Raw genomic sequence first — 46,293 nt, 5'->3', positions numbered from 1 at the left:
AGATCATGCGCGACCTGCCCATCGCGGCGCTGCGGCTGGACGACCGGACCGTGGCGCAGCTGAACCGGCTGGGCCTGCGGCGGATCGGCGACCTGCTGGGCCAGCCGCGTGCCAGTTTGGCCCGCCGGTTCGGGCGCGGTCTGGTTCTGCGGCTGGATCAGGCGATGGGCAGCGCGCCCGAGCCGGTCTCGCCCGCCCGCCCCCCGCATCACTTTGCGGTGCGGATGACCCTGCCCAACCCGATCGGCCTGGCCGAGGACGTGATGGCCGCCATCGACCGGATGCTGCCGACCCTGTGCGCGCGGCTCGAGGAAAAGTCCCGCGGGGCGCGGACCCTGCGGCTCGAGGCGCACCGCACCGATCAGGCGGCCGAGATCGTCGAGATCGGGCTGGCCCGCCCTTCCCATGACAAACACCGCATTCGCCCTTTGTTAGAGATGAAAATCGACCAGATTGACGCGGGCTATGGCATCGACATGCTGCGCCTTGCGGCGGTGCAGACCGAGCCGGTACACGCCCGCACCCTGACCGGCCATGCCGAGGCCAGCCGCGCCGTGCGCAACCGGCTGGTGGGGAACACGGCGCTGAATGACCTGATTGGCAAGCTGGGCGCGCGGGTGGGCCTCGAGGCGATCACGCGACAACACCCGGCGGCCTCGCACATCCCCGAGAAAACCGCGCAGACGCTGGCGGCGGCCTGGTCGGACCCGGCGCGCGACTGGCCCGCCCCGCCGCGCCCGCGCCCCCTGCTGATGTGGCGGCCCGAGCCGGTGATGGCCCCCGACCGCCCCGATGTGCCCGCCAGTTTCCGCTGGCGCGGGCGCGACTGGCAACTGGCGCAGGCCACCGGCCCTGAACGGATCGCCCCGGAATGGTGGCTGGATGACCCCAACTGGCGCAGCGGCGTGCGCGATTACTGGGTGGTGGTGACCGAGCAGGGCGACCGCCTGTGGCTGTTTTACGGCCATGGCGGCGCGATGTCCTCGGGCTGGTTCTGCCAGGGCAGTTTCGCCTGACCCCCGGCGCCGGCGGTTCGGGGCGTGCTCGCAACGCCTCAACTGCCGGCGATCTGCGCGCATCGGGCTTGATTTGGCAAAAAAATGCGGCAAGGCTTGGGTCATGAACATGCAGCCTCCCAGCCCGTTCACGGCGGGCCCGGCCCAGATGCAGGTCGCGTTCGACCGGCGCGAGTTGTCCTTGATCCTCTCTGTCTATGGCCGGATGGTGGCGGCAGGAGAGTGGCGCGACTACGGCATCTCGAACCTGCGCGACATGGCCGTGTTCTCGGTTTTCCGCAGAACGGCGGAACATCCGCTCTACCGGATCGAAAAGAACCCCAAGCTGCGCCAGCGGCAGGGCATGTATTCGGTCGTCGGCATGGACGGGCGCATTCTCAAGCGCGGCCACGACCTGCGCACGGTTCTGCGGGTGCTCGAGCGCAAGCTGATCCGGTCCGTGGACCCTGACTAGAGCCTTTTGTGCGCGGTGACCGGCCCGTCGCCCTGCGCGGCGATGCGTTCGATCGCGGCCTCCAGCGGCTCGAATTGCACCGCCATGTGCCAGGCATTGGCATGCAGCAGGGTCTGCGGGTCCGCCACCCAGGCCACATGGCCTTTCCAGAATAGCAGATCCCCCCGTCGTGGCGCGCTGCCCGGCGGCAGGGCGGTGCCAAGTGCCGCCTCCTGATCGCCACTGTCGCCGGGGCAGGGGCAACCGCAGGCCAGAAGCGCCGCCTGCACCAGTCCCGAGCAATCCAGCCCGAACCGGCTGTTGCCGCCCCACAGGTAGGGCGTTCCCAGGAACAGTTCGGCCACCGAGACCGGATCTGTCATCACAATGCCTTCGGGCTGGACATGCACCTTGGGAATGAACCCCTGACCGGTTTCCACGAAGGTATCCGATTCAGACTGCACCGCGATCCGGCTGCCGAAACTCAGCGACATGCGGTCGGGGCTTTTCATGTCGGGCCGCGCATAGACATGCGTCGCCGCTGCGCTGACCCAATGCGTCGCCTCGGTCACCGGGCCAAGCACATCCGCGGGCACCCAGCCGGAATAGCCATCCTTGTCGGCGACCAGCCGGCTCATGCCCTCGCGCTCTTCGATGACGCGGACCGTGTCGCCGAAAAGCAATTGCCGGTCGCGCGGCCCACCGGGCGCGCGCAGCAGATCGACGACGGGGACGGTGATCTGGCGCCTTGTCATAGCTTCAGCAATTCCGGCAAAGCCCCGAGAATTGCCCGCGGCCCCTGCCCCAGCCCGCCCTTGCTGCGGCCCGGTTCTTTGGCCCGCTGCCAGGAATAGATGTCGAAATGCACATAGGCGCTCTGGGTCACGAAGCGGCGCAGGAACAGGGCCGCCGTGATCGACCCCGCAAAGCCGCCCGACGGCGCGTTGTCCAGATCCGCGATCCCCGGTTCGATCATCGCCTCGTAGGGTTCATGGAACGGCATCCGCCAGATCGGATCGACCATCCGTGCCGCGGCCCGGCCCAGCGCCAGCGCGGCCTCGTCGTCATCGGCGTAGAACGGGGCCAGATCGGCCCCCACGGCCACCCGCGCCGCGCCGGTCAGCGTCGCCATCGAAATCACCAGATCCGGCGCCCCTTCATCCGCCAGCGCCAGCGCGTCGGCCAGCACCAGCCGCCCCTCGGCGTCGGTGTTGTTGACCTCGACCGTCAGCCCCTTGCGCGAGGTCAGGATGTCGCCGGGGCGAAAGGCGTTGCCCGAGACCGAGTTCTCGACCGCCGGGATCAGCACGCGCAGTTTCAGCGGCAGGTTCAGCGCCATGATCATCCGCGCCAGCCCCAGTACATTCGCCGCACCGCCCATGTCCTTTTTCATCAGGCCCATCGCGACGGCGGGTTTCAGGTCCAGCCCGCCAGTGTCGAAACAGACACCCTTGCCGACCAGCGTCAGCTTGGGCCCCGATTGCCCCCAGTTCATCTCGATCAGCCGGGGCGCGCGATCTGCCGCGCGCCCGACCGCATGGATCATCGGCAGGTTGGCCTCCAGCAGATCGTCACCGGCGATGGTTTCGCAAGAGGCCCCGAATTCCCTGGCCAGGTCCTCGGCGGCGGCCTGCAACTCGCCCGGCCCCATGTCGGCGGCGGGCGTGTTGACCAGATCGCGGATCAGGGCCTCGGCCTGCGCCAGCACCTCGATCCGCGCGGCCTCCACTCCCTCCGGTGCGACCAGTTGCGCCTTGGCCCCGGACTGGGACTTGTAGCGGCCATAGGCATAGCCGGTCAGCAGCCAGCCCAGCGCCTCGACCTCCAGCGCCTCTTGCGCGACACCCGAGGCAATCCGGTAGGTGCCTTTCGGCAACGCCTGCGCCGCCGCCGCCAGCGGAAAACGCTTCCGCGCCCGATCGGACGCCTTCCCGTATCCCGCCAACGCGCATTCCGGTGCGCCATCCCGGCCGGGGATCAACAGGGTCTGTCCCAAGGCCCCCGTGAACCCGTTTGCCTGAACCCAGGACCCAATCTCGGGCGACTGGCTCTCCAGCCACGCATCCAGGCCGGTCCGGTCAATCACATGCAGGGGGATCGCGCCGTCCGAGGGCGCGGCGAAGGTCAGTGTCATGGGCAGGTCACCTCTGTCTGGTCGCGCCCAGACTACCCTTCGGCCCCGCGCCTGCAACCCCCGTCAGATCGACAGGTCCTGCTGATCCCAGACCGCGGCAAGTGATCGCTCGCCGACCCGGATCAGGCGAAACAGCGTCGCGCTGGCGGCGACGTGATCGCCCGAATCCACCGCGCCGGTCACGTCATTCGCAACCCGCGCCAGCGCGCTCATCCCGATCTGCTCGGCGATCGCCACCAGCGACCGCGCGCTCTTGCGCAGGCCGACCCAATCCTGCCGGCGCCACATCCGGTCGCAATTGGACAGCCGCACCGCCAGTTCCTCGATGGCCCGGCACACCACTTCCTCTGCGTTGCGATCACCCAGTTGGCCGACCAAGGCCCCCAACCGGTCCGCATCCAGACGCACGGATTCCTTCTGATCAAGCGTGACAACTTTCTCCACACCCTTCACCCCAATTTCTGCGCACCCCCACGGTACAGGGGCATCCTGACACCGCAATTCTTCGCAAAAGGTTGCTGCGAGGGCAGATAATGTCTCGAATTTTCCCGCAATTCGGAATAAATGAGCGACGGAGCGAAAACTGCGGGGACACAGGAATGGAATTTGCGCGACCTCTGCCAAGCTACCTGGTGCAACGGTATCACGGCTGGAAGGCCACGACCTATTCGGAAAACAAGGCGTGGTACAAGCGGCTTGCGACCGAGGGGCAACGCCCCCGCGCGATGGTGATTTCCTGCTGCGACAGCCGGGTGCATGTCACCTCGATCTTCGGCGCTGACCAGGGCGAGTTCTTCATTCACCGAAACATCGCCAACCTCGTGCCGCCCTACGAGCAGGACGACGCGCGCCACGGCACCAGCGCCGCGATCGAATACGCGGTGACGGCCCTGAAAGTGGCCCACCTGATCGTTCTGGGCCATTCGCAATGCGGCGGCGTGCAGGGCTGCATCGACATGTGCAAGGGCAATGCCCCGCAACTGGAAGCCAAGGAAAGCTTTGTCGGACGCTGGATGGATGTCCTCAAGCCCAAGTTCGAAACGGTCGCGGGCATCGAGGACAGCGCCGAACAGGCCCGCCAGTTCGAGCGGCAGGCGGTCGTCGCCTCGCTGGAGAACCTGATGACCTTCCCCTTCGTCGAAAGCGCCGTGAAGGAGGGAGAGCTCAGCCTGCACGGGCTGTGGACCGATATCGGAGAGGGCGGGCTGGAATGTTACGACCCGGCAACCGGGAAGTTCCACGAGGTCTGAGCAGCATCAGATGCCAGAGACAAAAAAGGCGCCCCACGGGGCGCCTTTTTCGTTTCCGTCCGGCCTGTCTCAGCCTTTCTTCAGAACCTCGCGGCCCAGCAGCTCGGCGATCTGAACCGCGTTCAGCGCCGCGCCCTTGCGCAGATTGTCCGACACGCACCACAGGTTCAGGCCGTTCTCGACGGTGGCGTCCTGACGGATGCGGCTGATGAAGGTGGCGAAATCGCCCACGCATTCCACCGGCGTGACGTAGCCGCCGGACTCGCGCTTGTCGATCACCATGATGCCGGGCGATTCGCGCAGGATGTCGCGGGCCTCGTCCTCGTCCAGGAATTCCTCGAACTCGATGTTGATCGCCTCGGAATGGCCGACGAAGACCGGCACCCGCACGCAGGTCGCGGTGACCTTGATCGAGGGATCGACGATCTTCTTGGTCTCGACCACCATCTTCCACTCTTCCTTGGTGGAACCGTCCTCCATGAAGACGTCGATATGCGGGATGACGTTGAAGGCGATCTGTTTCTGGAACTTCTTCGGTTCGACCTCGTTGATCGGGTTGTAGACGGCCTTGGTCTGGTCCCACAGCTCGTCCATGCCTTCCTTGCCGGCGCCCGACACCGACTGGTAGGTCGAGACCACGACGCGCTTGATCTTCGCACGGTCATGCAGCGGCTTGAGCGCCACCACCATCTGCGCGGTCGAGCAGTTGGGGTTGGCGATGATGTTCTTGTTCTTGTAGTCGTGGATCGCCTGCGGGTTCACTTCCGGAACGATCAGCGGGATCTCGGGATCGTAGCGATAGAGCGACGAGTTGTCGATCACCACGCAGCCCGCGGCCGCCGCCTTGGGGGCGTAATCCTTGGTCGCGGCCGACCCCACGGCGAACAGCGCCATGTCCCAGCCGGTGAAATCGAAGGTGTCCAGATCCTGGGTCTTGAGTGTCTTGTCGCCAAAGCTGACCTCGGTGCCCAGCGACCGACGGCTCGCCAGAGCGGCGATTTCGTCAACCGGGAACTGGCGCTCGGCCAGGATGTTCAGCATTTCGCGGCCCACGTTGCCCGTGGCGCCGACGACGACGACGCGATAGCCCATGTCTAGTCTCCTACGTTAAGGACGCGCGTTCATAGCACCCTTTGCGAAAGAAAAAAGGGGGGCGGGGGGCCTGATTGCCGCAATCTGCCCGATTTCGGGCGTGGCGCGGTGTCTCAGCCCGCGTCGAGAAGGCCCTGATACAGCTCGACCAGCGCCCGTGCCTCGCCCTCGATGTCGAAATGGCGTTCGACATGGGCGCGCGCGGCCACGCCGGCGCCGGAAAGGGAATCGCGATCGGCCAGCATCGCCGCCGCAGCCGCCGTCAGCGCCGGAACGTCACCCGGCGGCACCACCCGGCCCAGCGACGGGTCGGTCACGATCTCGGAAAACGCCCCCACATCCGTGGCCACCACCGGCACGCCACAGGCCATCGCCTCCAGCGGCGTCAGGCCGAACCCCTCCCACCGCTGCGGCGCGATGAACAGGTCCAGCACCTGATACCATTCCGCGATCTTGTCCACCGTGACCTCGGGCATGAACAGGATGCGGTCGGACAGGCCGGCCTCGGCCACCTTGGCCTTCAGATCGTTCAGAAAGCCCACATGCTTTTCCGTGGCCCGCCCCATGACGATGCCCGTCACGTCATCGAACTGCCCGCACAGCCCGATCATCGCATCCACGAAGGCGTCGGTGCCCTTCTGGTGCCGGATGCGCCCGTAGCAGCCCAGCAGCAGCCCGTCGGGCAGCCCCAGCTTTTCGCGCAGCGCCGCCTTGTCCTGCGGCGGGGTGAAATCCCGCAGGTTGATCCCGTGCATGATCACCTGCGCGTCCCGCTCAAGATACCCGGCCGTCTTGCGCGAGGTCGCCACCACCGCGTCCATCCTGCCGATCAGCCACTTGGTATAGCCCGTATGCGCCCGTTGCGAGGCGCTGGTGAACAGCAGCTTCAGCCTCATGCGGAACAGGTGGCGCAGGATCAGGCCCAGCAGCATCTCGGTATTGCGCCGCGCGTGCCAGACCCGCAGCTTCCCGCGCGGCAGCAGAGGGATCTTCCACAAAGGGATATGCGGGATGTCAGCCGGCAGGCCCGGCCCCGTGGCCGCGATCTCGATCCACCTGTTCTGCAACGGCACCAACCGCGCGATCGTCGCCGTCACCCCCGACAGGCGGCGTTTCAGATTCGGAGCGATGACCCGCGCGTCTTTCAAGTTCTTCTCCTGTCGCCGATCCGGTGGGCCTCAGTCGATACTGTCCCGGCTGAACACATATACCGCGCAGCCGGCAGCAAGCGCGACCGCAAAAAAGCCGAAAATGGCGATGTAGGGCGCCGTGGCGCCACCGTCGGCATATCCCGCGTGAATGCGCCCGGTGACGAACTGCATGATGCCGACGCCGCCGATCCCGAAGAGGTTCAGCAGGGTCACCCCCCGCCCGACCAGATGCGCCGGAATGAAGGCCCGCCCATGCGCCATGACCACCGGGAACGAGGCCCCCAGAAAGCCGATGACCGCCAGCAGAATGACCGACGACCAGACCGCCCTGTCGATCCACAGGCACAACAGGGCCAGCGCTGCGGCGCCCAGCACGTTGCCGCCCAGCACGACCCATTTGCGGGTGCCCAACAGCCGGTCGAGCGGCCCATAGGCAAAGGTTCCCGCGATCATCGCCGCGCCCATGACCAGCGTCGCCTGCCCGATCTGCGTGGTCTCCAGCGCGAACACGTCCCGCAGATACGGCCCCGCCCACAACCCGCGCAGCGCGGCGGACGGCGCATAGGCCACCAGCATCAGCGGCAGGATCGTCCACAGGGCGGGTTCCTTCAGCAGGTCGATGAGCGACCCTTTCTGATCGCCCGAGGCCTTTTCCGGGTCATGCACGGTTGCCCAGATGCCGACCGCCACCGCGCCGGAAATCGCGGCCAGCCCGGCAAGCGTGGCCCGCCACCCGATCAGCTCGACGGCAAGGGCAGTGGGATACGAGGCAACCAGATTGCCGACCGAGCCCACGCCCAGCATGACGGCGGCCAGCGTGGCGAACCTGGCCGGGGGAAACTCGCGCGCAAAAATGAAATACGAGGCCATCAGCACCGGCGAGCATCCCACCCCGATCAGGACCATCGCCAAGCTCACATGGATCGGCGCGGTCGCCGCCGCGAACAGCGCCGCGCCACCCGAGCCACCCAGCAGCAGCAGAACCGAGGCGGTGCGCCTCGGCCCGATCCGGTCCAGCGCCCAGCCGACGGGGATCTGCATGGCGGCGAAAGTGATGAACCAAAGCCCCGAGGCATGGGCCAGATCCTCGGGCACGGCACCGATGTCGCGCCCCAGATCTGCGGTCAGAACCGCCAGAAAGGCCCGGAAGAACTGGCTCAGCACATAGGCCAGACACAATACCACCAAGCCTGCCCGCATCGCCCTTGCCTCGCCGATTGCCCAATCCCGGGCATGGTTCGCACGTTAAGCAGCCGGGCACAAGCGCGTGTGGTTTGTTGCAAGTTTCTGAATTCAGCCGTTCCCGCTCTAATGTGGTTTCGAAATCTGCGAGGGGCAATGCGCGACCGGCACGATTCATTCTATGAAGACCTGACGCCGTTGCGCGATTTTGCGCGGCTGGCGGACCCTGCGCAGTTCCAGCCGGTTCCGCAGGATTGGGTCGTCGGCGTCGCGGACATCGTCGATTCGACCGGCGAGATCGAGCGAGGCCGCTACAAGACCGTCAACATGGTCGGCGCCGCGGTGATCGCGGCCATGATCAACGCGCTGGAAGGGCAACAGTTTCCTTTCGTCTTCGGCGGCGACGGCGCGGCCTTCGCGATACCCCAGGCAAGCGCCTCTTTGGGCCGCGCCTGTCTGGCGACATTGCGGCGCTGGGCTCAGGAAGAGTTCGATATCTCGCTGCGCGCCGCCGTCATCCCGGTCGCCGACATCCGCGCGGCGGGGCGCGACCTGCGCGTCGCGCGTTTCGCGCCGTCGGACGGCGTCGACTACGCGATGTTCTCGGGCGGCGGACTGGCCTGGGCCGAGGCCCGAATGAAAGCCGGAGACTACACCTTGCCCCTTGCCGCGCCCGGCACGCAACCCGACCTCGAAGGGCTCTCCTGCCGCTGGTCCAACAGCCGGGCGCAGCGCGGGCAGATCGTGTCGCTGGTGGTTCAGCCCACCGAACACACGACCGAGCAGGAATTCGCCGCGCTTGCGCAGCGCCTCGTCGCCATATCCGAGGGGCTGGAGCGCGGCGGCCATCCCGTTCCACCGGGCGGTCCGCCGATCAATTGGCCACCGCCCGGCCTGGATATCGACGCGCATGTGTCCCGCAAGGGCGGCAGCCTGGCGCTGAAGAAACTGCTCCTGCTGGCCCAGAACCTGTTCATCTGGTCTCTGTTCAAGACCCATATGCGACTCGGCTCATTCGACCCCGACCACTACCGGCACATGGTCAGCAGCAACGCCGATTTCCGCAAGTTCGACGATGGTTTGAAAATGACGCTGGACTGCGATCAATCCACGTTGGCGCAGATCCGGCAAGTGCTGGAAGACGCCCGGGAAAAGGGACAGGCCCGGTTCGGGATGCACGTCCAGCAAGAGGCGATGATGACCTGCTTCGTGCCCTCGGCCATGCAGGACGACCACGTTCACTTCGTGGACGGCGCGTCCGGAGGATACGCGCGGGCCGCCGCCGCGATGAAACAGCAGCCCGCCCACGCCTGAGCGCTATTTCTGTGCCCTGAGCCGCCCGACGACGCCGGTGGGGAAGAAATAGACCGACAGGATGAACAACACCCCCAGCCACAACAGCCAGCGATCGGCGCTGAGCAGTTCGGGCAGCACCGGCAGCCCTTCGACCACGCCCGAGGCCACGCCCATCAGGTTCTGAAGATAGTTCTGCGCGATGACGAACACGGTTGCCCCGATGACCGCGCCATACATGGTGCCCATGCCTCCGATCACCACCATCAGCAGGATGTCGATCATGATCTCCATCGACAGGGCCGTGTCGGGTCCGACATAGCGCAGCCAGATCGCGTAAAGGCTCCCGGCCAGCGCCGCCACCGAGGCCGACAGGCAGGTCGCCGCGACGCGGTAATGCACCACGCGATAGCCGATCGCCTCGGCCCGGAAATCGTTTTCCCGGATCGCCTGCAGCACCCGCCCAAAGGGCGAGTTCACCACCCGCAAGAGCAGCAGGAACAGGATCAGGCTGCCGAAAAAGATCAGGTAATAGGACAGCAGCTTGCCGTTCAGTTTCACCCCGAACAGCTCTCCCCCGAACTTGAAGGCCGGGCCCAGCGCGCGCGGCGTCTTGAAGGTCAGCCCGTCCTCGCCGCCCGTCAACCCCGACAACTGGCTGACCAGCACCGCCACGGCCGAGGCGACCGCCAGCGTGATCATGGCGAAAAAGATCGCCCTGACCCGCAACGAGAACAGCCCGATCACCAGCGCAAGCGCGGCGGCGGTCAGCGCGCCCGACACCGAGCCCACCAGCAGCGCGTCGAACCCGCGCCCCATATGGGTCGAGGCCAGCGCCACGCCATAGGCGCCGAGGCCAAAGAACATCGTGTGGGCAAAGCTGACGATGCCGCCATAGCCCAAGAGCAGGTCATAGCTGGCCACCAGCACGACGAAGATGCAGATGCGCGCCGCCGTATCGACCGTGCGCACGCCCGGAAACAGGAACGGGGCCAGCGCGAGACAGACGAGGATCAGCCCGAGGATCACTGTCAGGGGAACCGAGCGCGGCATGTCGCCGGAAAGAAGTGTCTTGATCATTTCGCCTTCACCACCGGGATCATGCCCATCGGGCGCCACATCAGGATCGCTACCATCAGGCCGATGTTGGAAATCAGCGCCGCCTTGGGCTCAAGAAAGGCCACGTAGTTCTGCATCAGGCCGACCAGCAGGGCGCCGATGAAACAGCCCTCGACGCTGCCCAGCCCGCCGATGATCACCACGATGAAGATCAGGATCATCGCCTGGTTGCCCATATGGGCGGTGATGACCTCCTGATAGAGGCCCCACATCACGCCGCCCAGACCGGCCAGCGCCGAGCCGGCGATGAACACGCCGACAAAGACCAGCCGCAGCCGATAGCCCAGCGCCTGCACCATCTCGCCGTTCTCGACACCGGCCCGCACGATCAGACCGATCTTGGTGTGGCGCAGAACCCAGCGCATCGCCAGGAACACCACCAGCCCGATGCCCACGGCAACCAGCCGGTATTTCTCGATCGCCGCCCCGGCAAAGGTCACCGCGCCTTTCAGCGCCTCGGGGCGGGCGATATAGATCTCCTCGGGCCCCCACAGCACGATGATCAGCTGTTCCACAACGATCAGGCCGCCCATGGTGACGAGGATCTGTTTCAGGTGATGGCCATAGACCGGCTCGACGATCACCTTTTCAAAGGCCCAGCCCATCACCCCGGTCGCGGCCATCGCGCCAAACACCGCCACCATCAGCGCGGCAAGGTTCAGCGCCAGCGACGGCGCCGAGGTCATCTGCCCCAAAAGCAGCAGCACCGAGACCCCGACGAAGGCCCCGACGCTCACAAAGGCCCCGTGGCCGAAATTGATCACGTCCATCAGGCCAAAGACCAGCGTCAGCCCCGAGGCCATGATGAAGATCATCATCCCCATCGCCAGCCCCGACACCGTCAGCGTCAGCCACGAGGTCGAACTCGGGATCGCGAGGAAGCCCAGGACGATCAGAACCGGGATCAGCAGAACCGGCATCCAGGGCGCCAGCCTCTGCATCAGCGGCAGTTGCGCCATGGTGGGCGCGTGTTCGGGTGCTGCACTCATGCGCGGCCTCCCTGTCTTTTCGCTATGGGTGAATACCTGCTGAACATCGGATCAATGCGCCTCCATGCTCAGGCCCATCAGCCGTTCCTGCAGCTCGGCGTCGGTGGCCAGCTGTTTCATCTCGCCCGACCAGACCATCCGGCCGTCATCCATGACGTTGGCGCCGTCGCCCAGCGCCCTGGCGACCGAGAAATTCTGCTCGACCAGCAGGATCGACGCGCCCTGATCCTTCAGGTCGCGCAGCGCCCGCGCCATGGTCGAGATGATCGCCGGCGCAAGCCCCTTGGTCGGCTCGTCGATCAGGTACAGGCGGCGCTCCTCGATCATCGCCCGCGCGATCGACAGCATCTGCTTCTGCCCGCCCGACAGGTTCCCCGCCTCGGATTTCCAGAAGGTCTTGAGCGGTGGAAAGGCCGAGAACACCCAGTCCAGCCGCGCCGGGTCGATCGGCCCCGACACCGCGGCCAGCCTCATGTTCTCTTCGACGGTCAGATCGGCGAAAATGCCCATGTCCTCGGGCACGAAGCCGACGCCGGCCCGCGCGATCGCGGGGGTGGGCAACCGGGTGATGTCCTCGCCATCCAGCAGGATGCGCCCCTCGTGCGCGCGCCAGTGCCCGATGATCGTGCGCAGGGTGGTGGTCTTGCCGACCCCGTTGCGCCCCAGCAGCATCGTCACCGCGCCGCGCGGCACCTCCAGATCGACGCCCTGCAGGATGTGATACTGGGCGATGTTGGTATAGACGCCCTCGAGCTTGAGAATGGGGTCAGACATCTTCCAACTCCTGTCCCATGTAGGCCTCCTGCACCACCGCCGAGGCCATCACCTCGGCCGGGGCGCCATCGGCGGCAAGCGCGCCGTTGTGCAGAACGATGATGCGGTCGGCCAACGTGCGGATCACGTCCATCTTGTGCTCGACCAGCAGGATCGTGCGGTCTTTCTGATCCTTGAGTTCGGCGATCAGGTCCAGCACGACGGGCGCCTCGTCCACGCTCATGCCCGCGGTGGGCTCGTCGAACATGTAGACCGCCGGGTCCAGCGCGATCAGCAGCGCCACCTCGAGCTTGCGTTGATCGCCATGCGACAGCTCGGACACCACCTGGTCGCGGCTGTCCAGCAGGCGGACCCGGTCCAGAACGGCCTCGGCCGCCTCGGTCAGTTCGGTTTGACGGCTGGCCATGGAGAACAGGTTGAATCCCTGCCCGGCCTTGGCCTGCGCGACCAGCCGGACGTTCTCAAGCACCGAGAGGTTCGGAAACAGGTTCGTCAACTGGAACGCCCGCCCGATCCCCTCGCGGGTTCTGTGCGAGACCGACTGGCCCGCAATGTCCCGACCGCGCAGCAGCACCCGGCCCGAGGTTGCCGGGATCTGCCCCGAGATCAGGTTGAAATAGGTCGTCTTGCCCGCCCCGTTCGGCCCTACGATGGCGGTCAGCTCACCGGCCTGAAAGGCGCAGGTCACCGAATCCACGGCAACATGCCCGCCGAAACGGACGGTCAGGTCCTCGGTAGCCAGGATAGGAGGTGTCATGGATCAGGGTCTTCTTTTCACAAAGGACCGGCCCGGAGCACGCGGCTGCCGGACCGGACAAGTCCACACGGGGTTATTTGTTGCGGATCGGGATCGGCAGATCGTCGATCGTCAGTTCGCGGACAAGCTCGGGGATGGCCCATTCGACATTGTCATCCACCTTGATCTTGAAGTGATACATGGACTGCAGCGCCTGGTGATCCTCGGGGCGGAAGACCATCTTGCCCTTCGGCGTCTCCCACTCCATGCCTTCCATGGCCTCGATCAGGGCCTCGGTATCGGTGCCGCCGGCCTTCTTGATCGCCTCGACGACCGCGATGCCTGCCGCCATGCCGCCCGCGGTGAAGAAATCCGGCGGCGTGCCGAAACGCTCCTGGTGCTCCTTGACCAGCCAGTCATTCACCGGGTTTTTCGGGATTTCATAGTAGTAGTAGGTCGCCCCCTCCATGCCGGGGAAATCCTTGTAGCCCTTCATCGCTGCAAGGATGTTGCCGCCGGTGGCGATCTCGATGCCGAACCGGCCCGGATCCATGGCGTTGATCTTGCCCATCGGGTTGCCGCCACCGGCCCAGATGATGAACAGGCGCTTTTCGCCGTCCAGATCCTTCATCGCGTTGAAGATGCGTTCCGCTGCCGCGGTGAAATCGGTCGTGTCGGTCGGCACGTATTCCTCGTGCACGATGCCGGACCCTGCGCCTTCCAGCGCCTCCCTGAAGGCGGCGATGCCATCCCGGCCAAAGGCATAGTCCTGCGCCAGCGTCGCGATATGCACGTTCTCGCCCGCCAGCGCGATGGCGTTGGCCACCGCGTCTTGCGACGAGTTGCGCGAGGTGCGGAAGATGTAGCGGTTCCAGTTCTCGCCGGTGATCGAATCGGCCACCGCAGGTTCCACGATCAGCAGCTTTTCGTATTCCTCGGCCACCGGCAGCATCGCCAGCGCCACGCCCGAGCTGACCGGCCCGACGGCCAGGTCCACCTCGTCGTCGCCATAGGCCTCTTCCAGCAGGGCCTTGCCGTTCTCGGGCTTGAGCTGCGTGTCCTTCTCGATGACGACGATCTGTTCGCCGTCGATCTCCATGGTGCCGCCGGTGGCGTATTCCAGCCCCAGCATCAGCCCGTCATGGGACTGTTTCGCATAGGCCTCGAACGGGCCGGTCTTGCCATAGACATGGGCGATCTTGATGTCGGCGGCGGCGGCGGATGCCAGTGCCAGCGCAGACACCATCCCTGCGCACAGAATGCGTTTCACGTTGTTCCTCCCCGATGGTGCGCCACGGTTTCGGCGCTGCAATTTGTGAATGTCAAAAAGCTAGCGGGGACGGCACATGCCGGTCAATTATGCGGAAATACGTATGCGAGACCTGCTCAGGGCTTCGCCTTCCATTTCGCGGACAGGGCGCGCGCGTTCTGCGCCAGGACCAGAACGTCGATGCCCACGGCCAGGAACTGCGCCCCCATCTCCAGATAGGCCTGCGTCGCCTCGTCGGTCGTGCCCAGAATGCCCGGCGCCTTCCCGGCCGCGCGGATCCGGGCCAGCGCGTCGGCGATCACCGCCCGTACCTCGGGCGCGCCGCTGTTGCCCTGAAACCCCATGTCCGTGGACAGATCCGCCGGCCCGATGAACACGCCATCGATGCCCTCGACCTGCAGGATCTCGTCCAGCGCCGCGATCCCTGCGCGGTTCTCCACCTGAACCAGCAGGCAGATTTCCTGATCCGCGGTCTGGACATACTCCCCGACCGAGCCGAACCGGGTCGCGCGTGACGCGGCAGCCCCCACGCCCCGCGTCCCCTCTGGCGGATAGCGGCAGGCGCGCACCAGTTCGCGGGCCTGCTCGGCGCTTTCCACGATCGGCACCAGAACCGTCTGGGCGCCCGCATCCAGGACCATCTTGATGATCCATGTCTCGCCGATGGGCACCCGCACCACCGGATGCGAGGGGCTGGCCGCGAGCGCCATCAACTGATCCCGGATCGAGCGGATGTCGTTGGGCGCGTGCTCTCCGTCGATGACCAGCCAGTCGAACCCGGCGGTGCCCATGATCTCGGCCACCGCGGGTTCGGCAAAGCTCATCCAGCAGCCGATCAGCCGATCTCCGTTGTTTAGAGCCTGTTTGAACGTGTTTTTCGGGGCGGGCATGGGGAAACCTTTCAGGCGAAATTGATGTTGACCGAGCCGAACGGCCCGAAATCCGCGTGGAACTCCGAGCCCGGCGGGGCCTCGATGGGCCGGATGAACGATCCCGACAGGACGATATCCCCGGCCTCGATCGCAAGTCCATACTCGGCCATGCGGCGGGCCAGCCACAGAACCGAGGTGACCGGATCGTTCAGAACGCCCGCGCCAAGCCCCGTCTCCTCGACCACCCCGTTACGGGTCACGATGGCGCCCACCCAGCGCAGATCCTGCGCCTCGGGCACATGGCGCTCGGGGCCCAGGACGAAGCCGGCATTGGCGGCGTTGTCGCTGATTGTATCGGTGATGATCCGGGCCTGTCCGGTTTCCGGGTCGGCCCGCAGGACACGCGTGTCGAGGATTTCCAGCGACGGGCAGACATATTCGGTTGCCGCCACCACGTCCTCGCGCGCGCAGTCCTTTCCGGCCAGCGGCGCACGCATGACAAAGGCGATCTCGGCCTCGACGCGCGGCTGGATGAACCGCCCCGCCGGAACCGTGCCGCCCGACGGAAACGCCATGTCATCCAGCAGAACCCCGCTGTCGGGCGTGTCGATGCCCAGCGCGTCTTGCATCGCACGGCTGGTCAGGCCGATCTTCCACCCGACGCGGCGGCGGCCGGATGCGATCTTGCGGGCGACCAGCTGTTTCTGAACGGCATAGGCATCATCCAGCGTCATGCCGGGATAGCGCAGGCTCGGCAGACCGCATTGCCTGCCGGTCGTTTCGGCCTGCAGCAGCATGCCCGCGGCCTCGATATGCTGGTCGGGGGTCATTCGTCCTCCACCGTGTTGACGAGCTTGCCGATGCCCTCGGCCTCGATCTCGACCACGTCACCGGGTTTCAGAAAGCGCGGAGGATCGAACCGCGCCCCCGCGCCGGTGGGGGTTCCGGTGACGATGATGTCTCCGGGCACCAGCGTGGTGAAGGTCGAGATGTATTCGATCTGCCGCCGGATCGGGAACAGCATCCGGCTGGTGCGATCGTCCTGCCGCAACTCGCCGTTCACCTTGGTCGTCAGGCGGATGTCGTCCAGTTGCGCGGGGGCGGAAAAAGGCACTAACCAAGGGCCAATTGCCCCGGACCGGTCCCAGTTCTTGCCCTGCGTGACGTTGAACTTGGCGTGCCGCACCCAGTCGCGCAGCGTTCCCTCGTTGCACAGGGTGATCGCCGCGATGTGGTCATAGGCGCGGGCCTGCGGAATGCGGCGGCCGCCTTTTCCGATGACCACCGCGATCTCGGCCTCGTAGTCCAGCTGCGGCGTTTCCGGCGGGCGGATCAGCGGTTGCCCGGCCCCGGTGAAGGACCGCGGAAAGCGGATGAACAGCGACATGTTCGGCGGCGCCTCCTGCCCATCCTTGTATTCGGCGTTCCGGTCGGGAAAGTTCACGCCGACGCAGATGATTTTCTCGGGCAACGGGATCGGGATCTCGTAGCGGAAGCTGCCATTGGGGTGGGTGACACTCCGCCCCCGCGCCGCCAGCGCCAGATCATGCAGCGCATCGGCCGCGATCACTTCGCGCAGCGTGGGCCACTGGGGGAAGTCCGGCGACAGGGCGATCATGCCCTCATCCGTCGCCACGCCATAGTATGTGCCCCCGTCCGTTCTGTAGGTCGCAAAGCGCATCAGACCAGCCCCCGCGCAATTTCGGTGATGACGTCGAAGGCCATCATCACGTCCTCTTCGGTGGTTTCGAACTGCCCGGCCTGGAAGCGGATCACCAGGTCTCCGTCCACCCGTGTCTGGGTCAGGTAGATGCGGCCATCGTCGTTGATCGCGTTCACCAGCCGCAGATTCAGATCGTCCAAATCGGACGAACCGGGGTTTTCGGCCGGTACAAAACGGAAGGTCCACAGCGACCACATGGGCGGCGTGACGATCTGGAAATCCGGCTCGGCCGCCAGCCTGTTATGCAGCGCACGCGACCAGTTGATGTGGTTGCGCAGGCGCTGGCGCAGCCCCTCCAGCCCATAGGTGCGGATCAGGAACCACAGCTTGAGCGCACGGAACCGCCGGCCCAGAGGCACCGACCATTCCGAGTAGTTGATGATCCCGTCCTTGCCGTGGGTCTTGAGATATTCCGGGCTGATCGCCAGCGTCTGCACCAGATCGTCGGGATTTTTCAGGAAATGCGCCGAGCAATCGAACTGCACCCCCAGCCACTTGTGCGGGTTGAAGACGATGCTGTCGGCCCGCTCGATCCCCGGCCAGTAGTCGCGGTATTCCGGGCAGATCATCGCCGAACCCGCCCAGGCCGCGTCCACATGGCTGTAGAGGCCGTATTTCTCGGCAATATCCAGACAGCGATCGACCGGATCGGTCGCCCCGGTGCCGGTGCCGCCGACGCACAGAATGACGCCCGCGGGCTGAAAACCAGACTCTAAATCGGCCTGAATCGCCGTTTCCAGCGCCTCGGGGTCCATCCCGCGCCAGTCGCCCTTGATCGGGATGCGCATCAGGTTGGCCTGCCCGATCCCCGCCACCCAGATCGCGCGATCGACCGAGGTATGCACCTCGGACGAACAATAGACACGCAGCGGTTTCTGCCCGAACAGGCCGTGGCTGTTGCCCTGCCAGTTCAGGGCCTTTTCCCGCATGGTCAGCACGGCGGCCAGCGTCGCCGACGAGGCCGAATCCTGAATGACACCGGCAAACCCTGCGGGCAGGCCCAGCGCCTGCCGCAGCCAGTCCATCATGCGGGTTTCCATCTCGGTCGCCGCCGGAGAGGTCTGCCACAACATGCATTGCGGCGCGATGGCCGCGGCCAGGAACTCGGCCAGAACCGACGGAGCCGAGGCGTTCGAGTTGAAATAGGCAAAGAAACGCGGGTGCTGCCAATGGGTGATCCCCGGCATCACGATCTCTTCGAAGTCGCGGAAAATGTCCTCCATCGCTTCGGGTGTTTCCGGGGGCATCTCGGGCAGCGCGTTCAGCACCTCGCCCGGCTCGGTACGCGCCCGAACCGGCCTGTCCCCGACCGTCAGGTGATAGTCCTGGGTCCATTCGGCGATTTTCGTGCCCCAGTCGGCAAATTCAGTCCACTTCATCTCATCCCCTTCACGGCGCGACGATCGGTTGTGCTTTCAATGCGCTTGGAGCAGGCTCTATTCCTGCGAAAACCGAGCCCTCTTCGAACCAGCTGCGCGGCGCTGGCGCCCCCCACAACGTCTGGCGCTGCGGATCGGTCAGCGACCACTTGATCGGTTCCAGATCGGGATCAACGGTCTGGTAATCCGAGCAGTAGATCTCGATCCGGTGCCCGTCCGGGTCGCGCACATACAGGAAAAACGCGTTGGAAATGCCATGCCGCCCCGGCCCGCGCTCGATATTGCCGACATAGCCGGTGGTCGACATCAGATCGAGCAGGTCGATGATGTTGAGCGGGTTCGGCACCCAGAAGGCGGTGTGGTGCAGGCGCGGGCCGAGCCCGTTGGTAAAGGCCACGTCGTGCACGCCGCCCTTGCGGTGCATCCAGGCGGCCCAGAGTTTCCCGCTGTCGTCATCCTCGGTGTATTCGGTGACACGGAACCCGATCTCGTTGTAAAAGGCGACCGCCCCGTCCACATCCGCCGCGAACATGTTGAAATGGTCGATCCGCAGCGGTTTTACCCCGTGATAGAGTCTGTATTTCTGGTGAATCGGTTCCAACCGCTCCATCCTGACGTAGAATTCCAGCGGGATGCCCCACGGGTCGCGCGTGCGCAGGGTGCGGCCCATATGCGGGCGCTCGACCCACTCGACCGGCAGGCCCCGCGCGCTGAAGAACGCCGCCGCCTTGTCGAGATCCGGCTCGTCATACAGCTTGAACCCCAGAACCCCGACATCGGCCGTATCCGCCTGCTCCAGCACGATGCAGTGATGGCCGCGTTCTTCCATCGCACGCAGGTAGATGCGGCTGTCATCCTCGTGGGTCACCTGAAGGCCCAGCGTATCGACGTAAAAGGCGCGCGAGGCCGCAAGATCGGTCACGCGGTATTCGACATGGCTGAGCCGCACGATGTTGAAGGGCGGATAGAGGTTGGGGGCGGGAACGGGCATGGGGGCCTCCTTACTGAACCGGGAAGATCACGTTGGTCTGACCGGTGCCGGAACTGGGGAAATACTCGGTGGCGACTTCGCAGGGCGCGGTGTACCCGTCCCAGCCCAGCGCCCCGTAGAGCATGGCGGTATCGTGCATCGAGCCCTCACCACAGCAGAAATCGGCATATTCCTTGAGCATCTTCAGGAAGGTGGCATGGTCTCCCTTCTGCCACAACTCGAGAACGCGCAGATCCATCTGGCGGTTGAACTCGGAACTGATGGTGAAGGTGCCGTTGTTGGCGGCATAGTCCCGGTTGGCCCAGATCTTGTGGCTGAGCGAGCCCGAGGCGACCAGCAGCACCTTGCTGTCACTGGCCTCGACCGCGGCGCGGATCGCCTCGCCCACCACGCGGCTTTCCTCGTGGTCGTGGACGGTGCACCAGGCGGCGATGGAGACGACCTTGAACTCCCCCTCGCGGCTCATGAAGCGCATCGGCACCAGCGTGCCATATTCCAGTTCGAGCGAGTCGATCTGGTGCGACAGGGTATGGACGCCCATCTCCGTCGCCTTTTCGGCAATCGCATCGCCCAGCGCCGCGTTGCCCTGATAGTCATAGGGAAGGTCCTGGATGAACTGGGGAAACTCGTTCGAAGTGAACAGGCCCTTGAAGCGGTGGTTGGCGTTGATGTGAAAGCCTGCGTTGACCACCCAATGCGTGTCGCAGATCACGATCGTGTCCGCGCCCAGCGCCTTGGCGCGCCGGGCGATTTCCCGGTGCCCGTCGATCGCCGGTTTGCGGGTGCCTTCCAGCCGGCCGGGCTGCTCGGACATCAGCATGGTCGGAACATGGGTGCATTTGGCTGCAAGAACGATTTCGCCCATTCTCTCCTCCTCCAAGACGGGTTGCGCGGGCTCAGGCGCCGAGGCGCGGGATGTGGTGCTGACCGGTCGCGAACCCGATGTGTTTCTGTTCCATGTAGAACTCGAACGACCAGTCTCCGCCGTCGCGCCCGATGCCGCTGGCCTTGACCCCGCCGAATGGGGTGGGCAGGTGGCGGACGTTTTCGCTGTTGACCCAGATCATGCCCGCCTCGAGCGCGTCGGTGAAGCGCAAGGCCCGGGTCAGGTCGTTGGTCCAAACATAGCCCGTCAGGCCGTATTGGGTGTCATTGGCCAATGTTAGAGCCTGTTTTTCGTCCCTGAAGCGGATCGCCGTCAGGACCGGGCCAAAGATTTCCTCGCGCGCGATGGTCATGTCGTTCGTGGCACCAGTGAACAGGGTCGGCCGCACGAACCAGCCCTTGTCGCCCACCCGCTGCCCCCCGGCGGCGATGGTCGCGCCATCCGCCCGGGCGGCTTCGAAGTAAGAGGTCACCTTGTCGAAATGTTCCTTGTGGATCAGCGGGCCGATCTCGGTGGCCGGGTCCAGCGGATGGCCGACGCGGATGTTGTTCACCCGTTCCGTCAGCTTCTTCAGAAACGCATCCGCCACCGTGTCCTGGATCAGCAGGCGCGAGGACGAGGTGCAACGCTCGCCGTTTAGCGAATAGATCATGAAGATCACCGCATCCAGCGCCCGGTCCAGATCGGCGTCGTCAAAGACCACGACCGGGTTCTTGCCGCCCAGTTCGAAATGCACGCGCTTGAGCGTGTCGGCGCCCTGTTTCATGATCATCGAGCCCGTCCGGCTTTCGCCGACAAAGGCGATGGCCTTGATGTCCGGGTGTTCCGTCAGCCGTTTGCCCGCGTCTTCGCCAAAGCCGTTGACCAGGTTCCACACGCCGTCCGGCAGCCCGGCCTCATGCGCGATCACGGCCAGGATCCGGGCGGTCAGGGGCGAAAACTCGGCAGGCTTGTGGACCACGGTGCAGCCCGCTGCCAGTGCAGGCGCGATTTTCCAGGTGCTCAGCATGAAGGGCGTGTTCCACGGCGTGATGACCCCGACAGGGCCGATCGGCACGCGGGTAGTCACGTTCATCAGCGTCGGAGACGGCAGGTTCTGTCCATCCCGCGCCGAAGGCGCCCGGTCTGCGAAGAACCGGAAATTCTCGGCCCCGCGCAAAGCGGCCTTGGACATGAAACGCAGCGCCTGGCCCGTATCCCAGCACTCGCAGAGCGCAATCTCTTCGGCGCGTTCGACGATCAGGTCCGCAATGCGGTGCAGGATCTTCTTGCGTTCGGCCGCGGGCATGTCGCGCCACGCGGGGAACGCGACCTTCGCGGCCTCGGCGGCGGTGTTCACATCCTCGGCGCTGCTGCGGGCAACCTTGCAGATCAGGCTTTCGTCCACCGGAGAATGCGTCTCGAAGGTTGCGCCCGACGCGGCCGGAACCGACGCGCCGCCGATCAGGTTCCGGATGCCTTCGGCGCGAAACCGTTCGAGATGCGCGTTCAGTTTGCCGATATTGGTCTCGAGGTCCGTCATCGCGGTCAGCCCTTTGTCAGATGGTTACGGATGGTGCCGGTTTTCGGCGAAAGTTCGGGGTCGATGTCGCGCATCTCCATCGACAGCGCGATGGAGTGGCTGCGCATCGCCGGGGCGAGAAAGCCCTCGGCGGCCGAGAAGATAAGCGCGGTCGCCGCCTTGCGGGTCGCCAGATCCCGCCCGTCGCGCAGGCGGACTGAGATGTCGACATAGCCATGCGCCGGGTTGCCGTCGGCAATCGCGGTGCAATCGGCACGAAACGCCCGGACACGGATGCCCGCCAGAGGAAACACCCCGGTATCAGCTGCCGCTTTGCGCAACGCCTCGCACAGCCCGGCCATGTCCACCCGGTCCTCGATGTTGCCGGAATAATCCACGATGATGTGTGGCATGGTCATCTCCTTTTGTTAACATGTGAAGTATTTATTCGATTCTGTCAACCGGTCTCAATCCCCGGTTGCAGCACTCTTCGAATTCGGCAAGGATTCCTCATGACCAGAGATTTGCCACTGACCTCCCGCTCGCTTCCGATCGCCCTGTTGCGTGCCCGTGAAAAGGTCATGGGACCCATTCGGTTGATGCTTGCCGACGTCGACATCACCGAGCAGCAATGGCGTGTCCTGCGCGTATTGCAGGAGGAGGGGCCGCAGGATCCAACCCGGATCGCCGATCGCGCCTGCCTGCTGCTGCCCAGCCTCACGCGCATTCTGCAGAAGCTCGAGGAAAAGGGCTTGATCGCCCGGCGACCGGACCCCGAGGACCGGCGCAAGCAGGTGGTGCGTATCACCAAGGCGGGCGAAAAGATCATTCACGACAATTTGTCGGCAAGCATCCGGGCGGCTGAGCGCATCCGCGCCCATCTCGGCCCGGAACGCTACGAGATGCTGTTGGATCTGCTGAATGAACTGAACGAAATGGACAGCTGATCGGGATCGATCCGGTCGGGGAGGGCAAGGCGATCGTTCCGCTTGAGCCGCAGTGCGAGCCTGACCGAGGGGGACGAACGCCTTATTGCGACCATGGCACGCGCATTCGACGAAAGCGGTTAGTGTCCGCGCACGTGGTGTAATTCCTGCGCCTTCAACGAGCTTTGCCTGGTCTGGCCGCAATCCCGCAGCCTGTCGGAAGACGCAGAGCGTGTGCGAGGCTTGATACTGGAACAGGGCAGTCTTGCGCACCTGTCCGATGCGGATTTCTGACGTCGATCAAGAGAAAGAATCGAGGCCCCGTCGGAGCGGAGGGGGTACGCTCCGACGGGGTGGCCAGGCCTGGAGTAGATCGTTCACCTGGCCTGCGACCGGCTTCGTCAGGAACCTGTGCGACGTTCCGGCGCAAGCCTCGGGACGCGCACCAAGTTGGAAATTCAACTCTTGCACGGCGCAGAGACACCTGAGGGGGTCGGCTCTCTGCTTTATGCGCCCCGAAGCGTTCGGTTTGTGATGCCCAATCGGTTGTCTGTATACAATACCTTCCGTTTCGTTAGCCTTTGGCGCGCCTAAAGACCCCGCTTCTGCAGGTTCGGAAGAAAAAATGTGAGGTCCTCAACTCAGGCCTCGGGGATCACCGCGTTCCCGGCACACATGGCGGGAAGGTCCCTGTGGATAACTTTACCACAGAGCACCCGTGATCCAACCCCAACACGGCCATTATATTTCAACTCACGATCTTGTGCTTGCCCGCCCGCCCATATCTTGTGGCCGCGTTCAAGCAACCCACAAAACACCCTTTGACTGACACAAGATGGGTCAAAGCCGGGGATATTCCGGATATGACTCGCACCACCGGTTCGCGACGACCACATCGCAGACTGAAGCGCGTCCGCACCGGGCGAGCAGGACACGAACAAGGAGCACCCGCCATGACCGAATACCTGTTCAACCTTCCCGAGATCCCTGCCGTCCCGGTCGCTGGCGAAGCCGGCACCTATCCCATCGGCCGGATTTTCTGCGTCGGCAGAAACTATGCCGCCCATGCTGCCGAGATGGGACACGAGGTTGACCGCGAAGCACCTTTCTACTTCACCAAATCGGCTCCGAACGCGGTACTGTCCGGGGCCGTCGTTCCCTATCCCCCCGGAACCGAGGACTACCATCACGAGATGGAACTCGCCGTGGCGATCGGGCGCCCGGTGTTCCGGGCCGGGCGAGACGAGGCCATGGCCGCGATCTATGCCTATGGCTGCGCCCTGGACATGACCCGACGCGACCTGCAAATCCGCGAAAGGAAAAAGCAACGCCCGTGGGATCTGGGCAAGGATGTCGAGAACGCAGCCGTATTCGCTCCACTGACCAAGGCAAGTGACTGGGCCCCGGACGCGGAAAAGCGCATCCATCTGTCGGTGAACGGGGAACTCCGTCAGAACGCGACACTGGCCGAGATGGTCTGGAAGGTCGATGAGATCATCAGCCACCTGTCGGGCTTCTACCACCTGCGCCCCGGCGATCTGATCCTGACGGGCACCCCGGCCGGGGTTGGGCCGGTCGTGGCCGGTGACGTGATCACCGGGGGTGTGGACGGGCTGGCCCCGGTGGAACTGACCCTCACGCAGGCGGAATAGCAATGGTGCTCCCCCGTCGGGCAAGGACAACTATTCGACCACGGAGGAAAGACGGTGCTTGCGTCGCGGCGGGGTTCGGTTGCAGTCTTGGAAGATCATTGAACCTGTTCGCCCCTCCCCTGGGCCTGACCGCGCGCTCTGAACGCAACAGGCGCGGTGGGCCGAAAGACAGGAGAGCCAGACGGAGGAAAATGGGAGGCGGACAGAGATAAGCAGTATATTGCAAAATCAATCAATTTTCGCATTATATTGCCACAAATAGGGGTCAAAGGGAGGATGACATGACCTATCGGAGAACGCTTCTGGGCGTGATCGGCGGGGCTGCGGTTGCGGCCCTGGCCACGGGTTTCAGCGCGGGAACGGCGCTGGCGCAGGAAGTCACGCTGAAACTGCACCAATTCCTGCCGGCACAGGCCAACGTGCCGAAACTGGTTCTGGATGTCTGGGCCGACAATGTCGAACAGGCCTCGGAAGGTCGCATCAAGATCGAACGCTATCCGTCGATGCAGCTGGGCGGCAAGCCGCCGGAACTGATGGACCAGGCCATCGACGGCGTGGCCGACATCGTGTGGACGGTGGTGGGCTATACGCCCGGGCGCTTCCCCAGCACCGAAGTGTTCGAACTGCCCTTCATGATGACCAATGCCCGCGCGGTGTCGCACGCCTATTGGGAAATGTTCGAAAAGCACATGAAGGATGGCGAGTTCAAGGATGTCCACATCCTTGCGACCTGGGTGCATGGGCCGGGCATGATCCACACCGCCGAGCCGGTGGAGAAGCCCGAAGACCTGGAGGGCATGAAGATCCGCGGCGGCTCGCGCTCGGTCAACTCGCTGCTGACCAAGCTGGGCGCGACCCCGGTCGGCATGCCGGTGCCTGCCGTGCCCGAGGGCCTGTCCAAGGGCGTGATCGACGGCACCACCATCCCGTGGGAAGTGACCACGGCCCTGAAAGTGCCGGAACTGGTCCACAACCACACCGAGTTCGAAGGCCGCGCGCTCTACACGCTGACCTTCGTTCTGGCGATGAACAAGGAAAAGTATGAAAGCCTGCCCGATGACCTGAAAAAGGTGATCGACGACAATTCGGGGCTGGAGTTCTCGGTCTTCGCCGGCGGCACGCAGGCGGATGCGGATGGTCCGGCCCGGCAGGTTGCCGAGGATCTGGGCAACAACATCATCACGATCGACGAGGCCGGTGTCGAGGAATGGCGCAAGCTGGCCCAGCCGATCTATGACGAGTGGATTGCCGACATGGAGTCCAAGGGCAAGGACGGCAAGGCGCTGATCGAAGAAGCGCAGATGCTGATCGAGAAATACACGCCGCAATACGCCAACTGATCCGGCCGCATGAATGGCCGCGGCGCGAACGTGCCGCGGCCGAACGGCGCCTGCAACAGACCGAGGACCGATGCACAAACTGATGATGGGGCTGGCCAGAACACTGGCCATCGTCGGCGGGATCGTTCTGAGCCTCCTGATCCTGCTGACCTGCGTGTCCATTCTGGGCCGCCTGCTGAACGGAGTCTTCCACGGAGGCTTCATGCAGAGCGTCGCCCCCGGCTTTGCCAAATGGGCGCTCGACATGGGGGTGGGGCCGGTCAACGGCGACTTCGAACTGGTCGAAGCCGGGGTGGCCTTTGCCATCTTCTGTTTTCTGCCCCTGTGCCAGATCACGGCCGGCCATGCCTCGGTCGATATTCTGGCAAACACCTTCTCGGCCCGGGTGAACCGGTTCCTGCGCATGGTGACCGAGATCGTCTTTGCCGCGGTTCTGGTGCTGATCGCGTGGAAGCTGTTCGACGGCATGATGAGCAAGAAGGAATACGGTGAAACCACGTTTCTTCTGCAGTTTCCGATCTGGTGGGCCTATGCGCTCAGCTTTGTCGCGTCGCTCGCCGCGGCCATCGTGGGCCTCTACATGGCCGGTGTCCGCACAGTCGAATTCTATACAGGCCGCATCCTGATCTGGGATGGTGTGGAGGCAACCCATTGACCGCGCTTGAAATCGGAATCGCGTCGTTTCCGGCGCTGATGGTGCTGATCTTTCTGCGGGTGCCGATCGGCCTCGCCATGTTTCTCGTCGGTCTTGTCGGGCTGGTCTGGGTGACCGGCGGCACGCAGGTGGCCTTTGCCCGCCTCAAGAACGAAACCTACACGACCTTTTCCAGCTACTCGCTGACCATCGTGCCGATGTTCCTGCTGATGGGGCATTTCGCGACGCTGGGCGGCATGTCCAACGCGCTGTTCAAGGCGGCCGAGGGCTGGCTTGGCCACCGGCGCGGCGGGGTGGCGATGGCCGCCATCGGCGCCTGCGCGGGTTTCGGCGCGATCTGCGGCTCGTCTCTGGCCACGGCCGCCACCATGGGCCGGGTCGCCCTGCCGGAGCTCAAGCAATATGGCTATGCTGGGGGTTTCTCGACCGCGACGCTGGCCGCGGGCGGCACGCTGGGCATCCTGATCCCGCCTTCGGTCGTGCTGGTGATTTACGCGATCCTGACCGAGCAGAACATCGCCAAGCTGTTCCTCGCCGCTTTCATTCCGGGCATTCTGGCCGCCGTGGGATATGTGATCGCCATTTCGCTTTATGTGCGTCTCTACCCCGACAGCGCCGGCACCCGCCCGCCGGTCCCCTATTCCCAGCGGTTCGCCGCGCTGGTCCGGGTCTGGCCGGTGCTGCTGGTCTTTGGCCTGGTAGTCGGCGGCATCTACCTGGGCTGGTTCACCCCGACCGAAGGCGCCGCCGTGGGCGCGTTCGGCACCGCCGTCATCGCCTATTTCAACGGCGGCCTGACCCGCGCGTCGCTGGTCGACAGTTTCATCGTCACCGCCCGTTCGACCGCGATGATCTTTTTCATCATCCTGGGCGCCGGGTTCTACAACGGCTTTCTCGCCCTCACCCAGGTGCCGCAGGAGTTGTCGAACTTCGTCGTAAGCCAGGGCTTCTCACCCTGGGTCGTGCTGGCGCTGATCCTGTGTTTCTACCTCGTCTTCGGCTGCCTGATGGACAGCCTGTCGATGATCCTGCTGACGATCCCGATCTTTTTCCCGGTGATCTCGGCGATGGATTTCAACCTGATCTCGCTGCCCGCCATGCAGGCCGAGGCCGCGATGGAGGTTCTGAAAAACGGCATTCCAGACGGGATGGGGGCGGAAATGCTGGCCTCGATCCAGGAGGCCATCGCCACCGGCACGGAACTGACCCGTGAGCAGATGAAGGAACTGGGCATCCGCGTCACGCAGGGCATGGCCAACCGGATCGAGGCCGAGCATGTGGCGATCTGGTTCGGCATCCTCGTGCTGATCGTGGTCGAGGTGGGGCTGATCACGCCGCCGGTGGGGATGAACCTGTTCATCATCAACGCAATGGATCGCAAGACGCCGATGATGGAAACCTACAAGGCAGTGATCTTCTTTGTCGGCTCCGACATCGTCCGGGTGATCATCCTGGTCGCGTTCCCGGCGATCACGCTGTTCCTGCTGCCGGGATGACACCGCAACGGAGGACAATATGGCAGGTTACGTCGCGCATGATGTGATCCGCGAGGATGCCGGGGACGGCGTCATCCTGCTGCGATCCGCCCATCCGCTGCCCGAGCCGGTCCGCAAGACGACCGACTGGCTGCATCACTGGGCCAACGAGCGACCCGACGCGGTGTTTCTGGCCGAACGCAGCGGCCCGGGCTGGCGCGAGTTGCGGTATGGCGAGGCTCTGGAGCAGGTGAGGGCGCTGGCGGCGGGTCTGCTGGCGCGCGGGCTGAATAAAGAAACCCCCATCCTGATCCTGTCGGGCAACAGCATCACCCACGGGCTGCTGTCTCTGGCGGCGCAGTATGTGGGCATCCCGACGGTGCCGGTGGCCGAGCAATATTCGCTCATCCCCGGCGCCCTGAAACAGCTGCACCACGTCCTGACCCTGATCGACCCGGCGATGGTCTTTGCCGAAGACGGCGAAGGCTTTGCCGCCGCCCTGTCGATGGAACAGATGGCTGGCCGCCAGATCGTGGTGGGCCGGAACGCCGGAAACGGCATGTCGCTGCTCTCGGACCTGATGGCAGAGGGCGCCGACATTGACGCGGCCAACGCAAGGGTGGGTCCGGATACGGTGGCCAAGATCCTGATGACCTCGGGGTCCACCTCGGCCCCCAAGGGCGTGGTGACGACGCAGGCGATGCTTTGCGCCAACCAGGCTCAGTATGAGCAGGCCCTGCCGTTCCTGTCCGAACGCCCGCCCCGGCTGGTGGACTGGCTGCCCTGGAACCACGTCTTTGGCGGCTCGAACAATTTCAACCAGATGCTTGCCTTTGGCGGGGCGCTGTATATCGACGGCGGCAAGCCTCTGCCCGCGCTGATCGGCAAGACCTTTGAAAACAACCGGCTCATGAACGGGACCATCGCCTACAACGTGCCGGTCGGCTATGCGCGGCTGCGCGACGAGATGCGACGCGACGAGCGCCTGAAGCGGAACTTCTTTGCCGATCTCGACATGCTGTTCTATGCCGGCGCCTCGCTGGCACCCGATGTCTGGCAGGACCTCAGCGACATGGCGCAGGAGGTGCGCGACGAGGCGCCGCTGATCACCACCTGCTGGGGCATGACCGAAACCGCGCCCGCCTGCATCTTCCAGCACTTCCCCGCCAACCTGCCGGGAATCGTCGGCGTGCCGCTGCCCGGCATCACCGTGAAACTGGTACCGGAACAGGGCGACCGCTACGAGGTCCGGGTCAAGGGACCGAACATCTTTCCGGGCTACTATCGCGACCCGGAAAAGACCGCCGAGGCCTTTGACGAGGATGGGTTCTTTTGCAGCGGCGACGCGATGGCGCTGGTCGATCCGGAGGACGTGAACCGGGGCCTGCGCTTTGCCGGGCGGATGTCGGAGGACTTCAAACTTGCCTCGGGCATCTGGGTCCGGGCGGCGGCGTTGCGGCTTGAGCTATTGGTCGCCCTCGCTCCGCTGGCCGCGGACGTGGTCATCACCGGCGAGGGTCGAACCGAACTGGGAGTGATGATCGTGCCGACGCCCGCCTTGGCCGAAGGGTTGGCGCCCGAGGGCGGTGCGCTGCTGCCCGGACAGCAGGCGCAGGACATCGCGGCGCGCCTGGCAGAGGCGAACGGAGACAAGGGCTCGTCGGCCCGCATCACCCGCGCGCTCATCCTGTCCGAGCCGCCTTCGATGGCGGAGGGAGAGATCACGGCCAAGGGCAACCTGAATTTCCGCAAGCTGCTGGATTTGCGCGCGGCCGAGTTGGAACGTCTTTACTCTCCGAAGGACCCGGCGGTCATTTTTGTGCAGTAAACTGCAGATTCCCGATTGTGAAAACTGCATTATCTTGCATATTTGTGCGCGGGATGCATTATTGCACCGCAAAGAGGAACGCGCGCGGGATTCGCCCAATGACGACCCGAGCGCACCCCTCGGCGCCGCACAGGGGAGGATCGAGGATGAGCGGAAACGCCGCGCTGTATTTTGTTGACCGGCATCTGCGCGACGGGAACGGAGACCGACCGGCCTTTCGCGAGGCCGCCGGGCAGAAGAGAACCATGACATATGGCGAACTGGCCGACGCGTCCGACCGCGTTTCCGGCGCCCTTGCCCACGCCGAAATCCCGCGCGAATCCCGCGCCGCGATGCTGGTTCTGGACCAACTGGAATTTCCCCAGATCTTCTGGGGCTGCCTCAAGGCCGGGGTGGTGCCCGTTCCGCTCAACACGCTTTTGGCAACCCCGGTCTATGAAACCATCCTCAACGACAGCCGCGCCTCCTGCCTGTTCGTTTCCGAAGAGCTTTGGCCGGTGGTGCAGCCCGCCGCCGAAGCCTCACCGCATCTGCACCGGATCGTGGTGATCGGAACCGCGCCCGAGGGGGCTCAGAGCTTTGCCGATTTCATGGAAGGCGCTGAACCTTCCCCTGCGGTCGAAGCATCGGAAGATGACGTGGCTTTCTGGCTCTATTCCTCGGGCTCCACGGGCCAGCCAAAGGGCGTGCGGCACGTTCACGCCAGCCTCAAGGCCACCGCGGACACCTACGGCGCGCAGGTTCTTCAGATCGAACCGGGCGACGTGATCTTTTCCGCCGCCAAACTGTTCTTTGCCTACGGGCTGGGCAACGCCATGACCTTCCCGATGTCGGTCGGGGCCGAAACCGTGCTGTTCAACGGACGCCCCACCCCCGATGGCGTGATCGACATCATCGCCACCGAAAGACCCACGATCTTTTGCGGTGTGCCGACGCTCTATGCCGCGATGGTAGCGCAGCTTGAAAGCCAGGGCGTGCCGGATGTGAAGCTGCGCCGCTGCATATCGGCGGGCGAGGCCCTGCCCGAAGAGATCGGGCGCAGCTGGCAGCGGCTCTGGGGCGTCGATATTCTCGACGGTGTCGGCTCGACCGAGATGCTGCACATCTTCCTGTCGAACGCGCCGGGGGACGTGGCCTATGGCACGTCGGGCCGGCCGGTGCCGGGATACGAGGTACGCTTGGTGGATGAGAACGGCGCGGATGTGGGGGTTGGCGGACTTGGCGAACTGCTGGTCCGGGGCGCTTCGGCAGCGGATGGATACTGGAACAAGCGCGACAAGAGCCGCGCCACCTTCGAGGGCGAATGGACCCGAACCGGCGACAAGTATGAGCTGACCGAAGACGGGCGCTATGTCTACTGCGGCCGGACCGACGACATGTTCAAGGTCTCGGGCATCTGGGTGTCGCCCTTCGAGGTCGAACAGGCGCTGGTCGCGCACCCTGCGGTTCTGGAGGCCGCCGTGGTCGCGGCGCGCGACCGGGATGGACTGGAAAAGCCCAAGGCCTACATCGTTCTCAAACAGGTTGAAACGGACGGGCTGGCCGACGAGCTGCGAGACTTCGTCAAGGAAAAGGTCGGCAAGTGGAAATATCCCCGCTGGATCGACTTTGTCGAAGACTTGCCCAAGACCGCCACGGGCAAGATCCAGCGCTTCAAACTGCGGGAGGACAGCTGATGGTCGATTGGAGCCAGAACCCGGCCGAACCGATGACGGTGAACGGCGTCGCGCTGGAATACGCCTGCTACGGCCCGCCGCCCTCCGAGGCACCGACCATCATCCTGCTGCACGAAGGGCTGGGCTGCGTCGGCCTGTGGCGTGACTTCCCGGAAATCCTGTCGGTGCAGACCGGCCTGGGCGTGCTGGCCTATTCCCGACAGGGCTATGGCCAGTCGGATCCGGTCGATCTGCCCCGCCCGCTGGATTTCATGACGCGCGAGGCCATCGACGTGCTGCCGCATGTTCTGGATCAGGCCGGCATCCGACGCTGCATCCTGTTCGGGCATTCCGACGGCGCCACCATCGCCGCCATCTATGCCGGCAGCGTCGAGGACCACCGGGTGCGCGGCCTGATCCTCGAGGCGCCGCATTTCTTCACCGAGGAGATGGGGCTGGCCGAGATCGCCCGCGCGCGCGAGACCTTCGCGACGACCGACCTGAAAGAGAAAATGGCGAAGTATCACCGCGACCCCGAAGGTGCCTTTCGCGGCTGGTGCGACACCTGGCTGGATCCCGGCTTCGAGGATTGGAACGTCGCCGACGTGATCGACTATATCCGCGTGCCGATCCTTGTCGTCCAGGGGCGCGGCGACCAGTACGGCACGCTCGCCCAGATCGAAGAGATCGAAACCCGCGCCTATTGCCCGGTGGACACCGCAATTCTCGACTGCAAACACGCGCCGCATCTGGAAGCGCCGAAGGAAACCCTCGATGCGGTCGGCGAATACTGCGCCCGGCTGCTGCGCATCGAGGCGGCCGAGGTGGTTCCGGCCTGACCGATGGGATGCGCGCCGCCCATATCCGCCTATGTGCCGGGTCGCACCGCCCGCCACCCCGAGGATGCTTTCGCGGCGATCCGCGACACGGTGACGGCCGGAATGAGCATAGCGGACATCGCCGCCTCGGAGGCCTGGCGCATCGGCTGGACCCTGTTCGAGAACGGGTTTTTCTGGGAGGCGCATGAAGTGTGGGAGCCGGTCTGGATGCACCTGCCGCCCAACTCCGCTGAAAGGCGGTTCGTTCAGGCTTGTATCCAGCTCTCCAACGCCGCGCTCAAGGAACGGATGGAGCGTCCGCAGGCAGCGTTGCGCCTCTATGACCTGACGGTCGAGCTGCTTGGCGCCTGCCAGACAGAGGCACGGATAATGGGCGTGGATGTCGCGGACCTAACGCGCCGAGCCAAGAAGGCGAAAAGGCGACTCACGACAACTGCAATATATTGCACTGATGAGTATCATGGATTTTGCTCAAACGGGACAATTTAGGGTAATCTCATGTTTTCAAACTATATTTTATATGCACTATTTTGCTAAATCGCCTTGCTCACATGGAATTTGAGCATTAAAGTGCACCCTATCGCCCAATGAGGAACCCGGAATGACCCAACGCATCGACTTTCAGACCGACCCCTCGAAATACCGCCACTGGCGCGTTGAATATGATGGTGAGGTCGCCAACCTCTTCATGGATGTGGACGAACAGGGCGGGCTGTTTCCCGGCTACGAGCTCAAGCTGAACTCCTATGACCTGGGCGTCGATATCGAGCTGGCGGACATCGTTCAGCGGATGCGGTTCGAGCACCCCGAGGTGAAGGTCGTGGTGATGCAATCGGCCAAGGATCGCGTGTTCTGCGCCGGGGCCAATATCCGGATGCTGGGCGGCGCCAGCCATGCGCACAAGGTCAACTTCTGCAAGTTCACCAACGAGACCCGCAACACCTACGAGGCGGCCGAGATGGATTCGGGGCAGAAATACATCGCGGCGGTCAAGGGCTCCTGCGCGGGCGGCGGCTATGAGCTCGCGCTGGCCTGCAACTACATCATCCTGACGAATGACACCTCGTCCTCGGTGGCCCTGCCCGAGGTGCCGCTGCTGGCGGTGCTGCCCGGCACCGGCGGCCTGACCCGCGTGACGGACAAGCGCAAGGTGCGCCGCGATCTGGCCGACGTGTTCTGCTCGGTCGAGGAAGGGGTGCGCGGCCAGCGCGCGGTTGACTGGAAACTGGTGGACGAAATCGCCCCGAACTCGAAATTCGACGAGGTGGTGCATCAGCGCGCCCGCGAATTTGCCGAGGCCTCGCCCAAGCCATCGGGATTGAAAGGCATCGTGCTGGAGCCGCTGTCGAGAACTTTCCACGACGACGGATCGGTGACCTATTCGACTGTCGAAGTCGCGATCGACCGCGGTGCCGGACGCGCGACCGTCACCATCAAGGGCCCGGAAGAGGACGCGCCCGCCGATACGGATGCGTTGCAGGCGCAGGGGGCGCAGTCGTGGCTGCTGCGTCTGGCCCGCGAGTTGGACGACGCCATCCTGCATCTGCGCCTGAACGAACGCGAACTGGGGCTGATCGTGTTCCAGACACAGGGCGACCCGGCCCGCGTGCTGGCCCATGAAAGGCTGCTGCTGGACAACAAGGACAACTGGCTGGCCAACGAGATCCTGCAATACTGGAAACGGGTGCTCAAACGCGTCGACATGACCTCGCGCAGCCTGGTGGCGCTGGTCGAGCACGGCTCGTGCTATGCCGGCGTTCTGGCCGAACTGCTCTGGGCCGTGGACCGGTCCTACATGATGCTCGAAGAGTTCGAGGGCGACAACCGCCCGCTGGCGACCGTCACGCTGAGCGGCGGCAATTTCGGCACCTACCCGATGGGCAACGACCTGTCGCGGCTCGCCACGCGGTTCTGGGGCGAACCGGAGGCCGTTGAGCGACTGAAGGGCCGGGTCGGGGACGCGCTGGAGGCCGACGAGGCCGAGGAACTTGGCCTCGTGACCTATGCACTGGACGATATCGACTGGGAGGACGAGGTGCGCGTGTTCCTCGAGGAACGCGCCAGCTTCTCGCCTGATGCGATGACGGGGATGGAGGCGAACCTGCGCTTTGCCGGCCCCGAGACGATGGAGACCCGGATCTTTGGCAGGCTGACCGCCTGGCAGAACTGGATCTTCCAGCGCCCGAACGCGGTTGGCCCCGACGGGGCGCTGCAGCGCTATGGCACCGGCCTGCGCGGCGAATTCAACATGGAACGAGTCTGAGGGGCTTGGGCCTCTAGCGGAGGAAAGACATGCTCGACCTGATCAACGTAAGCTATGACACCCAGATCCCCAACAACGTGGGCCTGAGCCAGGACAAGAAGGTGCTGAAGGCGCTGGAGAAATGGCACCCCGGCTATATCGACTGGTGGAACAAGCTGATCCCGCAGAACTTCCAGGAATCGCTGGTCTATCTGCGCACCGCCGTCAGCGTCGATCCCAAGGGCTGGGCCAAGTTCGACTATGTGAAGATGCCCGAATATCGCTGGGGCGTGCTGCTGGCCCCTCAGGTCGAGGACCGGGTGATCCCCTGCGGCGAGCACAAGGGCGAGCCTGCATGGCAGGAGGTTCCGGGCGAATACCGCAACCTGCTCAAGCGCCTGATCGTGATCCAGGGCGACACCGAACCGGCCTCGGTCGAACAGCAGCGCCTGCTGGCGCTGACCGCGCCGTCGCTTTATGACATGCGCAACCTGTTCCAGGTGAATGTCGAAGAGGGCCGCCACCTGTGGGCCATGGTCTATCTGCTGCACAAATATTTCGGCCGCGATGGCCGCGAAGAAGCCGATGACCTGCTGCGCCGCCAGTCCGGCTCGGAAGAGGCGCCGCGGATGCTGGGCGCCTTCAACGAGGAAACGCCCGACTGGCTGTCCTTCTTCATGTTCACCTATTTCACCGACCGCGACGGCAAGATGCAGCTGGAATCGCTGGCGCAATCCGGCTTTGACCCGCTCAGCCGCACCTGCCGCTTCATGCTGACCGAAGAGGCGCATCACATGTTCGTCGGCGAAACCGGCGTGGGCCGCACCATCCAGCGCACCTGCGAGGTGATGAAGGAAAACGGCATCGACGACCCCTATGACGTGGGCAGGATCCGCGCCCTGGGCGTGATCGACCTGCCGCTGATCCAGAAAAAGCTGAACCTGCACTACACCCTGTCACTGGACCTGTTCGGGCAGGAGGTTTCGACCAACGCCGCCAATGCCTTCAACGCGGGCATCAAGGGCCGTTACATGGAAAACCGCCTGACCGACGACCACCAGTTGCAGCACGACACCTACACGGTCTGGGACCTGGAAGACGGCAAGGCGGTGCAGAAAGAGGTTCCGGCCCTGACAGCGATCAACATGCGCCTGCGCGACGACTACACCAAGGATGCCGCGGGCGGCGTCGGACGCTGGAACAAGATCATCGAAAAGCATGGCATCGATTTCGAGTTGAAGCTGCCGCACGAGGCCTTCCATCGCAAGATCGGCGTCTTTGCAGACAAGCTGTTCGATCCCGAGGGCAAGATGGTCAGCGGGGCGGAATATGACAAGGGGATGCCCGAATGGCTGCCCACCCATGCGGATGGGGATTTCATCCAGTCGCTGATGAAGCCCTGCTACGAGCCGGGCCAATACGCGCGCTGGATCGCCCCGCCCAAGGTCGGCATCGACAACAAGCCGGGCGATTTCGAATATGTGAAACTTCACATGGCCTGAGACAGAAACTTCACGCCGGGTTCCGCGACCGGACACAATTCGTGACCAAGACCGGATTGTCGGACCTGCAAATCGTCCTGTTCGCCGGACCCGGCTTGTTCACAAGGGGGAGACCCGCAATGCAGATCAACCGTTCCAAGGCCGAGACACCGAAACTCGCCGCCCTCGCCGGTCAGGTATCCGCGCTGCAAGGCCCCTGCGTCGGCTGTTCCGATTGTGCCGGGCTGTGCGAGGCCCTGATCGACACGCTGGTTCTGCCCGACGTCATCCTGACCAAGAGACGCGAGGTTTCATGAACCAGCCGCTCAAGCAGCACCTGATCGACCCGGAAATCTGCATCCGGTGTTACACCTGCGAAATGACCTGCCCCGAGCAGGCCATCGAACATGACGACATGAACGTCGTGGTGGATGCCTCCAAGTGCAAATACTGCATGGACTGCATCCCCGTCTGCCCGACCGGCTCGATCGACAACTGGCGGGTGGTGACCCAGCCCTATTCGCTCGAGGATCAATACGGCTGGATGGAACTGCCCGAGCAACAGGAGATCGCCGGCGACGAGGGCGGGCTTGAGGCGATGGACGATGCCATATCGGCCCTGCTGGCCGAGGCGCACAAGGGCGCGGGCGGCAAGGCGAAGGCTCCGGCGACGGCCTCGAAACCAACCGTCAGCATGTATGGCCTGGGCAGGCCCGCCGAGGCGAAGGTGACCGGCAATTTCCGCCTGACCGCCGAGGACAGCGACAGCGATGTCCGGCACATCATCCTGGATTTCGGCTCGCTGCCTTTCCCCGTTCTCGAAGGCCAGAGCATCGGGATCATCCCGCTGGGCACGGACGAGGCCGGCAACCCGCACCTGCCCCGGCTCTACTCGGTCTCCAGCCCCCGTGACGGCGAACGGCCCAACTTCAACAACCTCTCGCTGACCGTGAAGCGCGAGGAGAAGGGGCTGTGTTCCAACTATGTCTGCGATCTGAAACCGGGCGACACGGTGCAGGTGACGGGGCCATTCGGCGCGACCTTCCTGCTGCCCGCGGACCCGGACGCGAAGTTGCTGATGATCTGCACCGGCACCGGCTCGGCCCCGTTCCGCGCATTCACCATGCGACGGCAGCGGGAATACCCCTCGCTCAAGGGCTCGCTGATGCTGGTCTTCGGCGCCCGCCGCCCGCGGGAACTGCCCTATTTCGGACCGCTCAAGAAAGTCCCGGAAGAGTTCATGTCCAAGCATTTCGCCTTTTCCCGACAGGAGGGAGAGCCCAAGCACTATGTGCAGGACAAGCTGCGCGAGGAGGCCGAGAAGGTCGGGGAACTGCTGCAGAACCCCAAGGGCCACATCTATATCTGCGGCCTGAAGGCGATGGAGCAGGGCGTTGACGAAGCGTTCAAGGACATCGCGCGCGGGCTGGGCCTGAACTGGGCCGAGCTGCGCGACCGGATGCGCGAGGAAGGCCGCTATCACGTGGAGACCTACTGACGGAGGCCGCGCCATCAAAGGGCAATTCCGATTGCCCCTGACGCGCACCCATCGTAATTTGTGCAATATTTTTCACCAACGGCACGGGAAGCATGAGCGAGATCACCAATTTCAGGGGCGACAGCACATCGCAAAGCGGCTCTGATCTTGCCGAGGCCTCGGTGTCGGCGCTGATCGCCCGCGTGGGCGAGCGCGTGCGCAAGGCCCGCGAGCGCCGCGGCATCCCCCGTCGTGTGCTGTCCGAGATCTCGGGCGTTTCCCCGCGCTACCTGGCGCAGTTGGAGGCCGGCGAAGGCAACATCTCGATCGGCCTGTTGCAGAGGGTCGCAATCGCGCTCGATCACCGGATCGAATGGCTGGTGGGCGAAGATGACCCGTGGGAGTCCGACGCGCTGCGGGTGGCCGACCTGTTTCGCTCGGCGAGCAGCGACGTGCAGCAGACGGTGCTGCGCGCGCTCAACCCCGAGCCCAAGGAGGTGCTGCGGGCCGGACGGATCTGCCTCGTGGGGCTGCGCGGGGCCGGAAAATCCACGCTTGGGCGGCTTCTGGGCAAGGAGCTGGGCCTGCCTTTCGTCGAACTGAACCACGGCATCGAGGAACAGGCCGGGATGCCGGTGGCCGAGGTCATGGCGCTCTACGGGCAGGAAGGGTATCGCAAGCTCGAGGCCCAGACCGTGCAGCGGATCATCGCGACCCATGATGCGCTCGTGCTGGCGGTGGCGGGCGGCATCGTGGCCGAGCCCGACACCTACAACACCCTGCTCAGCCATTTCCACACCGTCTGGCTGCGCGCTTCGCCGGTCGAGCATATGGAGCGGGTGCGGGCGCAGGGCGACGAGCGCCCGATGGCGGGAAACCCCGAGGCGATGGAGCAACTCCGTTCGATCCTGACCAGCCGCGAGGCCCTCTATGGCAAGGCCGAGGCGCAACTGGATACATCCGGCCAAAGCGTCGAGGCCTCGCTGGAGCAGCTCAGGGCGTTGGTCGAGGAGCGCGGGTTCCTGGGTTGAGCCAACGGCCTACATCGGCTCGCGCAGCCACCCATCAGCGAATGCAACCCGGTCCATCCCGGCAAAGCGCCGGACCCGGTCCAGTTCGGCCTCCAACCGCCGGGTGCGGGCCTGTGACCACCGAACCGTGCGTTCGGGCCAGAGGGCGCGGACCCGCAACTCGCCCCGGTCCCTGTGCGCCTTCATGTCGACCCGGCCCACCAGCCTGTCGCCTTCGAGCAGAGGAAAGACGTAGTAGCCGTAGGAGCGCTTCGCCTCGGGCACGAAAACCTCGATCCGGTAATGGAACCCGAACAGCCGCTCGGCCCGCTTGCGGTCGCGCAGTGCCGGATCGAACGGGCTGAGCACCCGCATCCGCCCCGGCATCGGGCCAACCCGCACCGCCTGTTCCGCCACGTCGGGGCGGGCAAAGACCTTGCGCAGGCTGCCATCGGCCTGTTCGATTTCAACCGTTTCGATACCGCCGCGCGCAAGCTCCCGCTCACACCACAGCTTTGCCTCGGCCGGGCGGACCGTGTCCCAGAACGCCGCCAGTTCGCCCGAGGTGGCAAAGCCCAGCCGGTCGAGTGCCGCGTTGCACAGCCAGTCCACCGTCGCCTCTTCGTCGCATGGCGACGCGCCGGGGCACAGATGCGCCTCGATCACCCGCTCGGTCAGGTCATAGCGTTTCTGGAACCCCTCGCGCCCGATGACCGTCAATGCCCCGGTCCGCCAGAGATACTCCAGCGCCGTCTTGGACGGGTGCCAATCCCACCAACCGCCCGAGCCCTTGCGCTCGTCCTTTCCCACATCCGACGAACTGACCGGCCCGTGGTCGCGGATATGCTGCAGCACCTCTTCGAACTTTTGTTCGAACGCGCCGCGCCGCCACGCCTTCCACCGCGCCTGCAGCAATTCGGCATCGCGCTGAAACCGCAGATGCCAGTGGCGGTAGAACTCCATCGGAATGACGGCCGCGTCATGGGTCCAGTGTTCGAACAGCGCCCGGTCGCGCTCGTAGAGCCGCTTGAGATTCGCGGGGCGATAGGTCGGGCGGCGCGAAAACAGGATCATGTCGTGGGCGCGGGCCACGGTGTTGATGCTGTCAAGCTGGACAAAGCCGAGACGCCGGATCAGACCCTGCAGATGTGCGCCCCTTGCGGGGCCTGCGGGCTGTTCGGCCAGCGCGTGCCGGTCCAGGAACAACGCTCGCGCGGCACGATTGTCCAGCCGTTGCAGCGCCACCGGCTCAGCGCCGCTTCAGCGTGTCGCCATAGCTGATCTTGGGGGTCAGGATCACTTGCGTTTCGATATCCGCATCCGGGTCTTCCAGCCGCGCGGCGATGATTTCGGCCGCCTTGCGCCCGATCTCCAGGCGGCAGGCGTCCATGGTGGCCAGCTTGCGCGGCAACCCCTGCAACAGTTCCACGTTGTTGAACCCGGCAAGCCCGATCTGGCCGGGAATGTCGATCCCCTGCTCCAGCAGGTAAAGCAGCCCACCCGCCCCGATCAGGTCGTTGGAATAATAGAGGAAGTCCAGTTCCGGCGACCGTTCCAGCATCGCCTTGGTCATCTCGCGCCCCTTGGCCAGGGCCGAGCCGCCGGAATAGAACTCGCGATCCTCGATCTCGACCCCGTTCTTGCCCAAGACTTCGGTAAAGCCCTCGAACCGTTTGCGGGCCCGATGGTCCAGCGGCATCTTGGTGCCCATGAAACCGATATGGCGATACCCGGCCTTCAGAATCGCCTGCGCCATCTCGCGCCCGGCGCGGCGGTGCGAGATACCCACCATCGCGTCCACCGGCTTGCCGTCGGTATCCATGATCTCGACCACCGGGATGCCGGCCGAACTCAGCATCGCCCGCGACGCCTCGGTATGTTCCAGCCCCGCGATGATCACGCCCGAGGGACGCCACGAGAGCATCTCATAAAGCACCTTTTCCTCTTTCTCGGGCAGGTAGTCGGTGACGCCCACCACGGGCTGCAGCTCGGTGCCCTCGAGCACCTGGTTGACGCCGGTCAGAACCTCGGGGAAGACCATGTTCGACAGCGACGGGATGATCACCGCGACCAGGTTGACGCGGTTCGAAGCCAGGGCGCCTGCGATCTTGTTCGGAACATATCCAAGCTCTTTCGCGGCGGCCAGAACACGGGCGCGGGTGGCTTCGGACACGTCGCCCCGGTTTCGCAACACCCGGCTGACCGTCATTTCCGATACTCCGGATGCTTCCGAGACATCGCGAAGGGTGAGCGGGCGTTTTGTTTCTGTTGTCACCGAAGCACCTGTGCTGTCTGTTTTCTTTTATGCTAGCGCGAACAGCATTAATGGTTCAACTGTTGTGCAAAGGCGATGACAATCCGAAAAAAGGCCGCTAGACAGTGCTTCGCGTGGCCCCGTGGCTCAACTGGATAGAGCAGCCCCCTCCTAAGGGGCAGGTTGCAGGTTCGAATCCTGCCGGGGTCGCCACCTCAGAAATTGTGTCAAAATTGTCCAACGTGCGCCTGGTCGGCAACTGTGAACACCCAACAAGCCGGATAATCTCCAGTTTCTAAGATGCGGGATATCTCATTCGTCGTCGTCCCCATCCGCGATCATGCTTTTTTTGAGCAGGCGCAGTTCAAGAGCCTGTTCGGCCACGACCTCCTTCAGATCACGTGCCTCACGGCGCAGGTCCTTAACTTCGCTCGACGTCGCAGCGCGGGCCGTGTCGCCTGCCAGACGCTTCTTTCCAGCTTCGAGGAATTCCTTGGACCAGCTGTAATATAGGCTCTGCGCAATGCCTTCACGGCGGCACAGCTCTGCAATACTGTCCTCGCCCTTCAGGCCGTCCAGCACGATCCTGATCTTCTCTTCCGCCGAATACTGCTTGCGCGTAGCGCGGCGGATCCCCTTGACGAGCTTCTCGCCATGGCTCTTGCGGGTTCCGGGTTTCTGTCTCATCTCCACTCCTTGGTGGTTACGATGTGCCAGAAACCCTCTCTTATCAAATCACCCTAAACTGTCCCATTGGCGCTGACGTTAGATAAGCTGCGCTGTGGGACACAGCCTAATGGGCGCCACCTGAGCGACTCGACGCAATACTTCGGACAACCAAAAGAGCTTCTTCCCGGAGGGTCGGAGGACATCACTCCGCAGCGTGCGCCGGTGCCTGTTTACCACAGGGCGTGGAAACCCCGGATCGCGCCTTGACCGCAACGTAATTGGTCGCTGGCTAGCTCGCACAGCGCCTCGCAGAGCAGGCGCCCTCCCGGTCCCGAACCTGATGGTGCCTAAGCGGACGGTCAGTTCGAATAATACTTCTGCCCGTAGCGTGAATAGGCCCCGTACTGGCCGCCATAGCCGTAGCGTTTCATGCCCTTCATGTCGATCTGGCTCAGCACCAGACCGGTGGGGCGGAAATTGACGCTCTCCAGCATGCGCAGACCTTCTGCAACCTGCCCCTGATCGGTTGAATCCCAGTGGACAGCAAACAGCAGCGCGTCGGCATGCTGGGCGATGGTACGGGCATCGGGAACGACCAGAACCGGAGGCGTATCCACGATGATCACGTCATAAGTTGACCGGGCCTCCTCGATCATCCGGGCAAACCGCTCGGACGAAAAGAGGTCGGCGACATTGGAGTCAAATTTCTCGCCCAGCAACACGTCAGATCCGACCGCTGAAATGTGGCGAATCGAGTCGGTCAGCGAGGCCTCACCGGCCAGAACCGAAATCAGGCCACACTTGTAGTCGTCGGCAGAGAAGTATTCCGAGAAAACGAGCCGTCGCAGGTCGCCTTCGATCAGCAGGACACGCTTGTTGAGACCGGCAAAGCTTTGCGCCAGCGCCAGCGAGAGGGTCGTCTTGCCCTCGCCCGGAATGGAGGAGGTGAGCATGATCACCTGCGGCGGCCGGTCGACGTTCGAGAGCATGACCGAGGTGCGCAGATTGCGTATGGCCTCGGCCGCTGCCGATGTGGGTTTCGTCCTGAGATACTCGATGACGTTGCTGCGCGTCTTCGCGGGCAGGCTGGGAACCTGCCCCATCACCGTGACACCTGTGGCCTGTTCCAGTTGCTGCGGCGTGCGGAAGGTGTTGTTCATGAACTCCCGGAGCAGAACCAGCCCGGCACCGAGCATGAGGCCGAGAATGCCAGCCAGTGCGATGATCCGCGACTTCTTGGGCGCGGACGGATGCGTCGGCAGAACCGACTGCGACAAGACCCGGCTGTCGGCTTGCTGAATACCCTGTTGGACCGAGGTTTCCTTCAGGCGCCCAAGAAAGTACTCATAGATCGACCGCGCCGCTTCCGCTTCGCGCGTCAGTTGCTGCAGCGTCACCAGGTCTTTCGACTGTCGCTCGATCTGGCTTTCGATATTGGCCAGAGACTGGGACAGCCCGTCCGCCTGGCTTTGCGCCCGCGCCAGCGCGACGGTTTCACTCTGGATCAGCTTCTGGAACTGGGTGTCGAACAACTCGGCCGGCATCGTCCCGGCCTCGACGCGCGCCAGGCTCTGGTTCAGCGCCGGATTGTCCGCGACCCGCGCCATTTCCTGACGGTCGCCCGACGCCGCCGCGGCCTGCAACGTTTCGAGCCGGGCCGAGATCTCATCCGCCCGCTCCGACGTGGCTTTCAGGCGTTCGCGGGTGTCCTTGGCCTGGCGGTTCAGCGCCTCCAGCGCCTCGGGGCTGATCAACTCGGCCTTGGCGTTGAACTCCTTGACCTTTGCTTCGGCGGTTTCCAGTTCGACCTGCAGCGTCGCGACCCGCTCGGACAGCCATTCGGTGGCCCGCTGGGTCGCTTCGAATTTCACGTCAAGCTGGTTGAGGATGTAGAGGTCGGCGAGCGTGTCCGCAAAAAGCTTGGACTTGGCCGGATCCTCGGTCGTTGCCGTGATCGCGAAGACATAGGTGTTGCGAAGATTCGAGATCGAGAATGCCTCGAGGACATTGGTGGTGACCTCTTCCACGACCTGTTCGGGCGTCTTGGGCATCTCTTCCCCGGTCGAGCCGATCAGTCCCCGCATGAATTGCAGGGGGGCAAAACCACCTTCCTCGCGCAAATCCGGGTTGAATTCGGGGTCGTTGACCAGATCCAGTTCGAGCACCAGCTTCTTGGCGAGTTCGCGGGACTTCAGGACCTCGACCTCGGTATTGATGCTGGTCTGGTCACCGGACAGACCGGAGACGACGTTTTCGAAGTCCACCACCTGGCCCTGCCGGTTTTCCAGCGTCACATGGGCCGTCGTCGAATAGACCGGCACGGCAACAAAATACGCCCAGTAGCCCGCCAGCATCACCGCCGCCGCCATGCAGGCGACGATCCACCATTTGCCGCGCCAGAGTGTGCCGAACAGTGCGACAAGATCGATCTCGTCATCCTCGATCGGCGATGCAATCGTGGGACGCGGATCGGGCTGGACGCTTTGGCTGCGGATCGGTTCGATGTTGTTCACGCGAGTGTTTCCGTTTGTCTGGTACGACCGGATTTCGGCCGGATAGCATGTCTTAGTTCACGACGCCCGCGACGGACGAGCTCACCAGGTTCGGCGCCAACTGGGTCAGCACACGGTTCCACTTGGTGATCGGCTGTTCGGCAATGAAGATGACGTCATTGGGCCGCAACTCCATCCGCGTCGCCAGAATGAAGTTCGCGGCATTGGTCGCGTCCAGATTCCAGGCGGTGACGCCGGAGAACTCTCTGGGATTCTCGCTGCCCCGCAGAACGTAGATCTGGCGCGGGTTGCCGGTGCGGGAATTGAAACCGCTGCTTTCACTGTAAAGCGCGTCTGCAAGCGTTGCCTTGCGCTCGAAGGGCAGCGGATAGCGGGCCTGTTTGAACACTTCGCCGATCAGATAGACATAGTCGCGGTCCACCGCATCGAAGGCGAGGCGTTCGTTGAAATTCTCGCGCTGCTCGTCCAACTCGCTGCGGCGCAGTTCAACCTCCATCTCCAGCTCGTCGAGCGCATTCTTTCGGGCGGCCTGGCGAACCGACGTCAGCTGGATCTGCTGGGCGAAAAATTCCGACGCCTTGTCCAGTTCGAAATCGGTGTCGACAAAGACGCTGTCACCGTCCTTGAGCGTGACGTTCTGCAATTCGCCTTTCCTGGAATACTCGGCAACCGGAATCTGATAGAGTGTGCCGTCCCGGTAGATCCGTATCGAGGCGTAGTCGCGATCGGCAAGGTCAAACCCTCCGGCCGCGTTGATCGCCTGATTCAGCCGCAGCGGAGTCAGGGTGAGAGGAACCACCGTGGCATTGCGCACCGCCCCGCCGATCGTGACGCGCTGCGAGTTGAATTCGGCGATCTCCAGGCTGAAAGCGGGGTTGATGCCTGCTTCGACCAACTTGTTGAAAACGGCGTTTTCCGCCTCTTCCAGCGTCTTGCCGGCCACCACGACGCGGCCCACATCCGGAATCGAGATCGCCCCGTCGTCCTGCACCGTATAGCCCTGACGCCGGTTTTCCGCCGCAAGCAGGCCGGTCAGTTGCTCAACCGAGGTGGCCGCGCTGGGGGTGGCCAAGAGCAGCTTGTCCTCGATCCCGATGCGGTAAGGGGCACGACCGGGGTCCGGCGGCACTCGGGTTTCCAGCCGACCGGGGCGAGTTTCCGGCAGGAAGGCCGGTTCGATCGCCGTCTGCGTCAACTTCGGTCCGCGGGGCATTCCGGCCGATGCGAAAAACGCCTCGGGCAACTGTTTGGGCGTATAGCTCGATCTGTTCGCGGCCATCACGGTCTCGACGGTGAGCGGGATTACCCGCACCGTGGAGCCGGCTTCGGAAACGCCCTCGGAAACAGAGGAAGAGTGATAGACCGCTCCGCAGCCAGCGATCAGCAGAGCACCCAAAAGCGGCAGGATTATCTTCACGATCGACTCCACCCGTGATTTTCTAGAGGTCATGGCTTCCTACTTAGTCCAAATGGTCCGCACAAGTTCCGGCATCCACCGGGTCGCAAAACTGTTGCCGTCGCGCTGACGGCTTGCAATCCTTGTCAGGCCGGGATGATGTTTCCCCTGCTCGTCGACACCCGGATTTCACGTCCCAGCAGGTCCAGCAGCAGCCAGATACGGTCATTTGCCGCGACGGTCTCCACCTTGGCCGCAAACCCGGCAAAGGGTCCCCGGACAAGCTGCACCTGGTCGCCGGCTTCAACCTCGTTCCCCAGTGCTGCCTCCGCCCCGACGGAGAATCGGCTGCGCAAATCGGTGATCAATTCAGACGGCACGACGGCCGGGCGGTCCTTGGCAAAGCTGACCAGCCGCGACACTCCGAATGTGCTGTTGATTTTCCGCCAGGGGCTGACATCGATGTCGACCTGAACGAAGATGTAGCCGGGAAACAAAGGCCCTACCCTGTCCTTGAACCGGCTGCCCACCCGCCGGGTCTCGCGGATCTGCGGTACGAACACGCGGAATCCCTGGTTTTCGAGATTGCGCTGCGCTCGCGCCATCATGCCCGGCTTGGCCTGGGCCAGAAGCCAGACTTTCGACGCGCTTGCGTCGTCGAACTGCCTGCCGAAAAGAATCTGGTTCACGTCATTCTGCTCTTGGTTTTTCCCGGGTCATATCGCCGTTGCAAAGGAAGAAACAGATGGCCTTTTGCGAAAATCTGCCATCTTGAAGATCGTTTCTGCCGTTCTGAGCATGTGGCAATGCGGCCATCTCTCCATCTCATTCGGCAGGAGACATGTTGCGCGGCCAGCGCCGGCGTGGCCGGCGCAACCGGCCCTGCGCCGCAGCCAGCCCCAGACGATAGGTCGCCACGAAGGCAACACCAAAGAACGCCAAGGCAAGGAAAGATATCAACGGCTTGTCCCAGAACGCCACGCCGGCGATCACAGGTGCGGTGACGAAGGGCAGAATCACGCTGGTCGCCAACGGATTGGCGACAGTACGCTTGTTGCGACCGAGAAAGAATATCTCGAGCCCGCGCAAT

43 protein-coding genes, 1 tRNA gene and 1 pseudogene (1 of these 45 cut by a window edge) are annotated in these 46,293 nt (G+C 64.1%); 19 read left to right on the top strand and 26 right to left on the bottom strand.

What is annotated here, in order from left to right; translation table 11 throughout:
* Positions 1 to 1,016: DUF6504 family protein (locus tag AVO45_RS19250; RefSeq protein ID WP_169796034.1), on the top strand; the 1,016-nt coding region annotated here is incomplete at its 5' end.
* A 103-nt stretch (positions 1,017 to 1,119) separates the two neighbouring features.
* The gene (locus AVO45_RS19245) at positions 1,120 to 1,470 is read left to right on the top strand and encodes a DUF2794 domain-containing protein (protein WP_068350261.1); all 351 of its coding nucleotides are present in this window, start codon (positions 1,120 to 1,122) and stop codon (positions 1,468 to 1,470) included.
* On the opposite strand, the gene AVO45_RS19240 is transcribed toward AVO45_RS19245, so the two are convergent.
* From AVO45_RS19240 to AVO45_RS19230, 3 genes are all read right to left on the bottom strand, one after another.
* Positions 1,467 to 2,204, bottom strand: coding sequence for a C40 family peptidase (locus tag AVO45_RS19240; protein ID WP_068350259.1), 738 nt, complete (start codon positions 2,202 to 2,204; stop codon positions 1,467 to 1,469). The two genes, AVO45_RS19245 and AVO45_RS19240, sit on opposite strands and share 4 nt — an antisense overlap.
* Entirely contained in the window at positions 2,201 to 3,583 is a 1,383-nt protein-coding gene (locus AVO45_RS19235) for a leucyl aminopeptidase family protein (protein ID WP_068350256.1), read from the bottom strand. The genes AVO45_RS19240 and AVO45_RS19235 overlap by 4 nt, the downstream gene beginning before the upstream one ends.
* 63 nt (positions 3,584 to 3,646) lie before the next feature.
* A complete protein-coding gene (locus tag AVO45_RS19230) occupies positions 3,647 to 4,027 on the bottom strand; it encodes a hypothetical protein (RefSeq protein ID WP_420819941.1) in 381 nt (126 codons plus the stop codon).
* A gap of 155 nt (positions 4,028 to 4,182) precedes the next feature.
* Between AVO45_RS19230 and AVO45_RS19225 the strand changes: the two genes are divergently transcribed.
* Positions 4,183 to 4,833 (top strand): carbonic anhydrase, encoded by a 651-nt coding sequence (locus tag AVO45_RS19225; protein WP_068350254.1) that lies wholly within the window; start codon positions 4,183 to 4,185, stop codon positions 4,831 to 4,833.
* Positions 4,834 to 4,902: 69 nt separating this feature from the next.
* On the opposite strand, the gene AVO45_RS19220 is transcribed toward AVO45_RS19225, so the two are convergent.
* From AVO45_RS19220 to AVO45_RS19210, 3 genes are all read right to left on the bottom strand, one after another.
* Positions 4,903 to 5,925, bottom strand: a complete 1,023-nt coding sequence (locus tag AVO45_RS19220; protein WP_068350252.1) for an aspartate-semialdehyde dehydrogenase — start codon at positions 5,923 to 5,925, stop codon at positions 4,903 to 4,905.
* Between the two features lie 113 nt (positions 5,926 to 6,038).
* On the bottom strand, positions 6,039 to 7,073 hold the full coding sequence (locus tag AVO45_RS19215; RefSeq protein ID WP_068350249.1) for a glycosyltransferase family 4 protein: 1,035 nt from the start codon (positions 7,071 to 7,073) through the stop codon (positions 6,039 to 6,041).
* 30 nt (positions 7,074 to 7,103) lie between these two features.
* Positions 7,104 to 8,276 carry an MFS transporter gene (locus AVO45_RS19210; RefSeq protein ID WP_068350247.1) on the bottom strand — a complete coding sequence of 391 codons (1,173 nt, stop codon included), beginning with the start codon at positions 8,274 to 8,276 and terminating at the stop codon, positions 7,104 to 7,106.
* A gap of 138 nt (positions 8,277 to 8,414) precedes the next feature.
* Here AVO45_RS19210 and AVO45_RS19205 point away from each other — a divergent pair, with 138 nt between their 5' ends.
* A complete protein-coding gene (locus AVO45_RS19205; RefSeq protein WP_068350246.1) occupies positions 8,415 to 9,572 on the top strand; it encodes a DUF3095 domain-containing protein in 1,158 nt (385 codons plus the stop codon).
* A 3-nt stretch (positions 9,573 to 9,575) separates the two neighbouring features.
* On the opposite strand, the gene AVO45_RS19200 is transcribed toward AVO45_RS19205, so the two are convergent.
* From AVO45_RS19200 to AVO45_RS19140, 13 genes are all read right to left on the bottom strand, one after another.
* On the bottom strand, positions 9,576 to 10,631 hold the full coding sequence (locus tag AVO45_RS19200; protein WP_068350244.1) for a branched-chain amino acid ABC transporter permease: 1,056 nt from the start codon (positions 10,629 to 10,631) through the stop codon (positions 9,576 to 9,578).
* Positions 10,628 to 11,659 carry a branched-chain amino acid ABC transporter permease gene (locus AVO45_RS19195; RefSeq protein WP_068350242.1) on the bottom strand — a complete coding sequence of 344 codons (1,032 nt, stop codon included), beginning with the start codon at positions 11,657 to 11,659 and terminating at the stop codon, positions 10,628 to 10,630. Before AVO45_RS19195 ends, AVO45_RS19200 begins: the two co-directional genes overlap by 4 nt.
* 51 nt (positions 11,660 to 11,710) lie before the next feature.
* Positions 11,711 to 12,433 carry an ABC transporter ATP-binding protein gene (locus AVO45_RS19190; protein ID WP_068350240.1) on the bottom strand — a complete coding sequence of 241 codons (723 nt, stop codon included), beginning with the start codon at positions 12,431 to 12,433 and terminating at the stop codon, positions 11,711 to 11,713.
* Positions 12,426 to 13,190: an ABC transporter ATP-binding protein gene (locus AVO45_RS19185; protein WP_068350239.1), complete on the bottom strand. Its 765-nt coding sequence runs from the start codon at positions 13,188 to 13,190 to the stop codon at positions 12,426 to 12,428. The genes AVO45_RS19190 and AVO45_RS19185 overlap by 8 nt, the downstream gene beginning before the upstream one ends.
* A 73-nt stretch (positions 13,191 to 13,263) precedes the next feature.
* On the bottom strand, positions 13,264 to 14,439 hold the full coding sequence (locus AVO45_RS19180) for a substrate-binding domain-containing protein (RefSeq protein ID WP_082688878.1): 1,176 nt from the start codon (positions 14,437 to 14,439) through the stop codon (positions 13,264 to 13,266).
* A 116-nt stretch (positions 14,440 to 14,555) separates the two neighbouring features.
* Positions 14,556 to 15,329 carry an HpcH/HpaI aldolase family protein gene (locus tag AVO45_RS19175; protein WP_068350237.1) on the bottom strand — a complete coding sequence of 258 codons (774 nt, stop codon included), beginning with the start codon at positions 15,327 to 15,329 and terminating at the stop codon, positions 14,556 to 14,558.
* An 11-nt stretch (positions 15,330 to 15,340) separates the two neighbouring features.
* Entirely contained in the window at positions 15,341 to 16,141 is an 801-nt protein-coding gene (hpaH, locus tag AVO45_RS19170) for a 2-oxo-hept-4-ene-1,7-dioate hydratase (RefSeq protein WP_068350236.1), read from the bottom strand.
* Positions 16,138 to 16,992, bottom strand: a complete 855-nt coding sequence (locus AVO45_RS19165; RefSeq protein ID WP_068350235.1) for a fumarylacetoacetate hydrolase family protein — start codon at positions 16,990 to 16,992, stop codon at positions 16,138 to 16,140. The genes hpaH and AVO45_RS19165 overlap by 4 nt, the downstream gene beginning before the upstream one ends.
* A complete protein-coding gene (locus AVO45_RS19160; protein WP_068350234.1) occupies positions 16,992 to 18,413 on the bottom strand; it encodes a pyridoxal phosphate-dependent decarboxylase family protein in 1,422 nt (473 codons plus the stop codon). The genes AVO45_RS19165 and AVO45_RS19160 overlap by 1 nt, the downstream gene beginning before the upstream one ends.
* A gap of 10 nt (positions 18,414 to 18,423) precedes the next feature.
* A complete protein-coding gene (gene hpaD / locus AVO45_RS19155; protein ID WP_068350233.1) occupies positions 18,424 to 19,404 on the bottom strand; it encodes a 3,4-dihydroxyphenylacetate 2,3-dioxygenase in 981 nt (326 codons plus the stop codon).
* Positions 19,405 to 19,414: 10 nt separating this feature from the next.
* Positions 19,415 to 20,269 (bottom strand): 3,4-dihydroxyphenylacetate 2,3-dioxygenase, encoded by an 855-nt coding sequence (gene hpaD / locus AVO45_RS19150; RefSeq protein WP_068350232.1) that lies wholly within the window; start codon positions 20,267 to 20,269, stop codon positions 19,415 to 19,417.
* 31 nt (positions 20,270 to 20,300) lie between these two features.
* The gene (gene hpaE, locus AVO45_RS19145) at positions 20,301 to 21,812 is read right to left on the bottom strand and encodes a 5-carboxymethyl-2-hydroxymuconate semialdehyde dehydrogenase (RefSeq protein ID WP_068350230.1); all 1,512 of its coding nucleotides are present in this window, start codon (positions 21,810 to 21,812) and stop codon (positions 20,301 to 20,303) included.
* 5 nt (positions 21,813 to 21,817) lie between these two features.
* Complete coding sequence (locus tag AVO45_RS19140; RefSeq protein WP_068350288.1) at positions 21,818 to 22,204, bottom strand: 5-carboxymethyl-2-hydroxymuconate Delta-isomerase; 387 nt, start codon at positions 22,202 to 22,204, stop codon at positions 21,818 to 21,820.
* Positions 22,205 to 22,303: 99 nt separating this feature from the next.
* On the opposite strand from AVO45_RS19140, the gene hpaR reads away from it, so the two are divergent.
* The 14 genes from hpaR to AVO45_RS19075 all read left to right on the top strand — a co-directional run bounded on the left by hpaR (position 22,304) and on the right by AVO45_RS19075 (position 38,392).
* Complete coding sequence (gene hpaR / locus AVO45_RS19135) at positions 22,304 to 22,738, top strand: homoprotocatechuate degradation operon regulator HpaR (RefSeq protein WP_068350227.1); 435 nt, start codon at positions 22,304 to 22,306, stop codon at positions 22,736 to 22,738.
* A 932-nt stretch (positions 22,739 to 23,670) separates the two neighbouring features.
* Complete coding sequence (locus AVO45_RS19130; protein ID WP_068350225.1) at positions 23,671 to 24,369, top strand: fumarylacetoacetate hydrolase family protein; 699 nt, start codon at positions 23,671 to 23,673, stop codon at positions 24,367 to 24,369.
* Between the two features lie 281 nt (positions 24,370 to 24,650).
* The gene (locus AVO45_RS19125; protein ID WP_068350223.1) at positions 24,651 to 25,709 is read left to right on the top strand and encodes a TRAP transporter substrate-binding protein; all 1,059 of its coding nucleotides are present in this window, start codon (positions 24,651 to 24,653) and stop codon (positions 25,707 to 25,709) included.
* Between the two features lie 70 nt (positions 25,710 to 25,779).
* Entirely contained in the window at positions 25,780 to 26,364 is a 585-nt protein-coding gene (locus tag AVO45_RS19120) for a TRAP transporter small permease (protein ID WP_068350221.1), read from the top strand.
* Positions 26,361 to 27,860: a TRAP transporter large permease gene (locus AVO45_RS19115; RefSeq protein ID WP_068350220.1), complete on the top strand. Its 1,500-nt coding sequence runs from the start codon at positions 26,361 to 26,363 to the stop codon at positions 27,858 to 27,860. The genes AVO45_RS19120 and AVO45_RS19115 overlap by 4 nt, the downstream gene beginning before the upstream one ends.
* A 19-nt stretch (positions 27,861 to 27,879) precedes the next feature.
* Positions 27,880 to 29,667 carry a feruloyl-CoA synthase gene (locus AVO45_RS19110; RefSeq protein WP_068350218.1) on the top strand — a complete coding sequence of 596 codons (1,788 nt, stop codon included), beginning with the start codon at positions 27,880 to 27,882 and terminating at the stop codon, positions 29,665 to 29,667.
* A gap of 146 nt (positions 29,668 to 29,813) precedes the next feature.
* The gene (locus tag AVO45_RS19105) at positions 29,814 to 31,343 is read left to right on the top strand and encodes a benzoate-CoA ligase family protein (RefSeq protein WP_068350216.1); all 1,530 of its coding nucleotides are present in this window, start codon (positions 29,814 to 29,816) and stop codon (positions 31,341 to 31,343) included.
* Positions 31,343 to 32,161: an alpha/beta fold hydrolase gene (locus AVO45_RS19100; protein WP_068350213.1), complete on the top strand. Its 819-nt coding sequence runs from the start codon at positions 31,343 to 31,345 to the stop codon at positions 32,159 to 32,161. The genes AVO45_RS19105 and AVO45_RS19100 overlap by 1 nt, the downstream gene beginning before the upstream one ends.
* Positions 32,162 to 32,164: 3 nt before the next feature.
* Positions 32,165 to 32,650 (top strand): DUF309 domain-containing protein, encoded by a 486-nt coding sequence (locus tag AVO45_RS19095; protein ID WP_068350211.1) that lies wholly within the window; start codon positions 32,165 to 32,167, stop codon positions 32,648 to 32,650.
* A gap of 112 nt (positions 32,651 to 32,762) precedes the next feature.
* The gene (boxC, locus tag AVO45_RS19090; RefSeq protein WP_068350209.1) at positions 32,763 to 34,424 is read left to right on the top strand and encodes a 2,3-epoxybenzoyl-CoA dihydrolase; all 1,662 of its coding nucleotides are present in this window, start codon (positions 32,763 to 32,765) and stop codon (positions 34,422 to 34,424) included.
* Between the two features lie 29 nt (positions 34,425 to 34,453).
* Complete coding sequence (boxB, locus tag AVO45_RS19085) at positions 34,454 to 35,905, top strand: benzoyl-CoA 2,3-epoxidase subunit BoxB (RefSeq protein ID WP_068350207.1); 1,452 nt, start codon at positions 34,454 to 34,456, stop codon at positions 35,903 to 35,905.
* 119 nt (positions 35,906 to 36,024) lie between these two features.
* Positions 36,025 to 36,201 (top strand): hypothetical protein, encoded by a 177-nt coding sequence (locus AVO45_RS19930; protein WP_169796032.1) that lies wholly within the window; start codon positions 36,025 to 36,027, stop codon positions 36,199 to 36,201.
* Entirely contained in the window at positions 36,198 to 37,382 is a 1,185-nt protein-coding gene (boxA, locus tag AVO45_RS19080) for a benzoyl-CoA 2,3-epoxidase subunit BoxA (RefSeq protein ID WP_068350205.1), read from the top strand. The genes AVO45_RS19930 and boxA overlap by 4 nt, the downstream gene beginning before the upstream one ends.
* A 92-nt stretch (positions 37,383 to 37,474) precedes the next feature.
* Positions 37,475 to 38,392, top strand: a complete 918-nt coding sequence (locus AVO45_RS19075) for a helix-turn-helix transcriptional regulator (RefSeq protein WP_068350204.1) — start codon at positions 37,475 to 37,477, stop codon at positions 38,390 to 38,392.
* A 9-nt stretch (positions 38,393 to 38,401) separates the two neighbouring features.
* Here AVO45_RS19075 and AVO45_RS19070 read toward each other — a convergent pair whose 3' ends face one another.
* Together AVO45_RS19070 and AVO45_RS19065 are read right to left on the bottom strand one after the other, a co-directional pair.
* Entirely contained in the window at positions 38,402 to 39,616 is a 1,215-nt protein-coding gene (locus tag AVO45_RS19070; protein ID WP_068350202.1) for a winged helix-turn-helix domain-containing protein, read from the bottom strand.
* Positions 39,617 to 39,620: 4 nt separating this feature from the next.
* Complete coding sequence (locus AVO45_RS19065; RefSeq protein WP_068350200.1) at positions 39,621 to 40,646, bottom strand: LacI family DNA-binding transcriptional regulator; 1,026 nt, start codon at positions 40,644 to 40,646, stop codon at positions 39,621 to 39,623.
* A 115-nt stretch (positions 40,647 to 40,761) separates the two neighbouring features.
* Between AVO45_RS19065 and AVO45_RS19060 the strand changes: the two genes are divergently transcribed.
* A tRNA-Arg gene (locus tag AVO45_RS19060) sits at positions 40,762 to 40,838 on the top strand.
* Positions 40,839 to 40,860: 22 nt separating this feature from the next.
* Here the strand turns inward: AVO45_RS19060 and AVO45_RS19055 are convergent.
* From AVO45_RS19055 to AVO45_RS19035, 5 genes and pseudogenes are all read right to left on the bottom strand, one after another.
* A pseudogene (locus tag AVO45_RS19055) lies at positions 40,861 to 41,312 on the bottom strand (transposase); the annotation flags it as partial.
* A gap of 341 nt (positions 41,313 to 41,653) precedes the next feature.
* Entirely contained in the window at positions 41,654 to 43,807 is a 2,154-nt protein-coding gene (locus AVO45_RS19050) for a GumC family protein (RefSeq protein ID WP_082688877.1), read from the bottom strand.
* 52 nt (positions 43,808 to 43,859) lie between these two features.
* Positions 43,860 to 45,224: a polysaccharide biosynthesis/export family protein gene (locus tag AVO45_RS19045; protein WP_240482180.1), complete on the bottom strand. Its 1,365-nt coding sequence runs from the start codon at positions 45,222 to 45,224 to the stop codon at positions 43,860 to 43,862.
* A 125-nt stretch (positions 45,225 to 45,349) separates the two neighbouring features.
* Complete coding sequence (nusG, locus tag AVO45_RS19040) at positions 45,350 to 45,892, bottom strand: transcription termination/antitermination protein NusG (protein ID WP_068350196.1); 543 nt, start codon at positions 45,890 to 45,892, stop codon at positions 45,350 to 45,352.
* Positions 45,893 to 46,028: 136 nt separating this feature from the next.
* On the bottom strand, positions 46,029 to 46,293 hold the 3' portion of the coding sequence (locus tag AVO45_RS19035; RefSeq protein WP_068350193.1) for an MraY family glycosyltransferase. It continues 728 nt past the right edge of the window; only the last 265 of its 993 coding nucleotides appear in the window; its start codon lies off the right edge, out of view; it ends in the stop codon at positions 46,029 to 46,031.

The organism is Ruegeria marisrubri (assembly GCF_001507595.1).
GTDB classification, from domain to species: domain Bacteria; phylum Pseudomonadota; class Alphaproteobacteria; order Rhodobacterales; family Rhodobacteraceae; genus Ruegeria; species Ruegeria marisrubri.
Note: the sequence above shows the minus strand (reverse complement) of the source record. Positions and strands in the feature narration are given on the sequence as shown.

Excerpts from the sequence above, each read along its gene's own strand:
- AVO45_RS19130 (WP_068350225.1), top strand. The coding sequence starts at position 23,671 with ATGACCGAATACCTGTTCAACCTTCCCGAGATCCCTGCCGTCCCGGTC.
- AVO45_RS19175 (WP_068350237.1), bottom strand. The coding sequence starts at position 15,329 with ATGCCCGCCCCGAAAAACACGTTCAAACAGGCTCTAAACAACGGAGAT.
- AVO45_RS19190 (WP_068350240.1), bottom strand. The coding sequence starts at position 12,433 with ATGTCTGACCCCATTCTCAAGCTCGAGGGCGTCTATACCAACATCGCC.
- AVO45_RS19125 (WP_068350223.1), top strand. The coding sequence starts at position 24,651 with ATGACCTATCGGAGAACGCTTCTGGGCGTGATCGGCGGGGCTGCGGTT.
- hpaR (WP_068350227.1), top strand. The coding sequence starts at position 22,304 with ATGACCAGAGATTTGCCACTGACCTCCCGCTCGCTTCCGATCGCCCTG.
- hpaD (WP_068350232.1), bottom strand. The coding sequence starts at position 20,269 with ATGGGCGAAATCGTTCTTGCAGCCAAATGCACCCATGTTCCGACCATG.
- AVO45_RS19210 (WP_068350247.1), bottom strand. The coding sequence starts at position 8,276 with ATGCGGGCAGGCTTGGTGGTATTGTGTCTGGCCTATGTGCTGAGCCAG.
- hpaH (WP_068350236.1), bottom strand. The coding sequence starts at position 16,141 with ATGACCCCCGACCAGCATATCGAGGCCGCGGGCATGCTGCTGCAGGCC.
- AVO45_RS19120 (WP_068350221.1), top strand. The coding sequence starts at position 25,780 with ATGCACAAACTGATGATGGGGCTGGCCAGAACACTGGCCATCGTCGGC.
- AVO45_RS19930 (WP_169796032.1), top strand. The coding sequence starts at position 36,025 with ATGCAGATCAACCGTTCCAAGGCCGAGACACCGAAACTCGCCGCCCTC.
- AVO45_RS19075 (WP_068350204.1), top strand. The coding sequence starts at position 37,475 with ATGAGCGAGATCACCAATTTCAGGGGCGACAGCACATCGCAAAGCGGC.
- hpaE (WP_068350230.1), bottom strand. The coding sequence starts at position 21,812 with ATGACGGACCTCGAGACCAATATCGGCAAACTGAACGCGCATCTCGAA.
- AVO45_RS19205 (WP_068350246.1), top strand. The coding sequence starts at position 8,415 with ATGCGCGACCGGCACGATTCATTCTATGAAGACCTGACGCCGTTGCGC.
- AVO45_RS19165 (WP_068350235.1), bottom strand. The coding sequence starts at position 16,992 with ATGCGCTTTGCGACCTACAGAACGGACGGGGGCACATACTATGGCGTG.
- AVO45_RS19220 (WP_068350252.1), bottom strand. The coding sequence starts at position 5,925 with ATGGGCTATCGCGTCGTCGTCGTCGGCGCCACGGGCAACGTGGGCCGC.
- AVO45_RS19105 (WP_068350216.1), top strand. The coding sequence starts at position 29,814 with ATGAGCGGAAACGCCGCGCTGTATTTTGTTGACCGGCATCTGCGCGAC.
- AVO45_RS19200 (WP_068350244.1), bottom strand. The coding sequence starts at position 10,631 with ATGATCAAGACACTTCTTTCCGGCGACATGCCGCGCTCGGTTCCCCTG.
- AVO45_RS19140 (WP_068350288.1), bottom strand. The coding sequence starts at position 22,204 with ATGCCACACATCATCGTGGATTATTCCGGCAACATCGAGGACCGGGTG.
- AVO45_RS19185 (WP_068350239.1), bottom strand. The coding sequence starts at position 13,190 with ATGACACCTCCTATCCTGGCTACCGAGGACCTGACCGTCCGTTTCGGC.
- AVO45_RS19195 (WP_068350242.1), bottom strand. The coding sequence starts at position 11,659 with ATGAGTGCAGCACCCGAACACGCGCCCACCATGGCGCAACTGCCGCTG.
- AVO45_RS19240 (WP_068350259.1), bottom strand. The coding sequence starts at position 2,204 with ATGACAAGGCGCCAGATCACCGTCCCCGTCGTCGATCTGCTGCGCGCG.
- AVO45_RS19225 (WP_068350254.1), top strand. The coding sequence starts at position 4,183 with ATGGAATTTGCGCGACCTCTGCCAAGCTACCTGGTGCAACGGTATCAC.
- AVO45_RS19100 (WP_068350213.1), top strand. The coding sequence starts at position 31,343 with ATGGTCGATTGGAGCCAGAACCCGGCCGAACCGATGACGGTGAACGGC.
- AVO45_RS19245 (WP_068350261.1), top strand. The coding sequence starts at position 1,120 with ATGAACATGCAGCCTCCCAGCCCGTTCACGGCGGGCCCGGCCCAGATG.
- AVO45_RS19160 (WP_068350234.1), bottom strand. The coding sequence starts at position 18,413 with ATGAAGTGGACTGAATTTGCCGACTGGGGCACGAAAATCGCCGAATGG.
- boxB (WP_068350207.1), top strand. The coding sequence starts at position 34,454 with ATGCTCGACCTGATCAACGTAAGCTATGACACCCAGATCCCCAACAAC.
- boxA (WP_068350205.1), top strand. The coding sequence starts at position 36,198 with ATGAACCAGCCGCTCAAGCAGCACCTGATCGACCCGGAAATCTGCATC.
- hpaD (WP_068350233.1), bottom strand. The coding sequence starts at position 19,404 with ATGCCCGTTCCCGCCCCCAACCTCTATCCGCCCTTCAACATCGTGCGG.
- AVO45_RS19110 (WP_068350218.1), top strand. The coding sequence starts at position 27,880 with ATGGCAGGTTACGTCGCGCATGATGTGATCCGCGAGGATGCCGGGGAC.
- AVO45_RS19235 (WP_068350256.1), bottom strand. The coding sequence starts at position 3,583 with ATGACACTGACCTTCGCCGCGCCCTCGGACGGCGCGATCCCCCTGCAT.
- AVO45_RS19095 (WP_068350211.1), top strand. The coding sequence starts at position 32,165 with ATGGGATGCGCGCCGCCCATATCCGCCTATGTGCCGGGTCGCACCGCC.
- boxC (WP_068350209.1), top strand. The coding sequence starts at position 32,763 with ATGACCCAACGCATCGACTTTCAGACCGACCCCTCGAAATACCGCCAC.